The sequence below is a fragment of the Paenibacillus sp. JDR-2 genome (assembly GCF_000023585.1).
In the GTDB taxonomy this organism is placed as follows: Bacteria; Bacillota; Bacilli; order Paenibacillales; family Paenibacillaceae; genus Pristimantibacillus.
In genome coordinates this window covers 1,074,047-1,131,717 of sequence record NC_012914.1, presented here as the reverse complement: position 1 = coordinate 1,131,717, position 57,671 = coordinate 1,074,047, and the positions used below count along the sequence as shown (strand labels likewise).

Sequence of the window (57,671 nt, the reverse complement as noted above, 5' to 3'; positions counted from 1 at the left end):
TCGTCGGCTTTTGCCTCATACGTGACCTTATACTTTTTGCCCTTCTGCAAATATACCGGCATTTGCGTCAGCTGAACGGAGTAAATCTCCGTACCGCCGTTATCGATTGCGATCTTTGCCGCTTTTCCTTTGGAAGCATCGTCCACGACGGCCGCTTGGCCTGAACCGCCGGCGTTAAGAAGGAACTGCCAATCCTGCGGCACGCCGTTTGCATCCGTTGACTGCGTAAACTTTTCGTTATACAACAGATTGCCGTCAGCCTGCGGTTCGCGCTTGGGGGACGGCTCCGGCGGATTGCCCGTTACATCCTCCCAGCTGTCCAGGTTCTTGTATTCATACACCCTTACGAAGTCGACATTCATTTGATCAGCCGTAAAATCGCCGTTTGGCGAACCCGGCCAATCACCGCCAACCGCCAGATTCAAAATGAGATAGAACGGGCGGTCAAACGGCGCGGGGTACGTATAATATTCCGGCTGCCCCGGGCCTTTGGTTTTCCAGTCTCTCACTTCATGATAAAGCTGGCCGTCGACATAGAAACGGATTACGCCCGGCAGCCATTCCAGCTGAAAATCATGGTAGTCGTCGGCATAGGTCTTGCCCTCCGGCAATACATGGCTGCTTTGGTCGGAGCCATGCGAGCCGTCCGCCTGTACGCTGTCGTAATGAAGGGTACCGAAGACGCGGTTCTTGTTCGCCCCGCCAATCAGCTCCATCAGATCAATTTCGCCGGAAGCCGGCCAGCCGCCGTAATGGGCTTCATCGGTTGGCAGCAGCCAAATCGCCGGCCACATCCCCTGCTGAACCGGAAGCTTGGCGCGGACAACCACTTTGCCGTAGGTCCAGTCGCCTTTTTCCTTGGTGATGAGCTTCGCGGAGGTGTAATGGCTGCCTTTATGTTCTTCTTTCTTCGCTTTAATGCTCAGGACGCTGCGGTCGCCATCCCGTTCAATGACCGCATTATCCGGTTTGTAGTACTCAAGCTCGTTATTGTAAACAACGCCGGTATCTTGAACCGTCCACTTGCTTGAATCAATCGTTGATTGGTTGAATTCGTCATTCCATACGAGCTTCCACTCGTTATCCGCTATCGTTGTAGGCGGCACGGGCTTCTCCCCGGAGGCTTCCGGCGGGTTGGTTGCCGGAGGATTGGTTGTTCCCTCAGAACCCGTACCAAGGGTGGTTTTCGTGCCTGCCGGCATGGCTTTGTCATTCACCGTCACGCCGCCGGACTGGACCTGAAGGTTTCCTACGCGGCTATCCGCCGACCATTCGAAGTCCGTCGGATGCTGGATAAGGACCTGATCCGCCGTCGTTCCGTTTGAGAAAACAACGCGGACCGCTCCGCCTGGCTTGTTAATGAGCACATCCTTCAGCTTGGCGCCGTCAAAAACAACCGAATGGCTTCCGCCGCCCTTAATAACGGTCTTGCCCGTAACGGTTACGCCCTTAAGCGTCGCATCGCCTTCTTTAATCCCTTCGGCAAGCAGCAGGTTTCCGTACACCGCCGTACGGTCGACAGTAACATCCGTGGAGCGAATAATGAGATTGCCTTCCACTTGCGCAGCGTCGTACTTGCCCGGCTTTGCAACCAAATCCCCGATCATGCCGGACAAAAGCACGGCCGATTCGGCGCGCGTAATCGGCGACTTCGGCTGAAGCTTGCCGTTATAGCCTTTTATATGTTTTTCGCTCGCCAAGTAAGTAAGCGCTTTCTTGGCATAGCCGGAAACATCCGCTAAATCCTTGAACTGCTGAAGCTGCGTTTCGGATTCCGAACCCGTCGAGAGCTCGAACGCCCGGTCAATCATGACCGCCGCATCTTCCCGCGTAATGCTGGCGTTTGGAGCAAAATGCTTCGCGTCCACGCCTTGAACAATGCCGGAACCGCTTGATCTCTTCACCGCGTCGGAATACCAGGCATCCGGCGATACATCCTGGAATCCGGCTTCTTCTTGTCCGGCGAATCCAAATATGCGGTCCAGCATGGCAATAAACTCGGCACGGCTGATTGGCGAGCCAGGCTTAAACGCGCCATTTTCGTAACCGCTTACAATACCAAACGAAACCATGCGATTGACGGCGGATTCCGCCCAATGTCCCCCCAGATCCTTAAACGAAGTTGCCCCAGCCGCTTCCGAGGCATGAATCGCTGTCCCTCCAACAAGCGGGCTAAGAGTGGCTGCCAGCAGACTGCAGGCCGTTAATTGCGATAATCTCTTCTTTAACATAGTTACCTCCCCAATGGTTTACATGGTCGGGGCCGCATCAAGCGGCCCCTCCTTTGCCTATCGCTACTCTTTTACCGCGCCGATGACCATCCCTTTAACAAAGAACCGCTGCAGAAACGGATAAACGAGCAAAATCGGAAGCGCGCCGATAAAAATTTGCGCGGCCCGTACCGTACGCTGCGAAATGTTCTCGAGCTGCTTCGGATCGACGTTGATCTTGCTGAAATCCTGCTGGACGATAATCGTCTGGAGGAGCGACGCCAGCGGATAATCCTTGATATCCCGCATATAGATCATCCCGTCGAACCAGGAGTTCCATTGATAAACCATCGTGAACAGCGACAAAGTCGCGATGGACGGCATCGACAGCGGTATAAATACCAGCACCAGCGTCTTCAGTTGTCCCGCCCCGTCCAGATAAGCCGCTTCCTCCAGCTCCTTCGGCAGGCCTCTGAAAAAGTTCAGCATCAGTATGACGTTCCATACCGACACCGCGCCGGGCAGCACTAACGCCCAGATGGAATCCATCAGTCCGATCTTTTGAACCAGGATATAGCTTGGGATCAAGCCTCCGCTGAACAAAATGGTAAAGACAAAGATCCAGACATACATCGTGCGGCCCCGGAAATGAAGATCCTCCTTCGACAGCGGATAAGCGGTCATCAGGCAGAGAGCCATGCCGATTACCGTGGATAATACGGTTCTCATTACCGAAACGCCAAGCGAGTTCAGGAAATTGGAATTGCCGAACGTTTTCTCGTAAGCATCCGTCGTAAAGCCGATCGGCCAGAAGCCTACGAGATTGGACGAGGCAGGCGCCATGCTGCTGAACGATACAGCCAGAATATGAATAATAGGCAAGATGCATAGAAGCGACAAAAGGCCAAGAAACACATAGTTGCCGATGCTGAAAATTTTGTAGCCTAACGTTTTGTGGTACAAAAGTAGAACCTCCTTAGAAGACGCGATAATTCGCAAATTTATAGGCCAACCGGTAAGATGTCGCGATGAGAATCGTCGCTACGACGGATTTGAACAATCCAACCGTTGTGGCGAAGCTCATTTTCCCGTTTAATATCCCCAGCCTATAAACGAAGGTGTCGATAATATCTCCCTTCTCCATCACGAGAGGGTTGTACAGGTTAAACACCTGATCAAACCCGGCATTCAAAATATTGCCGATCGACAAGGTTCCAAGCACGATGGTGATCGGCATCAGCGCCGGCATCGTAATGTGAATGGTCTGCTTCAGCCTTGACGCCCCGTCCACCTCCGCCGCTTCGTAAAGCGCCGGATTGATCCCCGCCAGCGCCGCCAGGAAGACGATTGTTCCGAAGCCGAATTCCTTCCAGACGTCGCTGACAATAAGCGTGAAGCGGAACCAGTTGTTGTCCCCGAGGAAGAAGACCGGTTCAAATCCCAGCGCCGTTACGGCTTTATTCACGAGTCCCCCGTCCGGAGCGAGAATATCGAGCAGAATGCCCCCGAGAATAACCCAGGACAGGAAATGCGGCAGATAGACAAGCGTCTGCGTAAACCGTTTGAAGGCCATCAGCCTGACCTCGTTAAGCAGAATGGCGAACAGGAACGGAACGATAAGTCCGGCTGCCATTTTGAAAAAAGCGATGACAAGCGTATTCCAAATCACCTGACCGATATCCGGATACTTGAACAGAAACCGGAAGTTGTCTAGGCCGACCCATTCAGATCCGGTTAACCCTTTCCAAGGCTTGAAATCCTGGAACGCGATTACGATTCCGGCCATCGGAATGTACTGGAAAATAATGACGAGAACAAGCGCCGGCAGGAGCATCACGTGCAGGGGCCAATTGCGTTTCATGTTCCAGCTTTTCCTTGAAACACGGCGTTTTTCTTGTTGTGCAGGTAGCTGTAAAGCTGTTTCTTTCACCGCGGTATCCTCCATGTTCAGACAAATTTGTGCTTTTCTAGGTCGTCCTGACCTTGTAATATAACGATTATAGCAACGGGGATTTGTGATCTATATCCTAATATTGCAACAACGATATTGATATTTTAACTATCTGAAGGGGGCATCATCTTGCTGCTGCGGTTCAATGTTTTCACGAAAATCTCCCTTCTCGTCCTGCTCCTGCTTATCCCGGTTCTATCCCTGTACACCTATTCCAACCGGGAAAGCGTGCGCGTCATCGAGAACGAAATCCAGAGCGGCACAACGAATCGCTTGTCTTCCTTCGCTGCCCAGGTCGAGTCGAATATTTATCAGTTATCCCTCTACGGCGTATCGATTGGGCAGGACTCCAGCATTCAGGAGTACCAGCGTCCTGACTTCCGGGAGCAGCCTTATGAACGGGTAAAGCTGAGCGTAGCCATTCTGGAAAAAATGAATCTGTACAACGCCGCCAGCAAGTGGCATTCCACCATTACGTTGTTTTTCCCGCGTACGGGAGACGCCTTGTCCACGGAATATTACAATACGATCACGTACCGGGAGGATGCTTTTACGAAGCCGTTCCTCAAATCCTGGGAGTATACGGGCGACAGCTTTGTCTGGTATGCCACCGAACCAACGACCGCGATGTCCAATCCGCGCAGCGCGAGGCTCATTACGAAGATCAGCTTCCCGATCAATCACGTGACGACCATGCTGGACGAAAACAAAGTGAACAACAGCGGCGATCCGTTCCTGTTTAATCCGGAGCAGGGATCGATCCGCAATCATTCCGCCAACTCCGCGAAGATCGATCTTCTCTCGGAGAAGCTGAAATCATCGAAGCTCGGGGAGCGGGGAGGCTTCCGTACGAAGCTGGACAATACCGAGTATTACGTCTCTTACATCAAGTCGGATAGCCTGAAGTGGTATTATGTCGATTATGTTCCGATGCAGCAGATTTTGAGTCCGATTACGAACAGCCGGAACTTGTTCTACACGTCGATTGCCGTCCTGCTCGTCATGAGTATCGCCGTTATCTTCGTTATTTACCGAAGCGTGCAAGTCCCTCTGCTCCAGCTTGTCCGGGGCACCAAGCGGCTGTCTTCCGGCGATTTCTCGGTCCGGCTAAGCCATTCCGGCACGAATGAATTCAGCTTGTTGCTCGGACGGTTCAACATTATGGCCCAGCGGATCCAGGAGCTGATCGAGAACGTATACGAGGAGAAGCTGCGGAGGCGCGAAGCAACGCTGAAGCATTTGCAATCCCAGATCAATCCGCATTTTCTGTACAACTGCCTGTTCTATATCAAAAACATGGCGCGGATGAAAAACGAAAAAGCCGTTGTAGCGATGGCGTTGAATCTTGGGGATTATTTCCGCTATATTACAAGGTCGGAAAACGACGTGGCGACGATCCGCGAGGAGCTCAGCATGGTCACGAATTACCTGGAAATCCAGTCTCTCCGGCTTGAACGGATGCGGTTTGCGATTGAGGTGCCGGATGAACTGATGAACAAAACGATCTCGCGGTTAACCTTGCAGCCGATTGTCGAAAATGCCATTGTCCACGGATTGGAGCCGCAGGCGGAGAACGGCGAGATCCGGATCCGCGGTTATGCGGAGGACGGGATGTATCGGTTAGTCGTGGAGGACAGCGGGATTGGCATGACAGACGAGGAAATTCAGAAGCTGCAGCTCAGCTTAACCAAGCCGCTTGACGACAATATGGGCTGCGGGACTTGGAATGTGCATCAAAGATTGATCTATCTGTTTGGAGAAGGAGCCGGCTTGTCTTATACCCGCTCAGACTTGGGGGGAATCAAGACGACTATTACCTGGAGTGACAAAACAATAGAGTAGGTGAAGCAGCATGTTACAGCTCTTGCTTGTAGACGATGAACGGTCCGTTGTCGAGACCCTTGCCGAGACGATTCCTTGGGAAGAATGCGGCATTAGCGTTGTTCACGAAGCCTTATCCGGGCCGATAGCCCTGCAAATCATGGAAGACCATGCGATCGATATCGTGATTACCGATATCAAAATGCCGGGGATGTCCGGCATAGAGCTCATTACGGCGATTAATAGCAAATGGCCGCATGTCCGGACTATTTTGCTCACCGGATATGCCGATTTCGATTATGCCAAACAAGCGATCGCTCAGAATACGTTTGACTATCTGCTGAAGCCGGTCAGCGACGAGGATCTGATCGATTCGGTTGAGCGCGTTGTGAAACAAATCAAGGAGAAATGGGAAGAGGTTGCCTCCTACCGGAAAACCTTGTACACCTTGAACGAGAACCTTCCTTTGCTGAGGGCCAATACCCTAAATGAGCTGCTGAGAGGCAGCAATCAATCTGCGTTGGCGGACAAGCTGGCGCTTCTGGAGCTTCCTTTTGCGGAGGACGATGGGGTGTGCATGATGCTGATCCGGATGGAGGAGCGTTTTGCCGAAATGCCGGGACAGGATTCCGCGCTGATGGAGTACGCGATTTGCAATATAACGAGTGAAATCATGCAAAATGACTATCATATCTGGCATGCCCGGGATGCTCATGATTACATCGTATTAATCGTCAAACCCAAGAATACGGCAGTTGCCGATATGGAAGCCCGGTCCTTGCTCGAGCGCTACGCCGCGCAAATTCAGACCAATGTGCAGAACTATCTCAAGGGGGCTATTTCGGTACTCGTAGGGGGCCAAGGAACGTTTCCGGGACAAGTGAAGGAAATCTATGAGCATGCCGTTACCTCCATGCGCCGGAAGATGGGCCACGGAAAAGGGTTGTTTGTGACCACGCAGGAAGCCTTGGATTCCAGCCCGATGAATACGGTCTGGTCCTTATACGAGCCGCCTACCCTGATCAGCCTTCTCGATGCCGGCCGGTTCGACGACGTCGAGACGAAGATCCGGCATATTTTCCGCGATATGCTGGAGACGGGCGGCGAACAGGATATGTCGGAACAGCTGATTGAAGCTTATCATGTGCTGGCCGGTGCGTTCTCGTATATTATTCACAAGAACGGCAAGCTGTTGTCCTCCGTTCTTTCGCCTGAGGCACTCAAGTTCTTCCATGCTCCGGCTTACACCACGGCGGCGCAGCTGATGGAATGGTCGATCCGGATCCTGCAGGGTATCCGCGAGGATGCCGATCAGGAGCTGAAAGATAACCATAGTACGATTGTTCGCGCGGTCCGGTCATTTATCGATGCCAATCTGGCGAAGGATGTATCGCTGCCGGCTATTGCGGATCACGTCCATCTGCATCCTGTTTACTTGTCGAAAATCTACAAGGCAGAGACCGGCGAGCCGCTGACGGAATACGTGTACCGGCTGCGGATGGAAAAGGCCGCTTTCCTGCTTCGCACAACGCCTTCCAAGGTGTTCGAGATCTCCGAGATTGTCGGCTACAACAATACCGCGTATTTCATCCGCGTGTTTAAGAAGTTTTTTGACGTGACTCCCCAGGAGTATAGGGACGATGAGGGGAGGGGCGGATAAAGCAGAATAGTTGTGGGTAACTGTTGGGTTGGCGCGTGGTACTGCGCAAGGGCTGGCTCTGCGCAAGGGCGGGCACTGCGCAAGGGCTGGTACTACGCAAGGGCCGGCACTACGCAAGGGCTGGCACTACGCAAGTGAATGCTCTTTCGATCGCTGTTGTTTCCGGATTCTTTGAACAATCGGACAAGTGGTCCGAATCCGGAAACAAAGGCGGGCTACAAGCTTTCTGCAAGAAAGCTACTTCGGAAGCATAAACTCCGCTTCTCAAAAGCATTCACTTGCTCCGTGCCCGCCTGCTCCGTGCGTCGTTACACCACAAAAACCTCGCTTCATCGTTTGGGGATGAAGCAGAAAGATAGACCCTAGCAGGGGTCTATTTTTTCTGCTTGGTTTTTGTATTAGCTACCTGCTCGTTCTCGTGGCTTGGAACTCGCCACCCTCTTCGGCCTGCCATGCCGCCTGATCGGCTGCAGCAGGCTTTTTCCCTGCTATTTGCCACGTTCCTCCGCGGGCTAAGGCGCCCGAACGGCTGCAGCAGGCTTTTTCCCTGCTATTCGCTACGTTCCTCCGCGCGCTAAGGCACCCGAACGGCTGCAGCAGGCTTTTTGCCGGTTATTTGGCTCACCTTCATGATTAAATTGTGGAGCAACGCGAAAAAACGCAAAAGACCCTCTTGGGGTCTTTTGCGTCGCGATCATCCGGGTGCTACGTCCCGCTTTCGTCTTCGGCTTTGGGCTTGAACCGTCCGATAATGTCCAGAACATACTTGATTATCAGCGATAAGCCGCCTATGAAGAACAGGGTAATCAGCGTCCATTCCGTCGGGTCTAGGTTGACTATCGATAAAAGGAAATATAGAGGATATACGTAGAATAGGATGTCCTTTAGATACGGCAGAAATGATGTCTTGAAGCTTCCCTGCCAGAACGACTTGGAAAAGGCAATTACGAAGTCAATAATCATAAATCCGAATACGCCCCAAAACGTATACTTGATCCAGTCGATAAGTGTAAATGTCACTCCATCACCACCTTGCAACACCATATGCGATGAAAGATGACATGTTGATAAAATGCGCCCACAACTTTTCGACTGGTTTGTGTGAAATTTGACAATTTCAGAACAAAACGCTTACAAAGAACAATTACGATTCGTTAGCGGCGAAACGCTTGAGCAGACTGATGGAATTGAAGTGAATACCTTCATGGTACAAGGTATAGCTGAGAAACTCACCAATCGTATGGAGAGTAAGTCCCGTCCCCGTGGTGAACGGAACGGCCACTTGCTCGTCTATTCTATCGTGCAATTTTTCCGCAATCCGAATCGGTTGTCCGGCAAGAAGTTCCAGCAAATCCCCAAGCTCAGGCAGCTGATGTTCCTCCTGCCAATCACCCGGCTTGGTGCCTTTCGCGAACCACATCTCAAAGCCGTCCGGAAGGTGTACAGACTCACCCGCGAAATGAAAAGCAAACCTCTCCTGAACCACATAAATGTGTCCCAGGTTCCATCTGATATTGTTGTTGAAGCCGTCTGGCACATGATCCAGCACAGTCTCCGACAGACCGCGAACCGTATTTAACGTTACCTGCCTGACAAAGCCGAGTTGGTGAAGCAAACCTTGACTCATCGGGATCCCTCTTTTCCTATATAATCAAGAAAGTCTAACCCTCTATCCAAAACCGGCGGATCACGTTCCCGTTCTCTTCCGTGAAGCTCGTATCTTCAACTCCGCCGTTGTTCAGAATGGTTCTTGCCGATGCAACGTTACTCTCGTCGCAGCAGACCAAAACCTGCCGGATGCCAAGCTCCCTCGTCTTTCCTAGCGATAGGGCAAGCAGCTTCGTTGCATAACCTTGCCTTCTCGCGGAAGGGCGGATTCCGTATCCGATATGCCCTCCCCTGTTCATAAGCCACGGCGATAAGGCATGCCTGATGTTAACCGCGCCAACGATTCTGCGATCCTCCGTTGCTAACCAATAGGTGGAGTCCGCCACCCAGCCCTCTTGAAGACCAATTCCGTTCGAATGATCCTCCAGCCACTGCAGCATAGACTCAAAGCCGGACGGATCCCGTTCTACCACCCAAGGGACAATGTCCTCGCCGCTGTCGATCCATTCCCGATAAAAATCCAGGTAAGGCTCCTTCCACTCCAGACCTGGCCGAACCAGATAGACGTCCGTCATACACTTCTTCCCTTTCTGCCTGTTCTCCGCTGCCCGGTATTCGGTGATCCTCTTGATCAGATCGTACGGAATAGGTTTGTTCAAAGGGAATTGTACGGAACCCTTGGCTCCCTTGTAGCCGGACAGCTCCTCCTGAAAAGCGCTTATTCCTCTCGCCGTTGGATAAAACCCGATATGCTTTTTGAACGCGGCATAATAGACCAGGTTCCCGTTCAGCTCAAAAGCCGGCATCTGGTAGCTGATTTTTTCTTTCGCATCCGGCGCAGCTTCCCGTATCACTTCCCGAATCTTCTCAAGGATCGTCTGCAGCTCGGCAGGAAAGTTGGCAATATATTCATCAATCGTTTTGTACTCCGCGTTGTTTGTTTCCATGTCGGCCTCCTTGGTCCTTACACATCATAATTAACGACGTAAGGATGCATATCCGTATTATAAAAGCCAACGCTGTACTCAATCAAATCGTCATCGGCGCCATACGCAAAGCGGGAACGCTTCAGCACGATAGCTTGTCCCGCAGCCATACCGAGTGCTTCCTGAACCGCGCCGGAGGCTGGCGATACGGCAAATTCATCCCGGTAATGCTCCGGCACAAAGCCCTGCTCCTCCAGCCAGTCGTACAGCGATTGGATCCGCAGAACGTCCGCGGTACCGTGCAGCTTCGCCGGCAAATAATGCGTGTAATGAATATAGGGCTTCCCGTCCAGCAGATACAAGCGGTCGATCTTCAAAGCCTGTGGCCCGAACAGACGATACGGCTCCGTTCCTCCTTCGTTATCCGAAAGTCCCGCGCGCAGCAGCTGCTTGCCGATCTGATGCCCTTCTTCTACCAGAACCTCCGTGAACCGCTTCAGCTTGGACAGCTTCGAGGAGGAGGTATTGCGAATGACTCTCGTGCCTTTACCGCTGCTGGTCTCCAGGTATCCTTCTTGCACGAGCGCCTTGATTGCATTGCGCACCGTTATTTTGCTGACTTGGAACTCCTGCTCCAGCAGCGGCTCGGATGGAATATTCGCATCCACCGGATACACTCCGTGCAAAATCCGGTCTTTTATAATGTTCATCACTTGTATATATAGAGGGCTGTTATTTCGTACCAGCTTCATTGCCGTTCTACCTACCTTTCCACATCGGCCGCCTTCTCCGCCATCGCTCTCATAACATCCCGTTCGGACGACATTGGCGTATCTCCGGCCGTTGTATGCGCCAATAGGGCTGCGGCCGCCGCGAAGCTTACCGTCTGCCCGGGCGTTAACCCCTGCAGTTCCCCGTGAATGATCCCGCTCGTATAAGCATCGCCTGCACCAATCCGATCATACACCATAAACGACCGCTCCCGCGAAAAAGAAAAGGTCTGCTCTTTGTAAAGAAAACCTCGCAGCGAATGCGTATTGTCGGCATTAACGGTACGGTGCGTGCCTGCAATAACGGAAATGCCATAGCGGTCCGCCACAGCCGGCATCAGCTCGACGAGCTGTTCCTCGCGCTCCGCTGCCTCAGCCTGCATCCCCAAAATATGCATCGCATCGCGCTCATTCATCATGACCGCATCCGCAAGCTGCAGCATCCGCTCATAATGTGGCTTCGCCGCACCGTAGCCGTCATCGCCCCATAATGAAGGGCGGTAGTTGCAATCAAATACGACCATTCCGCCCCGCTGCTTTACCGCCTCGGCCAGCTTCCGCATATGAAGCCGGACGCCGTCATTCATCGCCAGCGCAATGCCGCATAGATGAAGAACATCCAGTTCAGCGGCGATCCGGTCGTAATCGTAAGCATCCGCCGGAGCCGTGTTAAAGCTGCTTTCCTGCCGGTTCGTGTAAGTGACGCGGCTTGGACGAGAACCAAAGCCATTTTCGAGAAAATACATGCCGACATATCGTCCGCCGCGCTCTATAAACTCCGTTGCCACTCCAAGCTTGCGCAAGCTTCCGATTGCCGCTTCGCCCAGCGGATTATCCGGCAGCCGCGTGATGAGGGACGCTGAATAACCAAACCGCGAGAGTGCCGACATCACATTAACGCCCGTGCCCGAGAACGAATAAGACAAGCTGTCCGCCTGCGTCAGCAGCTGAAAGCCCGGCGTCTGCAGCCGCATCATCACTTCGCCAAAAGCCGCGATCCGCTTAGCCGCCATAGTGGTCGACCAGCTTTTTCATCGTGATCAGCAGCTCTTGCACATCCTCCACTCTAGTTGCCCCTGTTGCTTTATCCATAATCGAGGAATACACATGCGGAATAACCTGCTGTACGCCCGCTTCCAGCGTTATGCGCAAAATAGCCTCGAAGTTCTCCTTATCAATGCCGCCTGTCGGCTCAAGCGCAAAGCCTTCCTCGGCACATGCCTTGGCAACCGCCCGAAGCTCATCTTCGCAGGCCAGTCCGTTCATCGGAAAATATTTCAGCGCATTGCCGCCCATATCGCGGACAAGCGCAATCGCCGCCTTCACCGGCACGATAGCCAGCTCCCCTGCCGCCGCGCTGGCCGGTCCCGTTGACAAATTAACGTAACCAACCTGACCGGTTGGGGACACCAAGCTGTTAATCCAGCTGTCTTTCTCTCCAAGGTTAGCGCGCGTTGCCCCAACAGCCGGGAACACTTGGTTAATATGCGTACCTCCGTATTGCTTCGCAATCTCCGCAACAACGGCCGCCTGCCGGTTATCTCCCGCGCCAAGTCCAATCGAAACGGCATCGTCGATCGCGAGACCGTACTCCCGCATCGCCTCAACCGCCGCCTCCGCTGTAGGATAGTTTTTGGACAAAACGCCAACAAGCACGTAGCCCTCCGCCGCCTCAAATACATCCTTCGCATTACCGATGCTGCCTGCGAGCACATTAAGCGCTGCGCGTCCTTTGTACAATCGTTTCGTCATATTAGACATGGGTGCGGCCTCCTGCCAGTTCTCTTATACGTGCTTCGATGACATCCATATCGTCGCCCATTAACGGACGGGGATCGATATCGAAATAGCCCTGTTTTACGCCATAATCCCGGGTATAAATCGCAATGCCGCCTTCCCGCAGCCCATCGTTGACGGCCTTCGCCGTTATACCCGACAAGGCTGAATCGATATGAATACGCGCACGGAATATCGCCCTTCCCGCTTCATCCTGCACAATCGTTACCTTTATACCGGGAAGCTCGGAAAGCGGAAGGAGCTTGTTCAGCGCTGCCTTCTCCCGCTCGCTGTTATCCGGCTTATCGCGGTATTCGTCCAGCGCCTGAAGCAGGCCAAAGGATGTTTCCTTGCCAACCTTCATGCTCCGTCCTATGCCGTGAAGCTGCATTTTCACCCACTCGATGTAGGTCCGCTTGCCGCCTACAATACCGGAGGTTGGTCCTTCTATCGCTTTCGAGCCGCTGTAGACGGCAAGGTCGGAATATTGGACGTATTTCCGCAAATCCTCTTCCGCCGCCGCGTCCACGATCATCGGCACGCCCCGGCGCTGTGCCACTTCCCAGGCCTCCTCGACGCTGATCATGTTCTTTTGCACGGCATGATGGGACTTCACGTACAGGATAGCAGCCGTGCGTTCATTAATAGCCTCTTCTATATGCTCGGCTTTTCCTTCATTCGCATAGCCAACCTCGACCAGCCTGCCGCCGCCCAAGTAAACCATCGTTTCAACCGGCGCTCCATATTGCACGTTATGGCCTTTGAGAATAATAATTTCATTTTGCTGGATCGGTTCCTGATGAAGCTTTTCAGTCAAGCGCCGGCTGCCCTTCGTAACGACCCCCCCAACCGACAGCGCAATGCCGCTGGAAGCGGAGTTCACGATGACAGCCGCCTCGGAGCCGATAATCCCCGCAATATAATCACCTGCCTTGTCTACCAAATCCGCAATCTCCACATAGCTTTGCCCGCCATGCTTCATCGCCTCCATTACCGAATCGGTTGGCGCGGAGACGCCTAGAATACTCATCCGGCCGCTGGCGTTAATAACTCTCTTCAAACCGTATCTAGCATGCAAAGTACTGTCCATTCGTATAAGCTCCCCTCGCCTGAATCGTTTGCCCTGCCGTTCTTTTCTCGCCTTCGGAATCCAGAAGCTCCGACGGGTTGTCCCCCACCTCGAATAAAGTCAGGTTAGCGGGCTCGCCAGCCTTAATGCGTCCAAGCTCCGGTCTGCCCAGCCAGTCCGCAGGACGAACCGTCACCGCCGCGATAATCTCTTCCAACGGATAGCCGAGCAGCAGAAATTTCGTCAGCACCTGAGAAAGGCTATGCACCGGACCGTTCAGCCGATTGCCCCGGTAAATATCCGTGCTGATCGTATCGAAGGATACTCCCGAACGCTTCGCCATCTCCGCCACTTCGAACGAAAAGCTTGCCGTCCCATGCCCGACATCCAGCCGGACCCCTCTGTCCAGCGCTTCCTTAAGAACCGGCAATGGCTCGCCGTTATGATTAAACAACCGGTTATCCGGCTTGCCGTTCAAATAATGCGTCACTACATCGCGCTCCCGAAGCAGAGGCAGGATCTCCTCCACTCCGGGCGGTCTTGAGCCGATATGGACCATAAGCGGCAGCCCGCTTTCTTCGGACAAAGCCCTCGCCAGCCGCAAGGGCTCAAGACCGCTTTTACCGATAACGCTCCCGCTCATCCTTGCCTTTAACCCAACGATAAACGCCGGATGACGGGCTATGGCTTGCAGCGCCTCTTCCCGGTCAATCCAGTGAAGCTCCGAGAGCTCGTCGATCCGCTGCAGTCCAAGCCGGGATACGTTTAGCAACGCTAGTACCCTCGTCTTTGCCACCGCCCGGCTTGCGGCAAGCTCGTCAATCCGGTCCGCGCCGCAGCTCCCCGCATCAACAATCGTGGTCGCGCCATGCCTCATGCCAATCTCATCGATCTCGTCGCCATACGGCGCAAGCCCCGCAACCGCATGCACATGCAGATCAATCCACCCGCTGGAGGCGTACATTCCGGTACCGTCAATCACCTTTCCGCCGCTTGCCGTGCATGCATTCGCCAGCTCCGCAATCCGGCCATCCGCATCTATCACAATGTCGACCCTCTTTAATCGGTCCAACAGTTTTACGTTCCGCCAAATGAATTCCATTCCGCCACCTTTTCCTGCAACAGACATGTAGTATAACGTTATAATGTTAGATTACATCGATTAGGTGGAACGGTCAACAAACATTATAATGTTTGTCCGGAATAAAAAAAGAGCCCGCAAGTTAATGAGAAATTCCTTCCACTAACTTGCTAGCTCTCTTCTTTCGGATTACAACGGCTCCGATGCCTGCTTCAACAGATTGGCGAGCAAATCGTAATCAACCGCTTGCCCTGCTTTGAATTTGATTGTTTTTCGTTCCGGCGGACCGTCAAACTGCCCTTCCGGGAATTCCACTTCCGCTGCGTTAAAAATAACAAAGCTGACGGCATCCTTGGCTGTCGAGATAACCGCGGCGTACTTGCCATTTTTCAAAAAATGGGGCTTCTTGTATTGGATCCGTTCCTCCGCACCCGGCATAGTCTCATGGACCATGTCGCGAAGGCTGCTTGCCAGCTCGATCTGCCACGGCTGCGCCAGCGCCTCGATAAACGACGTAACCTCTTCCTGCTTCATGCCATCCTCTCCCTTGTGCAATGTTTCTAGCAACTACTATACCATTTCGCCCAAATTATAGGAAACTCGTAGATTGAATATAAATTCATATTGTTGCATAATTATATAAAAATATTAAAGGAGGCGGCCAGCTTGCCTTTCCTCCGCAACTCCCCGTCACTGACCGACTATCTCGCCGACTCCGATATTGCGGATTTTCATCATCCCGCTATTCAGGCTCTTGGTGCAGAGCTGCGTCAGCAGGCGCCCGACGAGACAACGTTTATCCGGCTTGCTTTCGAATACGTCCGGGATCAAATCTCCCATTCCTGGGATATCCAAAGCTCCCGCATTACTTGCAGCGCTTCCGATGTCCTCGCCCATAAAGAAGGCATCTGTTACGCCAAGTCGAACCTGTTATGCGCCATTCTGCGCAGTCAGGGAATACCCGCGGGATATTGCTATCAGCGCTTGACGCTTGGGGATACACCGGATACCGGTTATGTCGTCCATGCTCTGAACGCCGTATATCTGCCTGCTGCGGAGCGGTGGATCAGAGTAGATGCGCGCGGCAACAAGCCGGGGATCGATGCTCAATTCTCGTTAGACCATGAACAGCTGGCCTTTCCAATCCGGAAGGAATATGACGAGGTCGATTATCCGATCATTTACTCCGAGCCTCATCCAAGCACCATCCAGGTTTTGCGGCAGCATAACGATTGCAAAGTCATGTATCTGCACGGTCTCCCAGCTGAGCTTTAACTCTTGGGATAAAAAAGAACCCCTTCACCGTGAAGGGGTTCTTTGCTTAATGCGCTTATTTCCAGCTTTCAAACTTATAGGTCCAGAACCTCTCCGTTCCCATGCGTTCCTGAACCTCTTTGTCCGTGTGCTGCTTGTTCCCGAAGATTTCAGAGCTGTTGAATTGGGAGCGGTGAGCCCTGATGGAAGCCATCTTGTTCTTCGTATAGTCCCGCACGTCAAACGAGATATCCGGCTTGCCGATAAACTGCTCATGATTTCGGGAGAACGCTACGCAATAGACAGGCGGACGCTCTTCCTCCGGCAGTCTTCCCACCGTCCGAACAACGGCTTCCCCGGTTGCGTCATGGTCCGGATGAACGCTGTAGCCCGGATAGAACGTGAAGATAACGTCAGGCTTCACTTCTTCAATAAGAGCATGAATATGTTCATCGAGGAACACTTTGTCCTCGAACTCGATCGTTTTGTCATGGAAGCCAAGCATTCTCAGATCCTGGATTCCAATCGCCGCGCAGGACTCTTCAAGCTCGCCCCGGCGGATCTGCGGCAGCGTTATCCGGCTTGCAAACGGCGGAAAGCCCATGTTCCGTGCCATCTCCCCAAGGGTCAAGCAGGCGTAAGTAACCTGCGCGCCTTGATCGATCAACTGCGCAAGCGTACCCGACATCGTAAATGCTTCATCATCCGGATGCGGTAGAACAACTAATATACGTTCCATGTATTTCACTCCTATCTAAAAGCTTTCTCAAGAAAGCTGCTTCGTAAGCATCGGATTACTCAAAAAGGCTCCCGGCTGAGCTGCAAAGCGACAACCAGCTTGCCCTGCTGGTCATGGCCGGCGAGGATAAGCCGCTCGGCTTCGTTTTCTTCATAGTGAGTCAAGCCTTCGGAATAGACCCAGCCCTGCTGCATTTTCAGCCCGACACGGAAAGGTCCGTTCCCGGATATCAACCCATGCGAATATTGAATAACGGCATTCGATATAAAAGTAGCGGCCGGATGCTTGGAAGCGTCGTTATGAGCCGCGTATGCTCCTGTCGTCATCTCAAGATGAATATACACATCTTGATCTTTCAAGCTTTCCAGGCGTCGTTGAACCTCGGCCGGATGGATCGGTTGCATCATCTTGGATTCTCCTTTGACCATAAAATGAATAATGAATTGAGAAGATTGTATAGTAAGTTTATCGGAATAGCAAGAATAAGATTACCCTTCCGACACCTTTTTCTCATACAGGTTAAAATCGCCGATCGGATTTGATGCAGTGCCTTTAAATTCATAGCCGCAAGTGGTCAGGTAGAAATCGTTCAGCTTGGGATTATTGGCGATGCAGTCCAGCCTAATCCGGTCTTTACCCGGGAAATGAATGCCGCTCGCCGCCCATCTGACGATTGCCTCGCCGAGATTTGTCCCCGCGGCAGCGCGGTTAATATTAAGACGATGCAGATAGACCGAGCTCTCATGGCCTTCATTGCCCCACAGCTCACGATCCCAAGGGCTCGCCTGCTGCATCAGCATAACCATCCCCATAAGCGTATCGTCCTGTACGAAAATATACACTTCGCCGCGTTTGATCGCTTCCGGCGTGCGATGGGAGTCTTCGCCCTGCAGCAATCCGCTCCACTGAGCAGAGCCTCTGCTCTTCAGCCATTCCGCCGTCTGTACCAGCAGTCCCAGCACGGCAGGCGTATCCTCTTCCGTGGCCTGGAATACTTTTATATGATTCTGAATGGTCCCGATTGGTTCTGATTGCGTAAACATGGATGACTGTCCTCCTGCTAATTGCCCAAGATACCTCCAGTATACTCTCTTTGGCCAAACTTCTACAAATCTCAACCGCAGGTTGAGTCCGGCGAAAGTTCAATCCCCGCGTTATTGTCCGGCCGAAGCAACTTCACTAGAATGGGGAGTATCAAAAGGAGCGTGAGAACATGAAGGAGAAACTGGCGCGGAGCATCGCCATTTACCGGAAGGAAAGAGGATTTACGCAGGAGGAGCTGGCAACCAAGCTGGGCATTTCGTTCCAGGCGGTATCCAAATGGGAGAACGCTTTGACAATGCCGGACCTATCGCTATTGCCGGAGTTATGCCGCACGCTTGAAGTCAGTATCGACAAGCTGCTTGGTTATGTCTCGCAGGATAAGACGATTACGATTTATGAAGAAGAGTACAAGACGGAAAATTATTATTGGGGAACGGAGCCTAACAGCGGCGTATATGAAGTACTGAAAGCCATGCCGCCGAGCAGACGGCTGAAGCTTCTGGATATTGGCTGCGGAGAAGGCAGAGACGCGGTATTCTTCGCCCGGAACGGTTATGAGGTAACGGGAATTGACGTATCCGATGCCGGCATCGAGAAAACAAAGCGGCTGGCCGAACACGCGGGCGTCCAGGTTAATGTAGTTAAAGCGGATGTGCTGGACTTCCGCCTCGACAAGCCTTACGACATTATCTATTCCAGCGGCGTGCTTCATTACATCAAGCCGGAGTTCCGCCAGGAGATCTTTGCGAACTATAAGCAGTTCACTAACCCTGGCGGAATCCATGTCCTGAACGTGTTCGTGCATAAACCGTTTATCGCACCGCCGCCCGAAAAAGAACCTCATGCCTACAAATGGCATTCGGGCGAGCTGCTCTCCCATTATCGGGACTGGCTGATTAAAGACAGCGCCGAGATCGTATTCGACTGCAACTCCAGCGGCATTCCTCATCAGCATGCGATGAGTACGGTTATGGCGCAGAAGGTGTGACTAATATTGGATAGCAGCTTTCTGTACTGATTCAGCGCGTATCGTACTCCATTAAAATTAGCTACGTTGGATTCGATCCAGCTGAATGAAGCGTTTTTGCCCGGCAACTTGATCTACATTGGATTTTCGGCAGTAAAATTAGCTCGATTAGGCGAAAGCAGCTCATTCTGGTCCTCTATAATGGAGTGGATCCAGCGTAGCATCTATAATCCCCCCATTTACCTTGTTTTCACTGGAGGGAATCCAACGTACGATTACTCGCCCATTAGGCATCGTTCTTTTCTAATAGATATAACGCTTCATCAAGCGGAACCGCATACTCTTCCCTGGCCTTCATGTCTTTCAACCGCACTTGGCCGGTTCGGACCTCTTCCTCGCCGATAAGAAGCGCATAACGGATCGACCTGCTTTCAAGCGAGGCTAGCGCCTTTTTCAGCTTTCTGCCCGCCGGCTCCATCCCGGTCTGAATCCCATTCGACCGCAAGGCGGTCGCAGCCATCAAAGCCTCACCCATTGTATCGCCGATGGATAGGACAACGACCTTGGGAGTCGGCGCCGGGATTGGCCGATCCCGGATCATTTCCATGATGGACTCCATGCCAAACGACAAGCCTACCGCCGGGTAAGCCATATCCTCGCTCCCAATCAGCTTGCCGATTATCGCGTCGTACCTTCCGCCGCTTCCGATACTGGATGCATATAGGCCGCCGGCATCAAAAATCTCATACACGGTTCCCGTATAGAAAGACAATCCCCGTGATAAAAAAGGATCAAAACGGCAAATATCCGAAAGGCTCAGCTTATCAATCAGCGTCTGAAGGGCACGGATCTCGGCAGCTCCCCGAGATTCCTTGAGCCCGTAACGATCCGCCAGAAGACTGAAAGAAGGTCCGCTCATGGCAATAAGCTCAGCTATCTCATCAACAGTTGGCCCGGAGATTCCTTTGTCTCTCCATTCCTTCAGAACACCGTCGCTGCCTATCTTCTCAAGTTTGTCGAGCGTAAGCATCACGGATAGGCTATCTTCCGCCGGTACGCCGACCGCATCCAATATTTCGCTTAGAAACCGGCGGTTATTCCAGCGCAGCGTAACCGGAATATCGAGCCTTTTAAACACCTCAACCGCAATCAGCATGAGCTCCGCTTCTGCTTCCGGCCCCGCAACGCCAACCATATCCACATCGCATTGCAGAAATTCCCGCAAGCGGCCGCGCTTCACCGGACCATCGCGAAATACCTTTCCGATCTCGTACCGTCTGTACGGAAGCTTGATTCCGGGATTCAAGGCCATTACCTTTGCGAGAGGGATCGTCAAATCGTAACGCAGCCCCAGTTTCCTTGCGCCTTGATCCGTGAACCGGTACATCTCCTTCAAAATCTCGTCGCCGCCCGCATACTTGGAGGTCAATAACTCCAGTTCGTGAAGTACTGTAGACTCCATGCTCTCATAGTCGTACAACTCGAAAACCTCCTGCAGCACGCTTCTTACCTTCTGGCGGACGGCTTGTTCCTTCCCGAAAAAATCGTAGGTTCCTTTTACGTTTTGCATAATCCGGCACTCTCCTTTTATTTTGGGCAATCGTAAACGGCTGCGCCGTCCTTAGGAGGGGCAGCATACGTTTCGCGAATGAAATATAAGCACAGTATAGAAAAACGTATACTTTCTTATATTTTTAAAATAAAAAACGCGCAGGACCTCTTGGTCCTGCGCGTTACGTATGCCGCAGGGAGGCCAACGCGAATGGCGTTAGCCCTCCCTGAATTTTTTATCAGGGGTGCTAACGCTGCTTGTAATGATAATGAAGTTGATTAAGCGCGAATGTCCGCATGTGCGTAACTCCTTCATTCAAACTTAAATAATTATCGATGATTATAGCAGGGCTGAATCGAAGATGCAATCACCGGTCATCCATCATGGAAAGAAAAATGTAGATTGGGAATTGGGAAAGAAGTACCAAAGCCTTCGGTTACGGGATAAATAGCAGGACCTTTGCGGAAACTAACGGCCTGAAGTCTGATTGACATAAAAGATTATTTTAGTTCATAATAATTCGCACGCAAACTATTTATGGAGGAAAGCTGCAGTGGAAGAACAGCGGATCGTGGGCATTTTTCAAGCTTATCGCGAAATTAACCAAGTCTTTTTCCAGATATTATCCAAGTCGGCGAGCAAGCATAACTTGACCGCTCTTCAGCTTTTGGTGCTGCGCGTACTGCACGAATCCCCTGAAATCCGCATGTCCGAGCTCGCCGAGAAGCTGAATGTGGGCAACAGCACAATGAGCGGCATCGTGGACCGGATGGTAAAGGCAGGCATCTTGGAGCGCGAACGAACAGAAGCGGATCGCAGGGCGATGACGATGAAGCTGACGGAGAGAGGCAAGGAGCTCTGGCGCGAGACGGATGAGACGCGCATGAATATGATGCGTCCTCTGCTATCGATGACCGAACAAGATCACCGCGAACTGAGCCGGCTCCAGAACGAAGTATTGCGTTTATTAAAACAATCCAAGGAGGAAGCTTAAGCCATGACAACAGTTGTGTCCAATCAATTGCGCAAAGGGCCGATAATGGCCTCCTTGCTAATCGCTGCGTTCGTGGCTCTGTTGAGCCAAACCGTGCTTAACGTCGCGTTGCCGAAAATGATGGCGGATCTTGACGTCGGCGAAAGCACGATCCAATGGCTGTCCAACGGCTACATGCTGGTGAACGGCGTGCTCGTCCCAATCAGCGCTTATTTGATCAACCGGTTTACGACCCGGAAGCTGTTTCTTGTCGCCTCGTCCTTATTCGCGATCGGTACGGTCGTATGTGCCCTGTCGGGCGACTTCAGCTCTTTGTTAGCCGGCCGTCTCGTACAGGCATGCGGCGCCGGCATTCTGATGCCGCTGATGACTATCGTCACCTTGACCATCTTCCCCGTTGAAGAGCGCGGCAAAGCGATGGGCCTGATGGGCGTTGCGATGATTTTCGCTCCGGCCGTCGGACCGACGCTCTCCGGCTGGGTCGTTGAGCACTACGACTGGCATGTGCTGTTCTATATCGTATTACCGCTAGCGATTCTTGCCGTTGTATTCGGCGCCTTCTCGATGAAGGACGTCATCAAGACATCCCGGCCGAATCTCGACATTCTGAGCGTCGTGTTATCCACGCTCGGCTTCGGCGGCCTGTTGTACGGCTTCAGCGAAGCGGGTACGGAAGGCTGGGATTCCACGGAAGTCATCGTTTGCCTGGCCGTCGGCGCGATTTCGCTCATTCTGTTCGTCGTCCGTTCGATATTGATGAAAGCTCCGCTGCTTGAGATGCGCGTCTTCAAGTATTCGATGTTCTCGCTTACCGCGTTGATTAACGCCATTATTACAATGGCCATGTTCTCCGGCATGATTCTATTGCCGATCTTCCTGCAGAATATCCGCGGCTTTACGCCTCTCGAATCAGGATTATTACTGCTCCCGGGCGCAATCCTGATGGGTATCATGTCGCCGATTACCGGCATGGTGTTCGACAAAATCGGCGCACGCTGGCTGGCCGTTATCGGCCTTATCATTACGACCGTTACGACGTACGAATTCAGTCATTTAGAAATCGATTCGTCGTACAATCACATGATGCTCTTCTATACGCTTCGGATGTTCGGCATGTCCATGCTGATGATGCCCATCCAGACAGCAGGCCTCAACCAGCTGCCGCGCCGCCTGAATGCGCACGGCTCGGCCATGTCACAGACGCTCCGGAACGTCTCCGGCGCGCTTGGCACCGCGATCCTTGTCACCATCATGACTAATAAAGCGGCGTCGCATGCGAAGGAGTTGATCATCGCCGGCAACATCTCGCCGTCCGACAAAGCAAAAATGGGCGAAATCACCATACAATCGACGATCTACGGCATTAATCAATCGTTCGTCGTCGCGACATGGTTGACGGTTGCCGCGCTCGTGCTCGCCTTCTTCATCCGCAAGGTGAAGCCTGCCGAGGACGCGGTGCAGGTGCCGGACAAAGCGGCGGAAGCGGTGCAAATGCCGGATAAGGCGGAGAAAGAGGCTGCGCCTGCCGAGGAATTGGCTAACAACGAAAATCGCACGAATCGGCAAAGCGCAGACGGTGATTTCCGCAACGCCATCCGCGGGTTCCTTACGCCTGAACCGGCGAAGAACAACGAACAATTTAACGATCAGGAATACCGGAAGGCGATTCTTCGGTTAAAAGGCACTCCTCCCGAACAAGATGACCGCCAGGAAGAAATGAACGATAAGGCATACCGGGAGTCGCTTAAGAAGCTCAACAGACCGCAAAAAGAAAACGAGTGAGGAATCGCGCTTGATTTCAGAGCCAAGAGAGGAGATTAATCGATGAAAATTTACATTGTATATGATAGCGAAGCAGGTCACACGGAACAGCTCGCCCGCTCCATTGCCAGAGGTGCTGAACGCGTGGAAGGAGCAGAGATCTTCATAAATCACGTCAAACAGGCGAGCGTCAAAGACCTCGAACAGATGGATGCCATCATCTGGGGTTGTCCCGGGCACTTCGGTACGATCAGTTCCGGCATGAAAGAATGGATCGACAAACTCGGCTATTTATGGGCAAACGGGACGCTCGTTGATAAAATCGGCGCCGTCTTCTGCACGACTGCAACCATACACGGAGGGGTAGAAGCTACCTTGCTGAACTTGATTACGCCGATGCTGCACCAAGGGATGATCATCGTCGGCTTGCCGGCCAATATTCCCGCAAATGCGCTGTACGGCAGTTATTACGGGGTAGGCGTCACATCTCCCGTTGAGGACACCCATGACCCGCTGAGCCAATCGCTCTTCGCGAAGGGGCTGACGTTAGGCGAAGCTCTTGGAACGCGCGTAGCTAATGCGGCGGGCACTTACGCGGCAGGCAAAAAAACGCCGGGGACAACGGTTTAAGCAAGCAACGCAAGCGCGCTTAACGAGCTTACGTGGCATTAGAACTGGACTTATGACAAGCGCGGCTCTTCAAGTGGCCGCGCTTTTATTGAATCGACCTGGCATCCAACACCTTCGTCTAAATCACTGCCCTTCCTTTGGTTTCAGTCTTGGACCAAACCTCGAGAAATCGATATCCTGCCAGCCAAGCCGATAGGCCGGAGATGTCGGCAGCAAGCGGTAATCTCCCGCTGCTTCGTCTACAAATTGCGCAGGTGCCAGGATCGTCTGCGCGTCAAGCTTCCCATCCGCAAGCGAACGCCAGGATTCCCAAATATACAGCTTGCCCCAGACCTTGCTCACGCCAACCGCCGGAAACGGCAGCTCCTCGCTTGTCACAAGCGGAGACTCGCCGCCTCGCCAGTATAAATTGCAGTCCGACGAGGCCAGCCGCTCATTACTCCAATTCACGTGGGCATACATATAGCCGGAGTTGGATACGATATTGGATCGGATAACAATATCCCTATTGCTCTCGCCTACCATTTCCTGCGTGCCAAAGGCGCATTCCGATTCGTTATTTGTGATTAAGTTGTTAATAATCCGGTTGCCGATTCCTTTCGAGAAAATAGCCATCCACAGCTTGCCTTCCCCCGTCTGGTACAAATGATCAAGGAGATTATGGGTTACCTCCGCATCGCTTGAAGCATCGTCCAGATAGATTCCGAATCCGAAAGAAAAATGGATCCCGCTGTGATGAAGGCGGTTGCCATGAATCACATTGCCCCGGCCGATTCCCCAAGATTCAATGATGCCTCCGTCCTGGCTGTCGGTCATGACATTGGACAGGTCGTTATGGCGAATCACATTATTGCGGGTGAACAGAAACGAAGCATGATTATCCCAGGTTACGTCCACTCCCCAAAGCTTCTCCGGCATCCGCTGGTAGCGTAGTCCCTTCATTGATATGCCATACCGGGGCATGTTGGCTATCCGGTTATGGGCAATTTCATTAGCTCCGCTCTGATACAGCACAATGCCGCTCCCGTGCCCGACAAGCTCGCCGCCATCCGTAATGATATTGTCTGTTATGCAATGTCCTTTGTTCTGGTTAGGGGCAAGATTATCTTGAAAAGCTCCTTCTCCCGGCGCATAACCGGAAGCATAGATGCCGGTATGGCCTACCCGCTCGATTCGGTTGCGCAGCAGACTCACGCCTTCAGCGCTGCGGTCCATATAGATGCCGCATGTACCCGAATTTTGAATGACGCAGTCCGAAATCTCGATTCCGCGGACATCCCGCATGTATATAATGCCGTTCCGGTTCTCATCGGGCTCCGCATTGTCCATACCGGGCTCTTCCCGCATCATCCGAAAGTCCTCCGTAAAGTCCGTGCAGGTAAACGTCAGTCCCGAAAATGCAAGCCCTGATACCCGCTCCTCATCACTATCTCCTTGGATATGCAGAATTCGGCCGATAACCGGAGCAACCACCCGTTCATTCAGCGGCGACCCGCTTCGCGGCCGGTAATACAGCACGCCTGCCGCCTCATCCAGATGGAACTGTCCAGGTTCCCGCAGAAAGGCAAGCGAACCCTGCAAATAATACCGGGAGCCTTCCCCGATCTCCCAGCAGCTAGGCCGCTTGAACAGAATTTTGCCTTCCTTCATTCCGGCGACCGGAATGGTCTCCGCGAACCAATTCGCTTCGCCGCCGCCCGGCCATACATAAATCTGCAGGCCCTCCGCATCCTTATCCGGAATATCCGGGAATTCCCCTTCTTTATGGCCGATTCCGGCTCGTCCGTCTTCTTCCAGCGGAAGCGATCGGTAATAACCGGAGGCAGGCATTCTTGCTTTCGAAATACGTCCGCCATCGGCATACAGGGTATGAAACCGTACGCCCTTCGGCACCTGCGCGGTCCATACTCCCTTTCCTTCATCCTTCCACTCGGACAGAACCTTCCCGCCGATAAACTCCGCTGTCCGCTCCTCCGCACTCCGGTATATAACCGGACAGCGTTCCCCGTCCGCATCGCCGCTGCCGAAGCGGAGTGGTTCATCAAGCGTATAGGTTCCTTCTCCAACCATAACGGTTATTCCGCCGGTCGTCCCTTTTTTCACCATAGAGCGAACGGCCGATTGAGCCTCCCGCATACTCCGGAACGGCTTCTCCTTGCTCCCGTCTCCTTCATCACTGCCCAATGCGCTGACATAGATTTCAAGCATCGCCCCACCGCCTTTTGCCTGCTGTTTGACTTCACACTGCCACAGCAAACGCCATACTGTAAACTGCACAAAATGCTAAAAAGCGTACGATATGCGGTTCTCTGCTTTCTAAGGCGATTCCGGCCAAAATAACCCTTGCGCTACGGTTTGGCAGCGTTTACAACTATACATAGAGAGACTACATGCCGGATAAAGGGGCGGGATACTCATGAAAGCGTACGGCTACTTTACCTCGAAAAAATATTTCAAACGCGTGTTGTTTTCCATCATGCTGACAATGGCGTTAATCCTTACCGGCTTGTCCGCAGCCAATACGTATCTGCTCGAGCGGTCCGTCAAGCATGTGCAGGAAGACGCGAACCTTAAGGTGCTGACCCAGACTCAATACAACCTCTCTTATATGAACGAAATAATCGTACACCTGTCTACCTTCGCCTTTCGCGATAACGCCTTGATTCCTCTGATGTTCAGCAACAACCTGCCCAAAATGGACTATATCCGCGGCTATCAGCAAATGTACAATATGCTGGAAAGCTCCTCGTTCCTGCATTCGATGGCGGTCTATAACGCTTCAACCCGGGAGCTGTACGGCTCCTCCAGCGACTTTCTGGTAGATGGCGGCACAACAAAAAGCAGTATCCTTGATTGGCTGCTGCGCTCCTCGGAAGGCTCCCTGCCAGCCTCCAGACTCATCCCGTTCAGCTTCCAGCATTCGAACAAGATTGATGCCTTTGCGTTTATCGTCACGGATACGTATGGTCCGTTTACCCCGAGCCAATCGGCTATTATTTTGTTCATTAAACCCGATTGGGTATTTGACAGCTTAAGCAAGCTGAACGGCATAAGCAGCGGGAACAGCGGTGAGATTCTGATCCGAACCTCCGGCGGCCAGCTGTTCGACAGCGGCCATTCCGGGCAGACCCTTCCTCTTGATCAAGCAAGTATAGGCAAGCTGATACAAGCTCCTAACGGGGAGAGCGGAGCTGCTAACGACTCCGGCTTTGTTATCGGAAATTCCGGCGGGCAAAAGGTGATGATCACCTACCTGCACGGCATCGGCGACTGGACGATTCTGTACATTCAGCCTTACAAGGAGATCATGAAAGCCGTCTCGGATATGCGTGCCCGTAATTTTGCGCTGACCGGCGCTTTTATCCTGCTCTCCATCGGAATCTCCATCTGGCTGAGCTACAAGCTGTACGGTCCAATCGAAGCCATGCTGAGACGGATTCTCCCGCATATGAGGAATACCGCACCGGATTCGGGCAAGCGCAATGAATTGGATGCCATGGGCGATCTCTACGAGCAGCTCTCCGGACAGCTGCAGGAGATAAGCTCGGAGCAGATTGTGCGCAAATACTATATCCGCAAGTTTTTGACCGACAACCGCAGCCTTTCCGAGCTGGATATGAGGCAGCTGATCAGGAAGCACGAGTTGCAGCTAGCGCCAAGCGGCCCGTATATGAATTGCACGCTCCGTTTCGACCGGTACGACGAGTATGACCGAAGGACATCATCCGCCATGAAAAAGCTGCATAGCTTTGCGGTTACGAATATTACGAAGGAAGTACTGTCGCGGGCTTTCCGCTGCGAGATGATCGATATGCAGGAGGATCATTTCACCATCCTGTTGTCGGGCAAGGAGGAGACCCTTGATCCGGCAGCCGTTAAACCCGCTATCGCCGATATCCAGCAGATACTGGAGCGTTATTACAATCTTTCTTTGACCTGCGGAATCGGCGAGGCCGTTACCCAGCTGACCCAGCTGTCCGCAAGCTATTACCAGTCCTATCAGCTTAGCCAGTACAGTATTCTGATGGGCTACAAAGCGATTATAGAAGAGCAGGATATACGTACAAATCTCGAGAACAAACAAAAGTCTCTGCCGGACGACGTGGAGAAAAAGCTGTCCGAGGCCATCAAGAAAGGCAAGCTGACCGAAGCCGGCAGCGAGCTGGAACGGGCTTTCGCCTTGCTGGCCGCGCTGCAGCTGGAGGATATGAGAAGAGCGATCGCCGATATGGCCTGGATTATCAAAAACGCGGCAGCCGAAATTACGAGCAACCGCATTACCCAGCTGTCCGTCGATATCGAACGCATCCCGCTTCTGCCGCAGGATTACTATACGCTGGATGAGCTTCATCTCGCCTTCCTGTCCCTCTGCACCGCGATATGCGAGGAGGCGAAGCCTTCCAGCATGGAACGCAACGAGATGATTATCGAGACCGTGAAGGAACTCATCTGGCAAAAATACAGCGACTACAACTTAAGCCAGCAGTCCATCGCTTCCACCGTCAAGTTAAGCTCCGCTTACGTCGGCAAGCTGTTTAAGGACAGCTGCGGAATGACCATTACGGAATATCTCAACGATGTCCGTCTGCGCCGGGCACAGGAGCTGCTGCTCAAAGAAGACAGCACCATCACCGAGATTATGGAGAAGGTCGGTTACGGCAACCAGAGCTATTTTTTCCGCTTATTCAAAAGCAAGTTCGGCACAACGCCGAAGGAATTCCGCATTAAAAAATCGATCTCTTGAAGAAAACCGCCTGCTTCCCTCCGAGGAAGCAGGCGGTTTTCTTATGCCGAAGCTGTATAAAACAGTAATTCGCAATAAGTACAGCCCGCTTCTACAGTTATTCAAACAATGAACGCTATCCCGCCGGTTTCGGGTCATGGCATGCTGGACTCATCAAAGATTGGAGGAGATGCACTTGCCTAACATCCCGCCTGCCGGTCTACCAAGTGAGGAGCAGCCGGCAGCCCCAACACCCGTTAAACGCAAAAGCTGGCTTGCCAAAGAGCTCCGGCATATCCGGCGAAACCGCGAGCTGATCCTGCTTGCCCTCCCAGGCGTGTTATTCAAACTGGTCATTGCCTATTTGCCTATGGTCGGGCTGATCCTGGCCTTCAAATACTTCCGGTATGACCAAGGCATATTCGGCAGCAAATGGGTCGGCTTCGACAACTTCGAATTTCTGTTCAAAGCGCAGGATGCCTTCCGCATTATCCGCAATACGCTGCTGTACAACTTTACGTACATCCTGCTCACGATGGCGGTCTCGCTCTTGATGGCCCTTCTTCTTAACGAGCTGACCAGCAAGCTGATCAAGGTGTACCAGACGACTTTGTTCCTTCCTTATTTCATCTCCATGGTGCTGGTCGGCTATATCGGCAACGCTTTTCTCGACTTTCAGAACGGGTACTTGAACACGATCCTTGAGTTCTTTGGCCAGAAGAGTCATAACTGGTACCTTGAGACAACGCCTTGGATCTTTATCCTTCCGCTTGTCGCCCTCTGGAAAGGAGTCGGGTTCTCGACGCTTGTCTACTTCGCCGGCATTACGGGAATCAGCACCGACTATTACGAAGCCGCCCGGCTGGACGGAGCTTCCCGCGTGCAGATGATGACCCGGATTACCCTGCCGCTGCTGAAGCCGCTCGTTATCATTTTGTTTATTTTGGGACTCGGCAATATTTTCAGAGGAGATTTCGGGCTGCATTATTTTGTTCCGAATAACGTCGGGCCTAACTTCCCTGCCACGGACATTATCGATACCTACGTCTACCGCGCCTTAACGAAGCTCGGAGATATCAACTCCGCCGCTGCAGTCGGATTCCTGCAATCCGTCGTTGGGCTTGTGACCGTCGTAACCGCTAACCTGATCGTCCGCCGCATTGACAAAGACAATGCGCTTTTCTGACCGAGGAGGCCTGCCTGCCCATGAAAATCAAATTCGCCGATATCGTCATTAACCTGTATTTCGTTATCGTATGTCTGCTTATCGCCATGCCTTTTGTCCTTGTGATCTCGATCTCGCTGAGCTCGGAGAACAGCCTGCATCAGTTCGGCTATCAATTCCTGCCCAAGGAATGGAGCCTCGAAGCTTACCGGATTGTGTTCGAGAAGCCGGAGCCTTTGCTTAGAGGCTACGGGATTACGATTGCGATCACCGTCATCGGCACCGTGCTCTCACTCTTTATGACCGCCTTGATGGCTTATCCGATTTCGCGAAGCGACTTCCGCTATCAGCGGCCGCTTACGTTCTACGTCTTCTTCACGATGCTGTTCAACGGCGGACTTATTCCGTTCTATATCCTGATGACTCAATATCTGCAACTAAAAAACACGCTGGCCGCCCTTATCATTCCCGCCGTGATGAGCCCGTTCAACATCATGATTATGAAGGGGTTTCTCGACAAGATTTCGAGAGAAATCATCGAATCCGCAAAGGTAGACGGGGCAAAAGAATACCGGATCTTCTTCACCATCATCCTGCCGCTCTCCACGCCCGCCCTGGCGACTCTTGGCTTGTTCATCGCTTTCGGGTATTGGAATGAATGGTTTAACGCCCTGCTCTTTATCGACAACGACAAATACGTACCGCTTCAGCTGCTTCTTGTCCGGATCTTATCGCAAGCCGAGTTTCTGGCAAACTCGCCGATGGCCGAGGTAGCGGATAAGCTGAAATTCGCGCAGTTCCCGACGTTGACCGTCCGGATGGCGATGGCTATCGTAGCCAGCGGGCCGATGCTGGTGATCTTCCCTTTTTTCCAGAAGTATTTCGTCAAAGGGTTAACGGTTGGATCTTTGAAGGGTTAACAATCAAAAGCCCATGCTTTCGAAGCAAGAATTGCCACAAAAAGCGTGCGTCAATTCTTTTTAGGAGGTGGTCCGCACTCTTTTGCCCGGCTTAAGCAGGTCTGCTTCACGACGTGTAGTAATAATAAAACAGGAACAATAATTGGAGGGTTTACGGTGAACAACAACAAAAAAAGATTGTTCGCAACGCTGCTGTCCGTCATCTTATTGTTTGGCATTCTCGCAGCCTGTTCCAGCAACAATAACGGCAATAATAACGCTACTCCAACTCCTTCAGCGGAACCGTCAACCGCAGCCAGCGATACGCCTGCCGAGTCAACGGAGCCGGCTCTGGACCCAGTTAAGCTTACTTTCCTTTACCCGGTTGCGGCCAACCCCGGTCCGGACCAAAAGCTTGTGAACGACGAGATCAACAAATACTTGAAGGAGAAAATCAACGCCACCGTCGAGCTGAAGCCGCTCACCTTCGACGAATACGAGCCTAAGCTGAACGCGATGCTCGCGGCGAACGAGAACTTCGATATTGCCTGGAGCTCCAAGGGGTGGCTGGGCAACTATCAGCCTTATATCGACCGCGGCGCCTATCATGAAATTACGGATGATATGATTGCCAAGTATGCTCCCGAGGCACGCGCGAATATCCCGGACAAATTCTGGCCGGATATGCTTGCCGCCGACGGCAAGGTCTACGGCTTCCCGATTTATCAAGTGGCAGCGAAGCAGAAGAGCTTGATTATCCAGAAACGTTTTATCGACAAATACAACCTCGACGTCTCGAGCATCCATACCTACAGCGATATCGAGCCGTTCCTGCAAACTTTGAAGGAAAACGAACCTGACGTTGTGCCGCTTGGTCTTGCGCAAAACTCCAGGGGGATGTATATCGACCCAGCGGTTGCAGGCACGGACGGTTCCCCGGTTTACTATAAAAAAGACGATTCGGCTTACACGCTGTCGACGTTCCTGAATACAGCCAATGACCGTCTTCCTTACTTCCAGAAGCTGCATGAATGGTACGAGAAAGGCTATATCAACCAGGACGCTCCCGTCCTCCAGAACATTAACGACCTGAAGGCAAAAGGAAACGTTGCGGTATCGATCGAATTCACTTCGAAGCCGGGCGGCGAGATTGGCGAAAAAGCCATCAACGGCGGCAACGATGTCGTCTATGTTCCGATCTCCGACAGCTATTTCACGGGTATCGCAAGCGCCATGCATGTCATCAACAAAAACTCGAAAAATCCGGAACGCGCCCTTATGCTTATCAACCTGCTGAATACGGATAAATACTTGTATAACCTGATTTGCAACGGGATTGAAGGCAAGCATTACAAAAAAGTCGATGACCAGTACATCGAGCCAATCGAAGGCTCCGGTTATGCGCCTAACGGCGACTGGGTATTCGGCAACCAGTTTAACGCTTATCTGAAGCCGGGCATGGCAGCGGATACATGGCAGAAGACCATCGAACTGAACGACAACGCCGTCGTTCTGGCGAGCAGCGGCTTTACGGTGAACGAGGAGAATTTCAAAGCGGAGGTTGCCAATATCAACGCGGTGAAAAATGAATACGAAACCGCGCTCGAGACCGGCGCCGTTGATCCAAACAAAGTGCTGCCGGAATATATCTCGAAGCTGAAGGCTTCCGGCGCTGAGAAGGTAGACGCGGAAGTGCAGAAGCAGTGGGATGCATTCCTTGCGCAAAAAGGCCTGAAATAATTGAAAGCAGTCCCTTGGCGAATGCCGGGGGACTGCTTCTTGGCATCCTTACGGCTTCAAGCCGCTCTAGCGGAGCGCGCCATACTCCCGAAGAAGGCTCGCCACGTTCTCGTGCCCCTGCTGAACAGCCAGCGACAATGGCGTATCCCCGCCATCCGCCGAGGCATTTACATCCGCTCCATGCTCCATTAACAGGCGTATCATCTCCAGGTTGTCGTCATGGAAAGCCGCCGAGTGAAGACAGGTATGACCGTTGCTGTCCAGGATCGTTGTGTCTGCGTCTTTTGCGAGCAGCAGCTTAATGACTTCGAGGCTTCGTTCCCCCGCAATCGCCGCATGCAGGGCCGTATTCGAAGGAATAAACGAAATGCCGGAATGAGAGACGGCATTAACGTCTGCGCCTAGCTCCAGCAATACCCGCACAACCTCCGCATTGCCAAAATGCGCGGCATAGCCAAGCGGTGTAAGACCATCCTGATTCTCGGTATTGGCAAGCTGAGGATGTGCCTCAATGAGTTCTTTCGCTATAGCGGCGTCGCCGCTCTGAGCCGCCTGAAACAGTTCATTTATGTAAGACTGTAATTCCATCGTATAACCTCCATTCGGAAGATATTGAGCATGTTTGATCTTCTCGCAGTGCCCTTCCAATTCCTGCCGCTTCATTAAAAAACCGGCCACATAAGTGACCGGCCATTTCCTCAAGCCTTACGCATACCGGGCAATTGCCTGCTGGTAGACGTCCTTCGGACGGAGCCCGATATATTTATCAACCGGCTCGCCGTTATGGAAGACGATGACGGTTGGCATCGACATCACGCCAAACTCGGAAGCAATCTCCGGCGACTCGTCACAGTCCACCTGAAGGATGGAGACACGCTCGCCTTCCTCCTGCTGAAGCTCATCCAGGATAGGCAGCAGCACCTTGCACGGCGGGCACCATTTGGCCCCAAACTCGACTAATGTTGCTCCGCTTGAACGAACAGCCTGACGGAACGACGGTCCGTCTATTTTCCTAACGCTCATCTTCATTCCTCCGTTTCTTTCTGCTCTTCCAGAATCGACTGAATGCGGTCCTCCAGATTGCGTTTAATGCTGCTCAGGAGCCCAATCTGCGTCTCGATCTCCTCCATCTTCTCGCGGTAGATCGGGAGCACCTCCTTGCAGAACGCCTCCTTGTTCTTCAAGACGCAGTGCAGGAAACCGGAGATTTGCTCCGTCGATAAGCCAAGCTGAAGATACAGCTGAATCGTCCGCACCTGCTCCTCGGCAAGCGGCGAATATTCCCGGTACCCGTTCTCCAGCCGGATGGGAGTAAGCAATCCCTGCTCTTCATAATAACGAAGCGACCGCAGACTAACTCCCGTACGGGTCGCAAGCTCTCCGATTTTCATCCCTAACGCCTCCTGCATCGTCGATTCGAATCGATTATATACCCTCACATTAATGTGAAGGTCAAGTAGAACGGAATTCAAGTAGACAAAAACCCTTCCTTGATTGGAAGGGTTGATTTTCTATTATTGATGGCGGTACGCCTGCGGGGTAACACCGGTCATCTTCAGAAAAGCACGGTGAAATTGGCTGGTGCTGGAGAAGCCGAGATCCACGCTGATCTGTCCGATCGTGGCGCCCGAACGGCGCAGTCTGTTCATCGCCTCCGTAATGCGCAGCCTCAGCAAATATTGATACGGCGTTGTACCGGTTGCTTCGCGGAAGGAACGGATAAAATGATACCGGCTTTGAAGCGCGATCCCGGCAAGCTCCTCAATATTAATCGTATGGTCGTAGCAGTCATGGAGATAGGTCAAAGCCCGCCTAATATGCGGATCGTTAATGCCCGGCGGCAGCAGCTCCTTCTGGCCAAGCTTAAGCATGCCGCCCAAATAGGCGACCACATCCTGCTCAACCTCCTGCACCGCAATCGGATCGGCCAAGGCCTGCCCTTCAATCAGCGCCATCATCCATTGACGGAAACGGCCCATCATGTCTCCGGTATGAAATTCCTGCCGGATGTCCTGCCCCGCTCCCGCCATAAAATGCGGCTGAAGGGATTCCATCCCGCCGTCTCCGCGTTCGCGAACTTTTATAATAATAACGGATGATTGCTCGCCCAGATAAAAATGATGCTCGGTCCCCGGCGGCTGGAGCAAGCCGTTGCCTTGTTTCAGGCCATAACTCCGCTCTTCCTGCGTAAAATGAACCGTGCCCTTGATCGGAAGCGTAACCTGCATCCAGTCCTCATGCTTATGGGGAACATTCTTGAAGCCATGGCTTCCTTGCCACAGCTCGATCCAGCTGGTCTCTACTTTCATCTCCATGTCTCTTCACCTGCCATCATTATAGCAAAAGTTGCTCCATTTGCAGCACTTTTCGCAACGACCGTTTTCCGCCTCCCCCGCTATACTGAAAAAAATGAAAAGGGGGAACCGTTCCATGACTACGACCGCTGCTTTACAGGCGCAGCGCAACCCGGCGATCTGGATGCTGTTTGGCGTCAGCTTCGCCCATCTGCTGAATGATGCGATGCAGACCGCCGTGCCTTCATCTTTTCCGCTGTTTCAATCCGAGATGCATCTGAGCTTCACCAAAATCGGCTGGGTAGCCTTTATGCTAAACATTACCGCATCCCTGCTCCAGCCGTTTATCGGATACGTGTCTGACCGCAGGCCAATGCCGTTCCTACTCCCACTTGGCATGCTCTTCTCGCTGGCCGGCGTAGTTGGCTTCGCTTATGCGGACAGCTTCTGGATGCTGCTTGTCTCTTCCGCTCTTATCGGGGTAGGCTCGTCCGTCCTTCACCCGGAATCTTCCCGGGTAGCACGGATGGCAGCCTCCGGCGGGAAAGGGATGGCGCAATCGGTATTCCAGGTAGGCGGCAACACCGGCCAGGCGCTGGCGCCGCTGCTTGTTGCCTTTCTGTTAATGCCGCATGGCCAAAGAGGCTTCCTGTGGTTTACGATTTTTGCCGTTGCCGGCATCGTTATTCAACAGATCATCAGCCGCTGGTATGCCGGTCAGCTGGCCGCTGCCGCATTGATTAAAAAGGCGGCTAACCGGGTGCTCGATCAACAATCGCCTCATTCCACCATGTTCGTGGCTGGCACGATGGCGCTCCTGATTATCCTGCTGTTCTCCAAGTTTGTGTATATAGCGGGGATGACCGGCTATTATTCATTCTATTTCATTGATCATTACGGGTTGTCGTTCTCGCGCGCGCAAATTTGCTTGTTCGCTCTGCAATTCGCGGGTATGGTGGGTACGCTGCTTGGCGGACCACTTGCCGACAAGTTTGGCCGCAAGACGATGATCTGGATCTCTATCGCGGGAACAGCGCCATTTTCGCTGCTGCTCCCTTATGCAAGCCCGGCAGTCGCCCTCGTCTTGTGCTGCGCGATTGGCCTGATTCTGATGTCGGGCTTCTCCGTCATCATCGTCTATGCGCAGGAGCTGATGCCACGGCATATCGGCACCGTATCCGGCTTGTTCTTCGGACTTGCGTTTGGCATGGGCGGACTTGGCTCCGTTCTGCTCGGCTGGCTGACCGATGTGAAGGACGTCGCATTTACGATCGAGCTGTGCTCTTTCCTCCCGCTGCTTGGACTTTGCGCGTTCCTGCTGCCGAAGGATTCGAAGCTGATGGGCAAGGTGTAGGCGGGGATTTTCTCAAATTTATAGCTTCTTGACGAATAAGACCCTGCGAGGGTCTTATTTTGTTCAGTGCTACCCTTACACTACTCTATCGTTCAAATCTCACCGGGTAACCCTAAAAATCATTTATTTATGTATCGTAACCTTTGTACCCGTAGGTACCGCATTGTATAACCACTCTACATCCTCATTCAGCATGCGGATGCAGCCTGCGCTTGCGTTCGTGCCAATGGATGAAGGGGCATTCGTCCCGTGAATGCCGTACTTCGTTCCCTGGGTATTCGGGACGCTTATCCCCAGCCAGCGGCTGCCAAGCGGGTTCTTCGGATCACCGCCGGGAATTCCTTTGGCAGAGTACCAGGGGTTCTCGATTTTTGTTAATATCTCGAAGGTTCCGGTCGGCGTTAAACCCGCCTTTTTCCCGCTGGCAATATCAAATGTCTTCTTAACTGTTCCTCCGGATTTTACGTACAGCTTATTCTTGGTAATATCGATATCTATAGAAAGCTTGGTCGAGGTCGTCGCAGCAACCGTATTGCCGGACTTCGCCGCCGCCATATAATACGGATTTGGAATTTGCAGCTCTTGCCCCGCTTGAATCATGCTTGCGGCCGTGCCTACCCCGTTCGTCTGGGCTACCGCTTTCTGATAATCCAGCGATTTGAAATATTTGACTGATAGGCTGTACAGGGTATCGCCTTTTACGACATGATGTCTGCCTTCTCCCGACGGGAGCGGAATTCGAAGCGTCATTCCGATATGCAGCTCGGTATTGGGATCGGTTATCCCGTTGTAGGTCATTAACGTATCCATATAGTTGCTGCGGTTAAAATAACTTTTGGTAATCGAAAATAAAGTATCTCCCGGCAGCACCTCGTAATAGTCCAGAACAAGAGGGCTTTTCAGCTTGATCACTGATCCGGCTTTTAATGATCCTGTTGGATTCAATCCGTTTACTTTCGCTACCTGCTCGTAATCGCCTGTCAGATAATATTTCTTCGAGATCCCAAACAACGTATCTCCCGGCTTAACGGTGTACGGAACGGTAATGCCGGTAGCCTTTTCCGCCTCTGCCCTCAGATTACCTGGATAAATCACCAATGCCATCATAACCATAATCATACAAAGGACCCACTTCGACTGCCTGCTCAACGATGATCACACCTTCTGAAGGAATAATTGCGGCTCATCAAATTCGCTGTCATTCCGCAGGATTCCTTCTTATTCGGCAGCCTTCGGCTACAAATGGTGCGTACGTAGGAATTAAACGCAAGAAGAATCCGCGTGAGCGGGTTCTTCCAGAACTACCATTTCCCAATATACCTAATCCTCGCAAGGATTCAAGAACTAGTCTTTAATTCATCCCCCAGCCAATTACGCCTACCATAATTTTTCTGAGCGGCTCCATTAACATGTTGATGAACACTACCGTTGTCCCTGATGCTGCACCGGACCAATTGAGAACAAAGCCTACCGCGATAATGGCACTCCAGGTCAACAGTACCAGATAGACGATAAAATCTTTGTACCATTTCTTGCGGATGAGCGGCTTTCCACCTACAATCAACAACACGATGTACACCAACGCGATAACGATAGCGAAATAAAACATGACTTACTTCTCCTTCTTATCCATCAAATAATCAAAAGATTTGTTGCTTAATCCCATACGCGCCATCCGGAATTTGACCTTCGTCTCAAGCGGTGCCTGCTTAAACACCTCATCCCAGTTCTTGCTCCACGCCTTCCATTGCTTCGGATATTTACGGTGTGTCTTCTCAGCAGCACCGAATATATCCGCATTCAACTGCTGTCCCTTCTTCCAAGCCTCTTGCAGCAGGGCACTAACCTGCAGTTGTCCGCCTTGTTCAAGCGACTGGATGATGCCGGGTTTATATAAGTCCTGCGCGCAAGTGGATTCCATTAACGTTCCGGTAACGTCGACTTCCGCCGTAAACGTAAGCTGATTGTTTTTCAACTTCGGAATAACCTTGGTTGCCGACTTGAATATATGGATGGTGTCATAGCCTTTCTTTCCTTTATCGTCTTCGCATGGAACAACCACATAGGACTGTTTCACGCTATCCCGCAAATAGGACGCGCCTAGCGATTCCTTCCGGCTCATCCAGCCGATCATTTTATCGTCCTTCAGGACGGCGAGACGTCCCAGCTTCAGCTTGGAAGGAATGGAGGTACTGCCGAACGATCTGAGGGAGGACGTATCCTCCGTTCCGGATACAAAAATCTCGGGAACAACAGCGCTCTTCGCGTCCCCGGTCACTTCCATCGCAAGCTGGTAGACTGGAATATTCGGCAGAATGGAGGTGTTTTTCATCTCGGACAAAATAATCTCCTTCATTCCCGCCCCCGAAATCGCCTGCAGCTGCATGAACTGCTCCAGTATCCGGCGCGCCGTGCCCGGCGTCGCAAGCACGCTTACGGTCTCCCTCGTGCTCGAATTGCGGAAGTAAACGTCGATTAGCTCGTTGAGTCCGTGCTGCAGCGCTTTTTCCCCTATAACAACGACACGGTTATGCGCGAAAAACAGCTTGCGCGGGCTTTCCGAATAGCTGTGCATAATCGCATCCCGGATGGTCTTGCCTTTCGTTGAGTATACAATGATAGGCGATTTCGGACCGCTGCCTCCCGATCCCCCCATAACCGAGGAGATTGCAGCAGGGATAACAACCTGGTAGGATACTATCCAGCTGTCTCCGTCCCAATCAATGCCCGTTGCCGACGTAATGGCCACTTCGTTCAGCTCGATCCGGTTCCAGCATCCGGTTGTCAGTAAAGCGAAAAGAAGAAGTAACAAAGCACCACAAACAGACTTAAATCGTAATCTCATGGCTTCTGCCCCCCTCTTTGCTGCTTGCGTTTCCCCCGCGTCACGAGAAGTCCCAAAGCAATAAGAATAGGCAGTAAAATATTCGTAATCAGCAGCACCGGCATATTGACCAAGGTTGTCATGAAGGTGCTCTCCATATCTTGCGGCCACTCGCCCGCTGCCGTTACGATAGCGAGAATGCTTAATCCCATAACCGTATGGCGCTCGCTGCGCAGACGAAGAGAGTGAAAGAGACAATGAACGGCCGCAAACAGGAACACGGCTAATTTGACATACATCGTCAGGACCCAGACCGAAACGGTAAATATTTCGATCCGCTCCAGAAATTCGCCAACCTCGACGATCGCCATAACATTAACAAAGGCGTAGGACATAAACGGAACAAGCTGCTGCCCAAAAATCGTAAGGCTCAGCAAAATAATCAGCACAAGCTGCGAGGAGCCAAGGAAGGTGCCCAAAAGGCCTGCTTTCACGGCGGATGCCGGTTTTTTCATGTAGGGATTAATAAGAAGCAGAACGGCTACCTCCGACAAAAGACCGATAGGAGGAAAAGACGCGATCGCCAGTCTTGCCGTGCTTGTATCAAACAGCGGAATGAGCCTCTTGAAATCAATGTCTGTATAAAGGACAAAGACGGATACCGGAACAATAAGCAGGATCAGGATAAGCACCAAAAAAGCCGAACGCGCAATGGCTTCAATTCCCTGCATGACGGTAAAAGCCGCTACGACTACCATAATGGCCGTCAGCATAAACAGCGGAGTCGAATCAAGGACGATATCGGCTATGAAATCGGCAAACGACCGGACTATTACGCAAAAGGAATTGAAATAATAAATCCCTATAAATAATCCGATCACCATGCCAATCGGTCTTCCGAAGCTGCTCTCCATCCATTCCACAAAAAGCTGCCCTTTATTCGCCTTGCATAACAGCCCTATGCCCAGAGCCATAATCATACCGGCTGCGATTGCTATTATGCCTGAAATCCAGGCATCATGATGAGCAATCGTGACCATTACGCTTGGTATCGCCAATACCAGCGTAGGCGTAATCGCGCTTTGAATTAAGGCAACGGTCTGCAAGGTCGATATAGCCGGCTTCATGACTCTAGGCTCCTTCCTGATCTGGGTCGGGCTTCTGCCCGGCGCCTTCCCTTATTGCATTGCTGTCACTTCCGATATTAATCGGGCGTTTTCGCATCGCCCACCAAGGCACTCGAATCAGAACATCCTTTAAATTGGACGGTACAAAAGGCGAGAACGGCATCATATACGGCTTGCCAAAGGACCGTAAACCGCATAAATGGGCAAGTAGAACCATCAGCCCGGACATGATGCCAAACAGCCCGAACGTACCTGCCAAAATCATTAATATAAAACGAATAAGCCGGGCAGCGATTCCCATATTTACCGCCGGAATAACGAAGCTGGCAATTGCGGTAAAGGATACGACAATAACCATGGCTGCCGATATAATCCCCGCCTGAACGGCCGCCTGTCCAAGCACGAGCGCTCCAACAATCGAAATCGCGGGTCCGATAATCCGCGGCATCCGGACACCCGCTTCGCGCAAGATCTCGAAGGTTATCTCCATCAGGAATGCCTCGAGCAAGGCCGGGAACGGAATCCCTTCCCGCTGGGCTGCCAAGCTGATTAGAAGCGAGGTCGGCAGCATTTCCTGGTGAAAGGTGGTGATCGCAATATAGAGCGACGGAAGCAGCATGGATATGAAGAAGGAGGCCATCCGGATGATCCGCAGAAAGGTCGCAATATCATACCGCTGGTAGTAGTCTTCGCTCGACTGGAAAAACTTAACAAAAGTTACCGGCGCAATCAGGACAAACGGCGTTCCGGAAACCATAATCAAAACCTGGCCTTCCAGCAGGGCAGCGCTTGCGGCATCCGGACGTTCGGTATTCTGCAGCAGCGGGAAAGGCGTAAACGCCCGGTCCTGAATAAACTCCTCGACATAGCCGCTTTCCAGCACGCCGTCGATATCGATCTTGTCTAAGCGGCGGTGAACCTCCTTGACGATTTCCTCCTCCGCGATTCCCTCCATATAGACAACCGCTACATTGGTTCTCGTCTGACGCCCGATCATTTTATAGTCAAACCGGATATCAGGCGACTTAATTATTCTTCGGATAAGCGAGGTGTTGGTCCTCAGGTTTTCGGTAAAGCCTTCCTTCGGCCCCCGAATAACCGTCTGGCTGCTTGGCTCCTCTACCGCGCGGGTTTTGCCTCCGGTTGTATCCATCACAATCGCCCGCAAGCTGCCGTCCACCACAAGGACTGTGCTTCCCTCAAGAATGCTGTAGCCTGCTTGTTCAATCGTGCTGACTTCGCTAAGCTTGCCAATTGCGATGGACCGCTCGGTCAAATGATGATAGAGGCTGGACTGCTTGCCGTCCTCCTCATCCGTGTACGGATTATTGGCATCGTCCAGAAGACTCAGCAGCAGCGTATTAATGGTCGTCCCTTCCACAATGCCGTCAATATAGAGAATCGCATACCGCGTATTGTCAAAGGAACGATGCTGAAACGTACGGCATACGATATCCTCGCCTCCGCCCAGGAAACGGTGCATACGCTCAATATTAATATCCATATCCGGAAGCAGCACTTGCTCAGGCTGTCTGGCTTGCCCGGTCGAAGAGGTCTGCTTGCCTGACTTAGATGAAGTCTTATCAATTAGCATGGTTACTGTCCTCGCTAGATGGCTGTTTTTGTAGCTTGCCGCGCGATCGAACTCCGGACCGGAGAAGCATGACGATTAGCAGCAGGGCCGGAATGTACATTTGGAAAATCGGGAAATGATACTTCACATTCAACTCGAAGCCGACGTTGACCTGATGCATGTAGCTTTTAAACCAGAACGAGCCGAAAAAAATGCCGATCCCAACCGGAATGGCGGCAATCCGAAGCGAAATACGAAGCAAATAGGCTAAAGCGAGCGATGCGCCAAGGTAATAAGCCGTCAGCTTCACGTATACCGCCGTGAAGAACAAGAGTGCGACAAACGGATCAAAACGCTCGAATACATCTCCGATTGCAACAAAGGTAGTTGCTTGAAGAAGCGGTACCGTGCTCCATGCGGCTAATGAGCCCAGGCTTGCCGTAATAACCACATTCATGACGGTGATGAATGCTCCGGCGAACAAGTAGCTCTTCAGCGTGACCCGGATTACTTGGCCGAAGCTCTTGTTGTCGATATAGCGATAGAACATGAGGAACAAAACCATTTCGCCAAAGGGAAATGAGATAAGCTCCGGAATAGCGGCATCCCAGACGGGCTTGAAGCCTTTTTCCAGCATCGGCAGCAGTCTGGCAAGATCAATGGTCCCTGTAATAATTAGCAAGAGATAGATTAAGGCATAGATCAGAATCAGGATCGGCAGCAGCACCTCCGCCATTCGGAAGAACACTCCGGGACCGCCCATAACGGCATAACCGCCAATAATGCAAATGATGAGCATGATGACGGACAGCGGCGTATCCGACAGCAGAAACATAATGGACAGGTCTGCGAACTCACGGACATTACGGGTGCATTTGTAACAGAAATAAACGACATAGACGAGTCCAAAAATAAAGCCAATCACTTTGCCGAAATAAAGCTTGAAAATTTCAATCAAGTTCCGGTCAGGCTCAAGCCTTTGGATCTGCAGCGTCACAAGGCTGATAACCGCAAAGCCGGCCAGCACCCCAACGGCCACCGATAACCACGCATCCCGCTCCGCCGTGCCGCCAAGCAGAAATAAAGAGGAGCTGCCGATTAAAAACAGAATGACCATCGTAGCCATCTGTCTGAGCGTCACCATGACTAATCCCCTCCCGTCAGCGAAGTGCCCAAATTTGCATTTCTTATCATGCCCGGCGGAATGGAAAATAATTCAGAATCAGGAAGCGGGGACCGGAGGGGGAAATAAAAAAAGCTGTCCGGGCGGACAGCTCTTTAACTATTTTCTTTCGATAACCTCCGCTAGCGGATCCTTTGGCGGAATGCGGTTATGCTTGCGGAAAGCGTAAACCCGGGTTGCGATAATCTTGATTATCGCGTAGACGGGAACTACGATGATCATGCCAAAAGCGCCGATAATGGAGCTTGCGCCAATTACAAGCAGCATGACGGTGAACGGATGAACGTTCATTTGCTTGCCGATAATGCGCGGCCCGATCAGATTGGCTTCGATTTGGTTCGAGACGATAAGCACAACGCCAACCAGAAGTACCGTCATCGGTGAAACGGTAAGCGCAACGACAGCCGTCGGAATAAAGGCGATTAACGGTCCGATGTAAGGGATAAAATTCGTGATGGCGGCAATCAAGCCAAGCAGCAACGGATAAGGCATATCGATCAGGAGGTATCCGACAAAGGTCAGCACGCCGATAAGAAGCGACGTGAGCACTTTACTCAGGATAAACGAACCGATCGACGCATCGATCTCCTTAAGCGCCCCGCTTGCTTCCTTGTGAAAACGTTCCGGCAGCATCCGCAGGATATGGCCGGGCAGCTTGTCTCCCTCGCTCAGCAAGTAATAAATCATAAACGGAACGAGACCAAGCAGGAAGAAGAAGTTCATAATCACGTTAAAAATGCCGCGAACGCTGCCGATGACGGAATTAAGCAATTCATCCAGCGATCCGGTCAGCTTGTTCGTCAGATTTTCCGTAGAAAGAGCATCCTTCTGCCCGATTTCCTTCAACCATTCATGCTGTTGCATGGACTCAAGCCATGTCTGGACGGAAGCGACGATCTGCGGAAAGTTGTTCACCAAATTAATGGACTGGTCCCGGATTGGAGGCCAGATCATCCAGAAGAACAAATAACAGATGCCAATCGCGCCTATGTAAACAAGCAGAATAGCAACCACCTTTGGCAGCTTCATAGAAAGCAGCCTTACAAACGGGCGGAACAAATAATAGAACATACCGGAGATCAAGAGCGGCACGAATAAGGCGGCCAGCACCTTCCCGATCGGATTAAACACGAAATCTACTTTGGACGCCAGATAGGCGATCAATAGAACAACGATAATACCATAACCTATGCGAAACCACTTGCCTTGCGGCATAAGGACAAAACTCCTTTTAACGATATTTTTAGCCTATTACTAGAATTAACGCAAAACGGGCGAAAATAAACATGCAAAATTTATTATTCCTCCCAGATACGCTGAATGCTAGGTTTATCCTCCGTGAAGGTAAGCCGAAACACATCGGGATTGGACATAACTTCCCACTCTCTAAAGCCGATCCGATTGTCAAAGTGCCTAAGCAGCAGAGAAATCAGATTGCCGTGCGAGACGATAACAATGTTGTTCTTGCCGCTGATCAGAGCTTCCGTAACGACGCTAACAGCGCGGCTCATTGCCTCGTTGCTGGACTCCCCTCCCTCGTAGAGCAAATCCGGATCCTCGTAGGTCAGTCGCAGCATCTCACGCCAATCCGCATGATTGGCGCCGGACAAAACTCTCTCAGTCAACCGATCATCCGTAGCGATATCCACGCCAAGTCTGCCGGCAAGCGGCGCTATTGTTCTAAAAGCTCTTTCATACGGACTTGTTAGAATGAAATCGACTGCCCTGCCGGAGAAAAAGTCTGCAAGCTCTTCGGCCTGCCGAACGCCCATCTCTGTTAATGGAGCATCCGGCTCCTGTCCGGCAGCTTTGCAATGGCGCACGATATACACCTGTTTCATGACGTTGCCTCCTCTCAAAAATACTTTATATGAAAATAATACCAAAATAAAAACCGGGAAGCTCTATGAACTTCCCGGTTTTTGAATGTTTGACTATTTCTATTCACCTTCACCCTTACATTGGAATACATCCAATAAAACGAAGGCAAATTAACGCCGCGGCTGCTCCACGCTGGATTTTATACAGTAAAAACTCCTTCAGGAGCACCAATTCCCCATTTTTTCGAGAATATACTGGATGAACTCCAAGTAGAAGACATATCCCCTCTTAAACAAGCAATTATATTGGAGCAAATCCAACGTATGAGCGCCAGCATTCCAGCCTCCCAACTCACCGGCAAAACAAAAAGGCGGTCCCAAAGGAACCGCCCTAACTTCTTCTTAGCCCTTGGCTGCAAGGAACGCAGAAGCCTGCGTCTCCAGCTCGGTTTTCACTTTGTCGACGCCCGCTGCCTTCATCTTGGAATTCAGCGAATCGAATTGCTTGTCGACATCCTTCACGGCCCCTATCGCAAGCGGCATGAAGTATTGCGTGGATACGTTTTTCAGATTCGCAATCTCGGTCTTCACATTGTCCGTGTTAAACGTGAAGCCCAGATACGGGATCGGCTGCAGGAAGTCCTTGATCTTGTTGTTCAGCTCGATGTAGGAATCCGTCCAGCTTGCGCTAGGCTTGAAATAGTCCTTGTCGACAAACCAGAAGCCCGCCGCATCCGGCGGATACGTATTGTCGGCAGCGGTTACGCCGTCCGGCAAGGCCAGCTTGTCGTCCGCCGTAAGCACGTAGTTCTTGCCTTCGATTCCGTAGTAAGCATTAAATACATAATCCTGATTCTCCATAATAAGATCAAGTGCTTCCATCGCGCGTTCAGGATGCTTGGAGTTGGCAGCGATCGCAACGCCGTTGTTCAGCCAGCTGTTAGACGGCGCATGGCCTGTCGGAGACAGTACCGGCATAATGTAGGTGTCGATGTTCTTGTCTTGGCAAGACGACAGGGTAGCTTGAATATCGATGGAGTTGCCGAACGCTACGCCGGATTTCCCGTCGCAGAAGTTATCCTTCGAGCGGATCTTGTTGGAATATGGATTCTTGTTCACATACCCCGCATCGTACCACTGCTTCATAATGCCGGCCGCATATTTGAACGCGCCTTGAACCGGCTCGTCGGTCATACTCAGGATTTTACCGGTTGCGTCCTCCTGGTCCGTATAGTTGCCCACACCGGACGGGTCGCCGGAATCAAGCGGAGCGCCGGCGTAAGCGAACTTCTCTTGGACCAAAGCGCCAAACGGCGCCGGCAGGTCATATTGGGAGTCCAGGTTCAGCGGAATCATGTTCGGATAGTCCTTCTTAATCTCGGCAAAATAAGGCCCCAGCTCAGAAATCTTTGTCGGATTAGTCAGACCCGCTTTCTCCATAACGTCCTTGCGGAGGACGATAACGCCAACCTTGCGGTCCGGGGTTGTAGTCGGGATCATGTATTGCTTGCCGTTTACCTGCGCGGCTTTATAAGCGGCCGGATCCTGCTTCGCTGCATATTTCGGCATATACTTCTGGAACATTTCCTGCGTCAGTTCCTTGAAGGAGCCTTTATTGGCTTCAGGCACATAGAAGTTCCAGTCGGCGGTGAAGACGAAGTCGACATCTTCGCCAGATGCCAGAATAAGCGGATATTTCGCGGCGATATCTCCCCAGCCGATATAGTTGATCTCAAGCGTTGCGTTGATGTCCTTCTTCAACTTCTCGTTAAGGGCTGCCATGACATCGGGCATGCCCTTTGGCGCCTCGCCCAGCAAATACCCGACCAGCTTCACTTCTTCCGAGTGATCATTGCCGGAATCCGCGGCCGCCGTTTCCTTGCTGCCCTCTGCCGGCGAAGCTGAAGCCGAAGGCTCCTCAGAGCCCTTGGAGGATGCCGGCGTATTATTGGTATTATTGCTGTTGCTGCTGCAGGCGGCCAGCAGGAGCGCAATCATAGCGATCAGGGCCAGCATCGTAAATAGGCTTTTTGTTTTTCTTATCAAAGTAAATCCCTCCCCTTATAATGGCCAAGCAAGTAAAGCATCTATATAAATTCCAAGTCCAGCGGAATCTATATCATCCCTTGACGGCGCCAATCGTTACGCCGCTCACGAAATACTTCTGCGCAAACGGGAAGACGAGCAGAATAGGTCCCGTTGCAATAACGGTCATCGCGAGCTTAAAGGTCTCCTTCGGAGCATCCAGACTGGTCACATGCTGCGCCATTGCGGATGACAGATTAATGGAGGAAAGCATTTTATAGAGCAAATATTGCAACGGAATCAGCGAGTCCTTCGACGTGAACATCATCGCCGTCCACCAGTCATTCCAATAAGCCAGCGCGGTAAACACCCCAATCGAAGCAAGCGCAGGCTTGCTGAGCGGCAGAACCATCTGCAGGAAAATCCTCATCTCGCCCGCTCCGTCAATCCTCGCCGACTCGATCAGCGGCTCGGGAACGGAGCTTTTTATAAAGCTGCGAAGAATAAGAATGTACATGACGTTGAACATCGGTCCTAGAATCAACACCGCGTAAGTGTTCGTCAGATGCAGGTTGCGGCTGAGCCAAATATAGTAAGGAGCAAGTCCGCCGTTAAACAGCGTGGTGAAGAAGAGGAAGAAGGCCAGCTTATTGCGGTGCTTCAGCTCTTTTCTCCCCAGCACATAGGCCGCCATCGTTGAGATGAACAGCGACAATACCGTACCTACCACCGTCACGATAATCGATACCTTGTAGGCCGAGAGCACATCGTTCGGATAGCGGAAAATATACTTAAACGCTTCAAGGGATACCTCGCGCGGCCAGAACCAGTACCCTTCCGCAAGCACGGAGCTCTCCGAGGAGAAGGCGCCTGCCAGAAGAACGATAAAGGGCAGCAGACATATAAGAGCAATGATGGATACGACCGTATAGGAGATCGTTGTAAAAATCGGAGCGGAATTCAGCTTCCGGCTGGAAGTTGGACTGCTCATCGTAACACCTGCTTTCTCGCGTAAGTTGAATAGGAAGCTGCCGGTTAGAACTAGAACAGCGCTTGCTCTCTGTCATACCGGCGCACCAGCCAATTGGCGGTCAAAATAATGATGAGGGTCAGCACCGACTGATACAGCCCGACCGAGGAAGCCATGCCGAAATCGGCGGATCCCATTAGGGACCTGAAGGCCAGCGTATCGATAATATCCGTCGCGTCCATCAGCAGACCGTTGTTGCCGATCAGCTGATAGAACATATCGAACTCGCCTCTCATAATCCGCCCGAGTCCCAGCAGCAGCAAAATAATCATCGTTGGCTTGAGCAGAGGCAACGTAATTCTCGTAATCCGTTGAAGCCGGGTTGCTCCGTCAATAGTGGCTGCCTCGTATATTTCCTGATCGATGCCTACTATGGCAGCCAGATACAGAATGCTGCCGTAGCCTACCCATTTCCACACATACAAGAAAGGAAGCAGGAAGTACCAATAGCTGGTGTTAGAATAAATATCAAGCGCCTGCACGTCCATGTAATGAAGAAGCTTGTTTACGATGCCGTACTCGTAATTGAGGAAGTTATAGACAAAGGCCGACACCGTTACCCAGGAAATAAAATACGGGAGGAACATCAGCGTCTGACTCAGCTTCTTGAACGACTTGCGCCTAATCTCGGACAGGAATACGGCAGCAACGATGGAGAACAAGGTATAGCACCCAAGGAACATAACGTTGTACACCATGGTGTTGCGGGTAACAAGCCATGCTTTGCCCGAAGCAAAGAAATAATGGAAATTGTCAAAGCCCACCCATTCGCTCAGGAACATGCCGCCTTGCCTGGAATAAGATTCGAACGCCATCACGACGCCACCCATCGGGATGTAAGCGAATACAACAAAATAAACGGCAACCGGTAAAAACATTAGATACAACAGCCAATTCTTTCGAATATCCTTCATGCGAGCAACCTCCGTAACATTCTCTCCTCTATCTGCTTCTATGTTATCGAATGCGGCTTTTGCCTCACACGGGGTAAACCTACGATCATCTTTGAAAACCTATGAAAAAAGCCCGCCCGGCGTTTATGCACCGGGCGGGCTTATTCATCATATCGATCATCGGCTGGCGATATATTCCGCCGCCTGCTTTTGCACCTCCGCCTTAACCTTATCAATCCCGGCTTTCTTCAAATGCTGCACCAGGGTATCGAAGGCTGCTTCCACATCATTAACCGCACCGATATAGATCGGCTGCGCATATTGCGTCGAGACATTCTTAAGATTGGCAATCTCCGATTTCACCTGATCGGAATTAAACAGGAACCCTACCAGAGGCGTGGGCTCCAGCAGCGGCTGAATCCGGTCCTGCAGCTCTTTATACGACTCGGTCGAGTTGGCAACCGGCTTAAACAGGTTCTTGTTCACAAACCAGAAGCCGGCGGCATCGGGAGGATACGTATTGGACTCAGGCGTCACGCCTTCCGGCAGGCCCACCGTGCCGGAAGGCGTAATCGTGTAGTTAACCCCTTCGATCCCGTAATAGGCCAGATAGGCATACGAAGGATCCTCCATAAGCAAATCAAGCGCCTCCAGCGTCCTTTCCGGATTTTTGGAGGAGGCGGCAATCGCTACCCCATTGTTCAGCCAGCTGGATTCCGCAGCCTTCCCTGACGGATACAGCATCGGGAACGGGTAGACGTCTATCCCCTGCTCCTTGCAGGACATAAAGACATTCATCATATCGATGGAATTGCCGAATGCGATGCCCGATTTGCCGTTGCAGAAATTATCCTTCGAGCGAATGTTGTTGGCGTAAGGATTTCTGTTAACGTAGCCCTTGTCATACCAGTCCTTCATGATATACGCGGCTTCCTTCTGCCAGCCCAGAATCGGTTCTTCCGCCATGCTGTACATCACGGCCTCGGGGTCCTCCATATCCGCCGTTATGCCTTGAGCCAGAGGATCGCCCGAATCAAAAGGAGCCGTAAACCAGGCAAACTTCTCTAACATCAGATAAGCAAACGGAGTCGGAAGATCGTATTGGGAGTCCAGATTAAGCGGAATCATGCCCGGATAGTCGCGTTTAATTTCCGCCAGATACGGCTCTATCTCCGAGAACTTCGCAATCTGCGTCATGCCTGCCTTCTCCATCACGTCCTTGCGGAACAAAGCCACATTGACCTTGCGGTCAGGAGAGGAGGTCGGAACCATATACGGCGTCCCGTTCACATCGGCTGCGCGAAGCGCTTCCGGCGCCATGGCTGCCATATGCCGCGGCATATATTGCTCCAGCATGGACTGGCTAAGCGGATAGAAGGCTCCCTTAGTCGCCTCCGCCACATAGAAGTTCCAGTCTGCCGCAAATATAAAATCCACGTCCTGACCGCTCGCCATAACAAGCGGATACTTCGACGCAACATCATTCCATCCGATATAATTCAGCTCAATCGTTGCGTTAATATCCTTCTTCAGCTTCTCGTTAATCGCCTGAAGCACTTGCGGCATCCCTTTTGGCGCCTCGCCAATCAGATAACCGATAAGCTTTACTTCCTTCTCATGGCCGGAACCTGATGCAGCCTCATCCTGCGTATCAGCATTCCTGGAACAGGCGGTTAATCCCAGCACGATCAGCATGCACAGCAGAGCCGCACCCAGCCACTGCTGCCATCTTATTCCCCGTCTCATTGCGCTCTCCCCCGTTAATCCAGTCTTCGTTCCGGCAGCCGCAGCAATACGCGCGTTCCTTCGCCCTCCGAGCTGTCGAACTTCAGTCCATACTGAAGACCGTAAGACAGCTGCAGACGTTCCTCGATATTGCGGACGCCGTAGCCTCCTCCCTCCCCTTCTTCCGAAGGAGCCTGAAGAATGGCGCTCAGCTGCTCCGCGTTCATCCCTACGCCGTCATCGCTTACTTCAATGAACAGATCTCCCTTGTCCGTCCAGGCGGAAATCCGGATTTCGCCTTCTTCGTTGTCCTTCTCCATAATGCCGTGCAGAATCGCGTTTTCGACAAGCGGCTGGAGCAATATTTTCGGCAGCCGGCAATCATACAGATCCCTTGGTACTTCAAACTCCAGACGGACGGTGTCGCCAAAGCGCATGTTCTGAATCCGCACATACGCCTCGATATGCTTCAGCTCGCTCTCAAGCGAAACGTACTCCTTGCCGCTCGACAAGCTGAGCTTATAGAAGACGGCAAGTTCGTCCACAACCCGCTTGATGTCATCCGCGTTAGATTCTATCGCCATCGCGTTAATCAAATCCAGCGTATTGTACAGGAAATGGGGATTGATCTGGGCTTGCAGCGCCTTCAGCTCCTTGTTCTTCACCTCTCGGCCAAGCGACGACTTCTCTTCTATTAATCCCGAAATATTCTGGACCATCGTATTGAAGTTATGCGTCAGTTCTCCGATCTCGTCATCGCTTGCCGGAAGAGGCGCCAGCTGGAAATGGCCATGCTTCACCTTCCGGACATGGATAATAAGCCTTCTGATCCTCTTTGTTGCCGAAGCGGCGACAAAGAAGGAAAAAGGCAGCATAAACGGTACGACGATCAGGAAAATCGATATAATCCGGTTCCTCGCTTTTACGCTGGATTGCAAAATATCGGTATACGGCACAACAAGCGCAACCTTCATGTCGGTATGGGGAATCGCTTGCACCCCAAGCAGATGCCGGCTGCCGTTGATTGGATAATTATTATTGTAATAATTATCCACCTCGTCGGAATCATGATAGAGGGCGCTAACTTCCTCTACTAGCTCATCCGAATAACTAAACCGATCTGACTTGCCTAACAGCTCGCCTTCGTCGTTGAACAGAAAAGCCGCCGCATGAGGAGTCAGAATCGCATGATTAAGCACCGAATCCATGGCGGCCGGCTTTACGCGCGCCCGTACAATACCGTCGAAACGCTGAATATCATGCTCATTCGGAATTTTCCGCAATACCGTTAATTCCCGGCTGTCGGCATTGGAATCAACTTCTGTCGAGGGAAGCCAGGCAACAAAGGCTTTCGCCGAAGCAAAACGGGTGTACCAAGGCTCCGCTTCCGCTTCCTTCATATCGAGGAAATCGGCATTTTCCGTAGCACCGGCGAGTCCCTGTCTCATATAAATCTGAATGGAATCAATATCGTCATTATAACGGAACTGATTAATAAGCCTCGACAGCTGCAGAGAAGCCATATGCCACACATCAATGTCCTCATACGGCTTGGAGTCCGCATTCACCGCCGTCTGCACAAGCTCGTTGAAGGCGATAAAATTAAGAACCTCCGTAATCGCTTCGGATTTGTATTCGAGATAGGCCTTCGTCTCGTCCAGCATTTTGCGCGAGGCGTAGATCGCCGCCTCCTTATTCTCCTGCTGCGTCGTGCTGATATGAATAAACAAGAGGAGCAGGAACGGAATCATGATGACCAGCACGTAAGTCGCAAACAGCTTGTAACGGATGCTGAAGAAAATTGGCCGCTTCAATCTTCTTCTCATCGGACGGCACGCTCCCTGAATTCGGAAGGGGTACAGCCCGCGTTCCGTTTGAAGAAGGTGGTGAAGTAATTGGCATCGGTCATGCCGATCAGAAGCGCTACCTCGATCATTTTTACGTTCTGGTCGCAGAGCAGCTCCTTCGCCTTGTTCATTCTTGTAACCGTAATGTATTCCTTGATCGTCTGCCGGCTATGCTTCTTGAAATAAGCGCATAGATAAGTCTCGCTTAACTGTACATGGTCGGCTATGGCGCGGATCGTGAAGCCTTTCTCATGGAAATGGGCATGAATATACCGGTGAATCTCCCTCATCTTGCCGCTCCCCGCTCCTGCCTCATCCTCGCTTGGCTCAGCCATTGCCTCCAGGAACGATAACACATATTGCTCCAGTTCCCCGAGACACGGGATGCGGTCAATCTCCTTCCACATGTACCTCCGTTCGGTATCCTTCGATACCTCTGCCAGCCCAAGCTGGATAGCCGTTTCCATAATCGCGATGAGGAATTGGAAATACGTATCTTTTAATCGCAAAATATCGAGATCCATCTGCTTCCGGACATAGGCCGTCCATTCCCGAACGATTCGTTTGGCTTCCTCTACATGGCCTTTGCGGAGCTGGTCGCGCATCAGCCGCACCTCTTCCCAGTTCGTAGCAACAGGGGCATGCGACGCAAGCACGTCCGAGAAGACAGGCTTTGATCCGTTGCCATAATATTGATAGGCGCAAGCAAGAGATGCAAGACGGTAGGATTCGGGTATCTCCCGATAGGAAGCTGCGGGCTGCCCGATTCCGATCCGAAGGTCGATGGCCGGTCCCGCAATCTCGCGAAGCCCGGCAAAAATCTCCTCTATCTTTTCTCTGCCTTCCCGGTAGGAGCTTCCGTACTCGCCAGGCAGAATAAGCACCAGATGATGGCTCGAATCAAACCCGGCAAGCGCTTTCATATTATGAAAACAGTCACGACTAGAGATCGCTTCCAGTATGCGTAACTGCGTCACGCCGGGATCCTCAGGCAGATCCAGCGGACTCCAGTAAAGGCTGGAGACGGCTACCGTAAAGGAACCTTCCGTCCGAAGCAGGAACGTCTCCCGGCTGCCCAGCGCCGGAACGACATGCGGAGAATCCGGATTCGATACCAGCCTGCGAACCATCTCCTGCCTAAGATAAGGCAAGCTATGGTCAAAGCCCTCCTGCAGCTTGCGCTCTTCCTCCTTGCGCTTCCGTTCTTCCTTGCGTTGCCGGATGGCTGCCTCCACCACGTCGCGTACTTCGTTCAAATTCACGGGCTTTTCGATATACGTAAACACCTTAAGCTGAATCGCGGACTTGAGGTACTCCTTATCGGAGAAGCCGCTGAGGAAAATAATCGGGCAATCTGGATCCGTATTCCTGTACGCGGTTGCGAATTCGATTCCGCTCATCTTCGGCATTCTTATATCGCAAAGTATAATATCCGGCTTCCGTTCCAGCGCAAGCTCCAGCGCCTGAAGTCCGTTGCGTGCCGTCTCTACCTCGTCGATTCCCACCGTGTCCCACGGAATATAGTTTTTCAACAATTCTCTTGTCCGGGTCTCGTCGTCAATAATTAATAACTTCAAGAGAATCCCTCCTGAATGGCGATGTGTATGGGCTTGCTGCAGACACGACTTTCGTCTTTCCATTATAGAAGGTAGTCTACAGCCTGCATACGGGAAAAACCTACGATTACCTTTGATTATTGAAGCCGTTCATTTTTGCCGCGCATTTTAATAGAAATTAAAAAGCAGCAAGCCCGGGAAAAGCTTCCCTGACTTGCTGCCCGCTATGGTTACGATTAGTTTTTGACCAACGACCAATCGTCTACTCTGACCCAATTGCCCGCGTTAGCTACCGAATATAGCCCAATCTGCGCCTTGCCGCTTGTCACCTGGATATTAGGGATCGTGATTTGCGTCCAGCTGCTAATTGAGGTGTTGATAGCCGCATCCAGCTCGGAGCCTCCGTAATTCTTCACGTAAATTTGCGCCGTAGATTGCCCGCCGCTGCTCTTCACCCATACCTTCAAGGTATACGTTCCATTCGGAAGACCGGTTATATTCTGGTACCGGCTTGCGCTGTAGGCCGTTGTTGCATATTGATTGCCCGACCATCTACCGGAATGCGCGCCGCCTTCAATATTCGAGCCCGGATCTGCAGCCGTGTTAAACCACGTGCTCCAGCCCGCTAGGCTGATCTGTGATACCCGGTCCGCTTCATAGCTTGGATTCATGACATAGTTATTGCCGCTTCCTACGCTCCATGTTCCGGTTGCCGCATCCAGATTGAACTGACTGAGCGAATTCAACGTTGGAGTGGTTCCGCTGAAAGAGATTGGCATCCATTGGTTATAGCCAATGCCGTTGCCCGCAAAGTCGCTCCAGCGGTCACCGCCAAAGAGAATAGTCGTCTGCGAAGTACCCTGTACGGGAATAAACATGGAGGTCTGGGACACATGAGAGAAGTCGGCATCCGTTCCGTTCATCACAAACTCACTTGAATAAGTACCGGTAATATTAGTTGAGGTGACGCAATAAGTATGGGAAGCGTTCCAGCCGTGCAGGTCGGATGAGCATAAATAGTAGACACCGTTATACTTGAACATCGCATTCCCTTCACGGCCGCCGGCGCTGCTGTTATAGACGTTGGCTGCCGGTTCCACGTTCAAGTAATCGGATGCCCGAAGCTCGGACACATACAGATGCGATCTTCCGCTGGCGTTGCTGAATACGAGATAAGCCTTCCCGTTGTCATCGATGAATGTAGACTGATCTCCCGACATATTGTTTACGACGTTCGTAATCGTAGATTGAACATGATCGAAGGCGAACGTTCCCGTCGGCGTGCTGCTGGTTGCAAACGCAATCCCGCTGCCCGCCGGTCCCGAATATTGCGTAATCAGGACATATTTCTGCGTATTTGCGTTATACACGACGCCAAGACGACCCAGCCAGTCGGCATCCCAGGTTGAACCATCCGTTGCCCCTGTTATGACATTGCCGCGGAAGGTCCAGTTCACCAGGTCCGTAGACGAATAACAGGTAACAGCCGCAAAGCTGGTGTCGCTGTTCTTGGATGTCGGATTATTATAGTAAGTTACGGCTCCGTTATATTTGACTCCGTACCAGTAATACGTGCTGCCCACTCTAAGAATATTGCCGCCTTGCGAGTAGATGGGATTGCCCGAGGTGTCCTTCCAGAATACATCATTGTTAATCGTCTGGCTTGCCGCGTGCGCCGTCTGCGGCCCTGCAAAAGCCAGCACCAGCGCAGCGAACAGAACTAGGCCTTGCATGGCTGTCAGCCACTTCAACTGCATCCTCATTTCCAGCATCCTCTCTTTACGGTAATGGTCATTAATCCTTCTACTATTCCTCCTTTCCGCATTTGTCGTTGTTCATTTTATAGCGCTTACAATGGAAAATACAGACTTAGAAGTTACGATTATCTTGATTAACTTACGTATGCATAACAAAAAGGAAGCGGCTCTCATCCGCTTCCTTTCGATGCCTTCTTTATTTCAGCCTGCATATACTCGGCAAATTCAATGAATGGTCTCTCATCCCGCTCCGGCAGGTTTCCTTGTCCAAGGTAATCATCCAGGCAAGCCCTTAAAACGGCATGATACTTGCTCGGCAATACCCGCAGTCCCCATTCCCCGCCCTCTTGCTTGGAGGATACTTCGCCTTCCCGCAAGTAGAACAAAACCCTGCATAGATTTAAGGAATAATACACCGGTAAATCGGTAATCTCTTTGGAAGCTTCGCTTATATCGCCTAGAATAGACTGTATGTAATAGTTGCTCTCAACGGGCTTGAATAGTTCCGGGATCGGAACGCCCCGCAAGGTCTTGCCCCTGTAATAAATAACCGTAAGATGCGCGGCTAAATCCGGGTCTTCGAATCCTCCGCAAAGGTAGCCGGGTTCAGATTGATAACGCTCGCGATGATACTCCGAGTAATGATATTCGAATGGCGTCGGGTATACAAAATCCCTTGCATAAGACTCCAATATTACGCTTAGCTCTATCCCATTGCTGCCGGGCAAGTCATGATCCAGAAGTAAAGCATGCTTCGTCATCAGCTGCAGCTCTTCTTTGGAAAGCTTATTCTTTACGACAAGGATGAGATCGATATCGCTTTTCTGCGGGTTGAAGCAGCCCATGGCTAATGAACCGTGCAAATAAATGCCTGTTAAATTGTCTGATAATATCGCCTCGAAGGTGCTCACCGCTTTTTGCAAAAAGGCATCGGCATCCACTATGTCCTCCTTCAAATATACGACCTCCCCCAATGTTCCGCCCTTGCCACCATTATTAATCAAAATAAAATTCTATGTCTACGGCCAAAATCGAACACTCCAATTTACGGACATACTTCCTTCAAGATTAAGACAGTCCTTGGGCCATTTATTTTTATTCAGCTAAACTTATAAAAACCCGTTGGATAATGGTTTATTTGTGATATAATCTCCATAGTTTTTTACCAATAAAGCTTTTACACTAACACAGAAATCGGTGATCACATGTTTCAATTCAAGTGGCTTTGGCACAATCTGAATGGTGATCGGGCAAGGTACATTATCGCCCTATGTCTATCAGTCATTGGCTCATCGCTCACGATTATTAACCCGTACATTGGTCAACGCATTGTCGACACCTTCATCGCAAGCGACAATGCCGTAAAAAACCTGACCGATGAACGATCCCTGCTGATCGGTTTATGCTTTGGCATGATCGGCTTCTCCCTGCTGCGCACGGGGCTCGCTTATTTCACTACCCTGCTTTACGAACGCGCATCGCAGAACATGCTGTTCCGCGTAAGGATTTACCTGTACAACAAAATTCAAGGCCAAGACATGCAATACTATGACCGCAACCGCACCGGGGATCTCATGACCAAGATGACTGGCGATCTCGAGATGGTGCGCCACTCGCTCGCGTGGATCATCAAGACGATTATCGAGTCTCTTACGATCTTCCTCGCGGCAGTCGTCTATTTCTTCTTTATCGACGTCTCGCTTACGTTATGGCTGCTTATTTTGTCGCCGCCAATCTTAATCGTCGCTTTTATCTTCGCCAGACGCGTACGCCCGATGTATGTGGATCTCCGGGAGCGCCTGTCGCAGCTGAATACAACAACCCAGGAAAATATCGCGGGCAACCGGGTCGTCAAGGCCTTCGCGCGCGAGGAGTTCGAGATTCGGAAGTTTACCGATAAGAACGTCAATTACTCCACGGCCAACAAGAAGGCCGCATTGGTATGGCTTGATTATTTTCCTTATCTGGAGACCTTGTCCCAGGCCTTTAACGTCATTCTTATGATTGCGGGCGGTTTTCTTGTTATGGACGGCCGGATCACCTTTGGCGAATTTTCCGCTTTTTCGGCGCTCATCTGGGGTCTATCCAACCCGATGCGCAACATCGGCATTATTATTAATGATATTCAGCGGTTTTTCGCCAGCCTTAGCAAAATCATCGATGTGTACTATGCCCAGCCTCAAATCGTCAATGAGCACAATCCGGTTGTGAAGCACCGCTATAAGGGCAGCATCGAATTCGATAACGTCAGCTTCAAATACGACAGCGCTACGGTACTCGAAAATATCAGCTTTAAAATCGAGCCGGGTGAAACCGTTGCCAT

Annotated in this window: 50 protein-coding genes and 1 pseudogene (2 of these 51 running past the window's edge); 13 read left to right on the top strand and 38 right to left on the bottom strand. The window is 51.8% G+C overall.

Going from position 1 to position 57,671, the window contains the following annotated elements; all coding sequences use genetic code 11:
* From PJDR2_RS04890 to PJDR2_RS04880, 3 genes are all read right to left on the bottom strand, one after another.
* Positions 1-2,231 carry the 5' portion of a carbohydrate binding domain-containing protein gene (locus PJDR2_RS04890; RefSeq protein WP_015842577.1) on the bottom strand. Its footprint begins 2,071 nt before the window's first position, so only the first 2,231 of its 4,302 coding nucleotides appear in the window; the start codon lies at positions 2,229-2,231; its stop codon lies beyond the left edge, outside the window.
* A 63-nt stretch (positions 2,232-2,294) separates the two neighbouring features.
* The gene (locus PJDR2_RS04885; RefSeq protein ID WP_015842576.1) at positions 2,295-3,173 is read right to left on the bottom strand and encodes a carbohydrate ABC transporter permease; all 879 of its coding nucleotides are present in this window, start codon (positions 3,171-3,173) and stop codon (positions 2,295-2,297) included.
* Positions 3,174-3,186: 13 nt separating this feature from the next.
* Positions 3,187-4,071 carry an ABC transporter permease gene (locus PJDR2_RS04880; RefSeq protein ID WP_015842575.1) on the bottom strand — a complete coding sequence of 295 codons (885 nt, stop codon included), beginning with the start codon at positions 4,069-4,071 and terminating at the stop codon, positions 3,187-3,189.
* Positions 4,072-4,290: 219 nt separating this feature from the next.
* Between PJDR2_RS04880 and PJDR2_RS04875 the strand changes: the two genes are divergently transcribed.
* The gene (locus PJDR2_RS04875; RefSeq protein WP_015842574.1) at positions 4,291-6,003 is read left to right on the top strand and encodes a cache domain-containing sensor histidine kinase; all 1,713 of its coding nucleotides are present in this window, start codon (positions 4,291-4,293) and stop codon (positions 6,001-6,003) included.
* A gap of 10 nt (positions 6,004-6,013) precedes the next feature.
* Positions 6,014-7,642, top strand: a complete 1,629-nt coding sequence (locus PJDR2_RS04870; RefSeq protein WP_015842573.1) for a response regulator — start codon at positions 6,014-6,016, stop codon at positions 7,640-7,642.
* A 705-nt stretch (positions 7,643-8,347) separates the two neighbouring features.
* On the opposite strand, the gene PJDR2_RS04860 is transcribed toward PJDR2_RS04870, so the two are convergent.
* The 10 genes and pseudogenes from PJDR2_RS04860 to PJDR2_RS04820 form a co-directional block, all read right to left on the bottom strand.
* Positions 8,348-8,662: a hypothetical protein gene (locus tag PJDR2_RS04860; protein WP_015842572.1), complete on the bottom strand. Its 315-nt coding sequence runs from the start codon at positions 8,660-8,662 to the stop codon at positions 8,348-8,350.
* Between the two features lie 124 nt (positions 8,663-8,786).
* A complete protein-coding gene (locus PJDR2_RS04855; protein WP_015842571.1) occupies positions 8,787-9,269 on the bottom strand; it encodes a DinB family protein in 483 nt (160 codons plus the stop codon).
* A gap of 34 nt (positions 9,270-9,303) precedes the next feature.
* Positions 9,304-9,825, bottom strand: a complete 522-nt coding sequence (locus tag PJDR2_RS04850; protein ID WP_041613956.1) for a GNAT family N-acetyltransferase — start codon at positions 9,823-9,825, stop codon at positions 9,304-9,306.
* A gap of 51 nt (positions 9,826-9,876) precedes the next feature.
* Positions 9,877-10,197: pseudogene (locus tag PJDR2_RS32330) on the bottom strand (iron chaperone); the annotation flags it as partial.
* Between the two features lie 17 nt (positions 10,198-10,214).
* Complete coding sequence (locus PJDR2_RS04845) at positions 10,215-10,928, bottom strand: GntR family transcriptional regulator (RefSeq protein ID WP_015842569.1); 714 nt, start codon at positions 10,926-10,928, stop codon at positions 10,215-10,217.
* A gap of 11 nt (positions 10,929-10,939) precedes the next feature.
* The gene (locus PJDR2_RS04840; protein ID WP_015842568.1) at positions 10,940-11,959 is read right to left on the bottom strand and encodes a sugar kinase; all 1,020 of its coding nucleotides are present in this window, start codon (positions 11,957-11,959) and stop codon (positions 10,940-10,942) included.
* Positions 11,949-12,707, bottom strand: a complete 759-nt coding sequence (gene dagF, locus PJDR2_RS04835) for a 2-dehydro-3-deoxy-phosphogluconate aldolase (protein WP_015842567.1) — start codon at positions 12,705-12,707, stop codon at positions 11,949-11,951. Before dagF ends, PJDR2_RS04840 begins: the two co-directional genes overlap by 11 nt.
* The gene (locus PJDR2_RS04830) at positions 12,700-13,812 is read right to left on the bottom strand and encodes a DgaE family pyridoxal phosphate-dependent ammonia lyase (RefSeq protein ID WP_015842566.1); all 1,113 of its coding nucleotides are present in this window, start codon (positions 13,810-13,812) and stop codon (positions 12,700-12,702) included. Before PJDR2_RS04830 ends, dagF begins: the two co-directional genes overlap by 8 nt.
* Positions 13,790-14,893, bottom strand: a complete 1,104-nt coding sequence (locus PJDR2_RS04825; RefSeq protein ID WP_015842565.1) for an amidohydrolase/deacetylase family metallohydrolase — start codon at positions 14,891-14,893, stop codon at positions 13,790-13,792. The genes PJDR2_RS04830 and PJDR2_RS04825 overlap by 23 nt, the downstream gene beginning before the upstream one ends.
* A 168-nt stretch (positions 14,894-15,061) precedes the next feature.
* On the bottom strand, positions 15,062-15,406 hold the full coding sequence (locus PJDR2_RS04820; protein ID WP_015842564.1) for a DUF1801 domain-containing protein: 345 nt from the start codon (positions 15,404-15,406) through the stop codon (positions 15,062-15,064).
* A gap of 132 nt (positions 15,407-15,538) precedes the next feature.
* On the opposite strand from PJDR2_RS04820, the gene PJDR2_RS04815 reads away from it, so the two are divergent.
* On the top strand, positions 15,539-16,147 hold the full coding sequence (locus tag PJDR2_RS04815; protein WP_015842563.1) for a transglutaminase-like domain-containing protein: 609 nt from the start codon (positions 15,539-15,541) through the stop codon (positions 16,145-16,147).
* 55 nt (positions 16,148-16,202) lie between these two features.
* On the opposite strand, the gene bshB2 is transcribed toward PJDR2_RS04815, so the two are convergent.
* The 3 genes from bshB2 to PJDR2_RS04800 form a co-directional block, all read right to left on the bottom strand.
* The gene (bshB2, locus tag PJDR2_RS04810) at positions 16,203-16,865 is read right to left on the bottom strand and encodes a bacillithiol biosynthesis deacetylase BshB2 (RefSeq protein ID WP_015842562.1); all 663 of its coding nucleotides are present in this window, start codon (positions 16,863-16,865) and stop codon (positions 16,203-16,205) included.
* A 59-nt stretch (positions 16,866-16,924) separates the two neighbouring features.
* Positions 16,925-17,269: a YojF family protein gene (locus tag PJDR2_RS04805; RefSeq protein WP_041613954.1), complete on the bottom strand. Its 345-nt coding sequence runs from the start codon at positions 17,267-17,269 to the stop codon at positions 16,925-16,927.
* Positions 17,270-17,353: 84 nt separating this feature from the next.
* A complete protein-coding gene (locus PJDR2_RS04800) occupies positions 17,354-17,908 on the bottom strand; it encodes a GNAT family N-acetyltransferase (protein WP_015842560.1) in 555 nt (184 codons plus the stop codon).
* A gap of 170 nt (positions 17,909-18,078) precedes the next feature.
* Between PJDR2_RS04800 and PJDR2_RS04795 the strand changes: the two genes are divergently transcribed.
* Positions 18,079-18,897: a methyltransferase domain-containing protein gene (locus tag PJDR2_RS04795; protein WP_015842559.1), complete on the top strand. Its 819-nt coding sequence runs from the start codon at positions 18,079-18,081 to the stop codon at positions 18,895-18,897.
* Positions 18,898-19,162: 265 nt separating this feature from the next.
* Here the strand turns inward: PJDR2_RS04795 and PJDR2_RS04790 are convergent, their stop codons facing one another.
* A complete protein-coding gene (locus PJDR2_RS04790; protein WP_015842558.1) occupies positions 19,163-20,446 on the bottom strand; it encodes a histidine--tRNA ligase in 1,284 nt (427 codons plus the stop codon).
* 535 nt (positions 20,447-20,981) lie between these two features.
* Between PJDR2_RS04790 and PJDR2_RS04780 the strand changes: the two genes are divergently transcribed.
* Genes PJDR2_RS04780 through PJDR2_RS04770 form a run of 3 tightly spaced genes read left to right on the top strand, consistent with a single transcriptional unit; the run spans position 20,982 to position 23,813 of the window.
* Complete coding sequence (locus PJDR2_RS04780; protein ID WP_015842557.1) at positions 20,982-21,422, top strand: MarR family winged helix-turn-helix transcriptional regulator; 441 nt, start codon at positions 20,982-20,984, stop codon at positions 21,420-21,422.
* A 3-nt stretch (positions 21,423-21,425) separates the two neighbouring features.
* Positions 21,426-23,204 (top strand): DHA2 family efflux MFS transporter permease subunit, encoded by a 1,779-nt coding sequence (locus PJDR2_RS04775; protein WP_015842556.1) that lies wholly within the window; start codon positions 21,426-21,428, stop codon positions 23,202-23,204.
* A gap of 42 nt (positions 23,205-23,246) precedes the next feature.
* Positions 23,247-23,813 carry an NAD(P)H-dependent oxidoreductase gene (locus PJDR2_RS04770; protein WP_015842555.1) on the top strand — a complete coding sequence of 189 codons (567 nt, stop codon included), beginning with the start codon at positions 23,247-23,249 and terminating at the stop codon, positions 23,811-23,813.
* Between the two features lie 123 nt (positions 23,814-23,936).
* Here the strand turns inward: PJDR2_RS04770 and PJDR2_RS33805 are convergent, their stop codons facing one another.
* Positions 23,937-25,142 (bottom strand): right-handed parallel beta-helix repeat-containing protein, encoded by a 1,206-nt coding sequence (locus PJDR2_RS33805; protein WP_416202265.1) that lies wholly within the window; start codon positions 25,140-25,142, stop codon positions 23,937-23,939.
* A gap of 1,087 nt (positions 25,143-26,229) precedes the next feature.
* Here PJDR2_RS33805 and PJDR2_RS04760 point away from each other — a divergent pair.
* The 4 genes from PJDR2_RS04760 to PJDR2_RS04745 all read left to right on the top strand — a co-directional run bounded on the left by PJDR2_RS04760 (position 26,230) and on the right by PJDR2_RS04745 (position 32,340).
* Positions 26,230-28,557 (top strand): helix-turn-helix domain-containing protein, encoded by a 2,328-nt coding sequence (locus tag PJDR2_RS04760; protein ID WP_015842553.1) that lies wholly within the window; start codon positions 26,230-26,232, stop codon positions 28,555-28,557.
* 175 nt (positions 28,558-28,732) lie between these two features.
* Positions 28,733-29,722 carry an ABC transporter permease gene (locus PJDR2_RS04755; RefSeq protein WP_015842552.1) on the top strand — a complete coding sequence of 330 codons (990 nt, stop codon included), beginning with the start codon at positions 28,733-28,735 and terminating at the stop codon, positions 29,720-29,722.
* Positions 29,723-29,742: 20 nt separating this feature from the next.
* Positions 29,743-30,621, top strand: a complete 879-nt coding sequence (locus PJDR2_RS04750; RefSeq protein ID WP_015842551.1) for a carbohydrate ABC transporter permease — start codon at positions 29,743-29,745, stop codon at positions 30,619-30,621.
* Positions 30,622-30,777: 156 nt separating this feature from the next.
* Positions 30,778-32,340, top strand: coding sequence for an ABC transporter substrate-binding protein (locus PJDR2_RS04745; protein ID WP_015842550.1), 1,563 nt, complete (start codon positions 30,778-30,780; stop codon positions 32,338-32,340).
* A 66-nt stretch (positions 32,341-32,406) separates the two neighbouring features.
* Here the strand turns inward: PJDR2_RS04745 and PJDR2_RS04740 are convergent, their stop codons facing one another.
* The 4 genes from PJDR2_RS04740 to PJDR2_RS04725 all read right to left on the bottom strand — a co-directional run bounded on the left by PJDR2_RS04740 (position 32,407) and on the right by PJDR2_RS04725 (position 34,655).
* Entirely contained in the window at positions 32,407-32,928 is a 522-nt protein-coding gene (locus PJDR2_RS04740; protein ID WP_015842549.1) for an ankyrin repeat domain-containing protein, read from the bottom strand.
* A 117-nt stretch (positions 32,929-33,045) separates the two neighbouring features.
* The gene (locus tag PJDR2_RS04735) at positions 33,046-33,363 is read right to left on the bottom strand and encodes a thioredoxin family protein (RefSeq protein ID WP_015842548.1); all 318 of its coding nucleotides are present in this window, start codon (positions 33,361-33,363) and stop codon (positions 33,046-33,048) included.
* A 2-nt stretch (positions 33,364-33,365) separates the two neighbouring features.
* On the bottom strand, positions 33,366-33,731 hold the full coding sequence (locus PJDR2_RS04730; protein WP_015842547.1) for a MerR family transcriptional regulator: 366 nt from the start codon (positions 33,729-33,731) through the stop codon (positions 33,366-33,368).
* A gap of 123 nt (positions 33,732-33,854) precedes the next feature.
* On the bottom strand, positions 33,855-34,655 hold the full coding sequence (locus PJDR2_RS04725; protein WP_015842546.1) for an AraC family transcriptional regulator: 801 nt from the start codon (positions 34,653-34,655) through the stop codon (positions 33,855-33,857).
* A 115-nt stretch (positions 34,656-34,770) separates the two neighbouring features.
* Here PJDR2_RS04725 and PJDR2_RS04720 point away from each other — a divergent pair, with 115 nt between their 5' ends.
* Positions 34,771-35,988 (top strand): MFS transporter, encoded by a 1,218-nt coding sequence (locus PJDR2_RS04720; protein WP_015842545.1) that lies wholly within the window; start codon positions 34,771-34,773, stop codon positions 35,986-35,988.
* Between the two features lie 123 nt (positions 35,989-36,111).
* Here the strand turns inward: PJDR2_RS04720 and PJDR2_RS31750 are convergent, their stop codons facing one another.
* The 16 genes from PJDR2_RS31750 to PJDR2_RS04640 form a co-directional block, all read right to left on the bottom strand.
* Entirely contained in the window at positions 36,112-37,107 is a 996-nt protein-coding gene (locus tag PJDR2_RS31750; RefSeq protein WP_049790021.1) for a LysM peptidoglycan-binding domain-containing protein, read from the bottom strand.
* A gap of 232 nt (positions 37,108-37,339) precedes the next feature.
* Entirely contained in the window at positions 37,340-37,597 is a 258-nt protein-coding gene (locus PJDR2_RS04710) for a hypothetical protein (RefSeq protein ID WP_015842543.1), read from the bottom strand.
* A 3-nt stretch (positions 37,598-37,600) separates the two neighbouring features.
* Complete coding sequence (locus tag PJDR2_RS04705; RefSeq protein ID WP_015842542.1) at positions 37,601-38,833, bottom strand: Ger(x)C family spore germination protein; 1,233 nt, start codon at positions 38,831-38,833, stop codon at positions 37,601-37,603.
* Positions 38,830-39,939: a GerAB/ArcD/ProY family transporter gene (locus PJDR2_RS04700; protein WP_015842541.1), complete on the bottom strand. Its 1,110-nt coding sequence runs from the start codon at positions 39,937-39,939 to the stop codon at positions 38,830-38,832. The genes PJDR2_RS04705 and PJDR2_RS04700 overlap by 4 nt, the downstream gene beginning before the upstream one ends.
* A 4-nt stretch (positions 39,940-39,943) precedes the next feature.
* A complete protein-coding gene (locus PJDR2_RS04695) occupies positions 39,944-41,533 on the bottom strand; it encodes a spore germination protein (protein WP_015842540.1) in 1,590 nt (529 codons plus the stop codon).
* Complete coding sequence (locus tag PJDR2_RS04690) at positions 41,523-42,656, bottom strand: GerAB/ArcD/ProY family transporter (protein ID WP_015842539.1); 1,134 nt, start codon at positions 42,654-42,656, stop codon at positions 41,523-41,525. The genes PJDR2_RS04695 and PJDR2_RS04690 overlap by 11 nt, the downstream gene beginning before the upstream one ends.
* A gap of 138 nt (positions 42,657-42,794) precedes the next feature.
* On the bottom strand, positions 42,795-43,910 hold the full coding sequence (locus tag PJDR2_RS04685; RefSeq protein ID WP_015842538.1) for an AI-2E family transporter: 1,116 nt from the start codon (positions 43,908-43,910) through the stop codon (positions 42,795-42,797).
* A gap of 83 nt (positions 43,911-43,993) precedes the next feature.
* On the bottom strand, positions 43,994-44,536 hold the full coding sequence (locus PJDR2_RS04680; RefSeq protein WP_015842537.1) for a histidine phosphatase family protein: 543 nt from the start codon (positions 44,534-44,536) through the stop codon (positions 43,994-43,996).
* A 381-nt stretch (positions 44,537-44,917) separates the two neighbouring features.
* A complete protein-coding gene (locus PJDR2_RS04675) occupies positions 44,918-46,561 on the bottom strand; it encodes a DUF3502 domain-containing protein (protein WP_015842536.1) in 1,644 nt (547 codons plus the stop codon).
* A gap of 73 nt (positions 46,562-46,634) precedes the next feature.
* The gene (locus PJDR2_RS04670) at positions 46,635-47,531 is read right to left on the bottom strand and encodes a carbohydrate ABC transporter permease (RefSeq protein WP_015842535.1); all 897 of its coding nucleotides are present in this window, start codon (positions 47,529-47,531) and stop codon (positions 46,635-46,637) included.
* Between the two features lie 50 nt (positions 47,532-47,581).
* Positions 47,582-48,484 carry an ABC transporter permease gene (locus PJDR2_RS04665; RefSeq protein WP_015842534.1) on the bottom strand — a complete coding sequence of 301 codons (903 nt, stop codon included), beginning with the start codon at positions 48,482-48,484 and terminating at the stop codon, positions 47,582-47,584.
* Positions 48,485-48,640: 156 nt separating this feature from the next.
* On the bottom strand, positions 48,641-50,209 hold the full coding sequence (locus tag PJDR2_RS04660) for an extracellular solute-binding protein (RefSeq protein WP_015842533.1): 1,569 nt from the start codon (positions 50,207-50,209) through the stop codon (positions 48,641-48,643).
* A 14-nt stretch (positions 50,210-50,223) separates the two neighbouring features.
* Positions 50,224-52,014, bottom strand: a complete 1,791-nt coding sequence (locus tag PJDR2_RS04655) for a cache domain-containing sensor histidine kinase (RefSeq protein ID WP_015842532.1) — start codon at positions 52,012-52,014, stop codon at positions 50,224-50,226.
* The gene (locus PJDR2_RS04650) at positions 52,011-53,612 is read right to left on the bottom strand and encodes a response regulator (RefSeq protein ID WP_015842531.1); all 1,602 of its coding nucleotides are present in this window, start codon (positions 53,610-53,612) and stop codon (positions 52,011-52,013) included. Before PJDR2_RS04650 ends, PJDR2_RS04655 begins: the two co-directional genes overlap by 4 nt.
* 215 nt (positions 53,613-53,827) lie before the next feature.
* Positions 53,828-55,354, bottom strand: a complete 1,527-nt coding sequence (locus PJDR2_RS04645; RefSeq protein ID WP_015842530.1) for a family 43 glycosylhydrolase — start codon at positions 55,352-55,354, stop codon at positions 53,828-53,830.
* A gap of 164 nt (positions 55,355-55,518) precedes the next feature.
* The gene (locus PJDR2_RS04640; RefSeq protein WP_265525102.1) at positions 55,519-56,304 is read right to left on the bottom strand and encodes an aminoglycoside adenylyltransferase domain-containing protein; all 786 of its coding nucleotides are present in this window, start codon (positions 56,302-56,304) and stop codon (positions 55,519-55,521) included.
* Positions 56,305-56,553: 249 nt separating this feature from the next.
* On the opposite strand from PJDR2_RS04640, the gene PJDR2_RS04635 reads away from it, so the two are divergent.
* On the top strand, positions 56,554-57,671 hold the 5' portion of the coding sequence (locus PJDR2_RS04635) for an ABC transporter ATP-binding protein (RefSeq protein WP_015842528.1). The gene runs 658 nt beyond the window's last position; 1,118 of the gene's 1,776 nt are visible here — the first part of the coding sequence; its start codon is at positions 56,554-56,556; its stop codon lies beyond the right edge, outside the window.

What these genes read in the sequence shown, in the direction of transcription:
- PJDR2_RS04880 (WP_015842575.1), bottom strand. Translation starts at nt 4,071, where the DNA reads ATGAAACGCAATTGGCCCCTGCACGTGATGCTCCTGCCGGCGCTTGTT.
- PJDR2_RS04870 (WP_015842573.1), top strand. Translation starts at nt 6,014, where the DNA reads ATGTTACAGCTCTTGCTTGTAGACGATGAACGGTCCGTTGTCGAGACC.
- PJDR2_RS04855 (WP_015842571.1), bottom strand. Translation starts at nt 9,269, where the DNA reads ATGAGTCAAGGTTTGCTTCACCAACTCGGCTTTGTCAGGCAGGTAACG.
- PJDR2_RS04850 (WP_041613956.1), bottom strand. Translation starts at nt 9,825, where the DNA reads ATGACGGACGTCTATCTGGTTCGGCCAGGTCTGGAGTGGAAGGAGCCT.
- PJDR2_RS04845 (WP_015842569.1), bottom strand. Translation starts at nt 10,928, where the DNA reads ATGAAGCTGGTACGAAATAACAGCCCTCTATATATACAAGTGATGAAC.
- PJDR2_RS04840 (WP_015842568.1), bottom strand. Translation starts at nt 11,959, where the DNA reads ATGGCGGCTAAGCGGATCGCGGCTTTTGGCGAAGTGATGATGCGGCTG.
- dagF (WP_015842567.1), bottom strand. Translation starts at nt 12,707, where the DNA reads ATGTCTAATATGACGAAACGATTGTACAAAGGACGCGCAGCGCTTAAT.
- PJDR2_RS04830 (WP_015842566.1), bottom strand. Translation starts at nt 13,812, where the DNA reads ATGGACAGTACTTTGCATGCTAGATACGGTTTGAAGAGAGTTATTAAC.
- PJDR2_RS04825 (WP_015842565.1), bottom strand. Translation starts at nt 14,893, where the DNA reads ATGGAATTCATTTGGCGGAACGTAAAACTGTTGGACCGATTAAAGAGG.
- PJDR2_RS04820 (WP_015842564.1), bottom strand. Translation starts at nt 15,406, where the DNA reads ATGAAGCAGGAAGAGGTTACGTCGTTTATCGAGGCGCTGGCGCAGCCG.
- bshB2 (WP_015842562.1), bottom strand. Translation starts at nt 16,865, where the DNA reads ATGGAACGTATATTAGTTGTTCTACCGCATCCGGATGATGAAGCATTT.
- PJDR2_RS04805 (WP_041613954.1), bottom strand. Translation starts at nt 17,269, where the DNA reads ATGCAACCGATCCATCCGGCCGAGGTTCAACGACGCCTGGAAAGCTTG.
- PJDR2_RS04800 (WP_015842560.1), bottom strand. Translation starts at nt 17,908, where the DNA reads ATGTTTACGCAATCAGAACCAATCGGGACCATTCAGAATCATATAAAA.
- PJDR2_RS04795 (WP_015842559.1), top strand. Translation starts at nt 18,079, where the DNA reads ATGAAGGAGAAACTGGCGCGGAGCATCGCCATTTACCGGAAGGAAAGA.
- PJDR2_RS04790 (WP_015842558.1), bottom strand. Translation starts at nt 20,446, where the DNA reads ATGCAAAACGTAAAAGGAACCTACGATTTTTTCGGGAAGGAACAAGCC.
- PJDR2_RS04775 (WP_015842556.1), top strand. Translation starts at nt 21,426, where the DNA reads ATGACAACAGTTGTGTCCAATCAATTGCGCAAAGGGCCGATAATGGCC.
- PJDR2_RS04770 (WP_015842555.1), top strand. Translation starts at nt 23,247, where the DNA reads ATGAAAATTTACATTGTATATGATAGCGAAGCAGGTCACACGGAACAG.
- PJDR2_RS33805 (WP_416202265.1), bottom strand. Translation starts at nt 25,142, where the DNA reads ATGGACAATGCGGAGCCCGATGAGAACCGGAACGGCATTATATACATG.
- PJDR2_RS04760 (WP_015842553.1), top strand. Translation starts at nt 26,230, where the DNA reads ATGAAAGCGTACGGCTACTTTACCTCGAAAAAATATTTCAAACGCGTG.
- PJDR2_RS04750 (WP_015842551.1), top strand. Translation starts at nt 29,743, where the DNA reads ATGAAAATCAAATTCGCCGATATCGTCATTAACCTGTATTTCGTTATC.
- PJDR2_RS04740 (WP_015842549.1), bottom strand. Translation starts at nt 32,928, where the DNA reads ATGGAATTACAGTCTTACATAAATGAACTGTTTCAGGCGGCTCAGAGC.
- PJDR2_RS04735 (WP_015842548.1), bottom strand. Translation starts at nt 33,363, where the DNA reads ATGAGCGTTAGGAAAATAGACGGACCGTCGTTCCGTCAGGCTGTTCGT.
- PJDR2_RS04730 (WP_015842547.1), bottom strand. Translation starts at nt 33,731, where the DNA reads ATGAAAATCGGAGAGCTTGCGACCCGTACGGGAGTTAGTCTGCGGTCG.
- PJDR2_RS04725 (WP_015842546.1), bottom strand. Translation starts at nt 34,655, where the DNA reads ATGGAGATGAAAGTAGAGACCAGCTGGATCGAGCTGTGGCAAGGAAGC.
- PJDR2_RS04720 (WP_015842545.1), top strand. Translation starts at nt 34,771, where the DNA reads ATGACTACGACCGCTGCTTTACAGGCGCAGCGCAACCCGGCGATCTGG.
- PJDR2_RS31750 (WP_049790021.1), bottom strand. Translation starts at nt 37,107, where the DNA reads ATGATTATGGTTATGATGGCATTGGTGATTTATCCAGGTAATCTGAGG.
- PJDR2_RS04710 (WP_015842543.1), bottom strand. Translation starts at nt 37,597, where the DNA reads ATGTTTTATTTCGCTATCGTTATCGCGTTGGTGTACATCGTGTTGTTG.
- PJDR2_RS04705 (WP_015842542.1), bottom strand. Translation starts at nt 38,833, where the DNA reads ATGAGATTACGATTTAAGTCTGTTTGTGGTGCTTTGTTACTTCTTCTT.
- PJDR2_RS04700 (WP_015842541.1), bottom strand. Translation starts at nt 39,939, where the DNA reads ATGAAGCCGGCTATATCGACCTTGCAGACCGTTGCCTTAATTCAAAGC.
- PJDR2_RS04695 (WP_015842540.1), bottom strand. Translation starts at nt 41,533, where the DNA reads ATGCTAATTGATAAGACTTCATCTAAGTCAGGCAAGCAGACCTCTTCG.
- PJDR2_RS04690 (WP_015842539.1), bottom strand. Translation starts at nt 42,656, where the DNA reads ATGGTGACGCTCAGACAGATGGCTACGATGGTCATTCTGTTTTTAATC.
- PJDR2_RS04685 (WP_015842538.1), bottom strand. Translation starts at nt 43,910, where the DNA reads ATGCCGCAAGGCAAGTGGTTTCGCATAGGTTATGGTATTATCGTTGTT.
- PJDR2_RS04680 (WP_015842537.1), bottom strand. Translation starts at nt 44,536, where the DNA reads ATGAAACAGGTGTATATCGTGCGCCATTGCAAAGCTGCCGGACAGGAG.
- PJDR2_RS04670 (WP_015842535.1), bottom strand. Translation starts at nt 47,531, where the DNA reads ATGAGCAGTCCAACTTCCAGCCGGAAGCTGAATTCCGCTCCGATTTTT.
- PJDR2_RS04665 (WP_015842534.1), bottom strand. Translation starts at nt 48,484, where the DNA reads ATGAAGGATATTCGAAAGAATTGGCTGTTGTATCTAATGTTTTTACCG.
- PJDR2_RS04660 (WP_015842533.1), bottom strand. Translation starts at nt 50,209, where the DNA reads ATGAGACGGGGAATAAGATGGCAGCAGTGGCTGGGTGCGGCTCTGCTG.
- PJDR2_RS04655 (WP_015842532.1), bottom strand. Translation starts at nt 52,014, where the DNA reads ATGAGAAGAAGATTGAAGCGGCCAATTTTCTTCAGCATCCGTTACAAG.
- PJDR2_RS04645 (WP_015842530.1), bottom strand. Translation starts at nt 55,354, where the DNA reads ATGAGGATGCAGTTGAAGTGGCTGACAGCCATGCAAGGCCTAGTTCTG.